Raw genomic sequence first — 57,671 nt, forward strand, 5'->3', positions numbered from 1 at the left:
GTGACCGTCGCCGCCTGCGACGTCGCCGACCGGGACGCGCTCGCCGCGCTGCTGGCGGAGCACCCGCCCACCGCCGTCTTCCACACCGCCGGCGTGCCGCACTCCGAGGCCTTCCTCGACACCGGCCTCGACTCCCTGGCGGACGTGTACGGGGGGAAGGTCGCCGGTGCGCTGCACCTGGACGAGTTGACGCGGTCGCTGGAACTGGACGCGTTCGTGCTGTACGCCTCGGGCGCGGGCGTGTGGGGCAGCGGGGGCCAGAGCGCCTACGGTGCGGCGAACGCGGCGCTGGACGCGCTGGCCGAGCGGCGCCGTGCGCAGGGTCTGCCGGCCACGTCCGTCGCCTGGGGTCTGTGGGGCGGCGGCGGCATGGGCGAGGGCGCCGGCGAGGAGTTCCTCGGCAGCCGCGGCCTGCGCACCATGGACCCGGCGATGGCCGTCCGCGCCCTGGCCGACGCCCTGGACCGCGACGACGTCTGCGTCGCCGTGGCCGACCTGGACTGGCCGCTGTTCGCCCGCTCGTACTGCGCCCTGCGGCCCAGCCCGCTCATCGGCCGGCTGCCCGGCGTGCGTGAGGCGCTGGGCCGGGACGACGACGGCGGCGAGCCGGCCGTCCTCGGACCGGTCGCGCGCCTTGCCGACGTGGACCCCGCCGAGCGGTACGAGACCGTGCTCGCCGAGGTGTGCGGCGGCGTCGCGGCCGTTCTCGGCCACACCGGGCCGGAGGACGTCGACCCGGACCAGGCGTTCAGCGCCCTCGGGTTCAGTTCACTGACCGCGAGCGAGTTCGCCGCGCGGCTCGGCCGGGCCACCGGACGCAAACTGCCCCCGACCCTGGTCTTCGACCACCCGACGGCGTCCGCCCTGGCCGAGTACCTCGTCGGACTGCTCGCACCGGACGAGAACCCGGCATGGGCGGCCGACCCGGAGGAGGCGGGCATCCGGGCCGCGCTCGCCAGCGTCCCGCTGCCGGTGCTGCGGGAGGCGGGACTGCTGGACACCCTGCTGGCACTGGCGTCGCCCGAGCGATTCTCAGGCGCCACCCGATTCACTGAGCCGGACGGCGGTGCCGACATCGACGCCCTGGACGACGAGGCACTGATCGAACTGGCGTTGCGCGACGCCGCCTGAGCCGCCGCACGCCCGCCGAGAGAGGTGACCCTCACCGATGGCCATGTCCTCCGAGAAGCTGATGGAGGCGCTGCGGACCTCACTGAAGGAGACCGAGCGGCTCCGCCGGCGCAACCGGGAACTCACCGAGGCAGCGTACGAGCCGGTCGCCGTGGTCGGCATGGCCTGCCGGTACCCGGGCGGGGTGGAATCGCCTCAGGACCTGTGGCGGCTGGTCGACTCCGGGACGGACGCCGTCGGACCGTTCCCGCGGGACCGCGGCTGGGACGTGGCCGCCCTGTACGACCCCGACCCCGAGTCGGAGGGCACCACGTACTGCGCCGAGGGCGGGTTCCTCTCCGGCGCGGCCGACTTCGACGCCGCGTTCTTCGGCATCTCGCCCCGCGAGGCGGTCGTCATGGACCCGCAGCAGCGGCAGCTCCTGGAGACCAGTTGGGAGGCCCTGGAACGCACCGGGCTGGACCCGCGCACCCTGCGCGGCTCCGGCACCGGCGTGTACGTCGGCGCCGCGCACGGCGAGTACGCCACCGACCCCCGGCGCGTCCCGGCCGGTTCGGAGGGCTACCTGCTCACCGGCAGCGCGGACGCCGTGCTGTCCGGGCGCATCAGCTACGTCCTCGGCCTCGAGGGCCCGGCGATGACCGTCGAGACGGCCTGCTCCTCCTCCCTCGTCGCCGTGCACCTGGCCGTCGCCGCCCTCCGGCGCGGCGAATGCGGGCTGGCGCTGGCGGGCGGGGTGGCGGTGATGCCGGACGCCGCCGCCTTCGTGGAGTTCTCCCGGCAGAAGGGCCTGGCCGCCGACGGCCGTTGCAAGGCCTTCTCGGCCGACGCCGACGGCACCGGGTGGGCCGAGGGCGTCGGCGTCCTGGTGCTGGAACGGCTCTCCGACGCCGTACGCGCCGGACGCGCCATCCACGCCGTCATCCGCGGCACGGCCGTCAACCAGGACGGCGCCAGCAACGGGCTGACCGCCCCCAACGGCCCCTCCCAGCAGCGCGTGATCCGCCGGGCGCTCGCCGACGCGGGCCTGGAACCCCGGGACGTCGACGCCGTCGAGGCGCACGGCACGGGCACCCGGCTCGGCGACCCCATCGAGGCCCAGGCACTGCTCGACGTCTACGGGGCCGGCCGGCCGGACGGGCATCCGCTGTGGCTCGGCTCGCTCAAGTCGAACCTCGGCCACGCGCAGGCGGCGGCCGGGGTCGGCGGCATCATCAAGACGGTCGAGGCGATGCGCCACGGCCGACTGCCGCGGACCCTGCACGCCGAGACGCCCACCCCGCACGTGGACTGGTCCGCCGGCCGCGTACGCCTCCTGACCGAGCCCGTCCCCTGGCCCCCCGCCGACGGCCGTCCGCGCCGCGCCGGCGTCTCCGCCTTCGGCGTCGGCGGCACCAACGCCCACGTCGTCCTCGAGGAACCCCCCGCCCCGCCCCCGGGTCCGCCGGGCACCACGCAGCCCTCCGCGCCCGGCACGGCGTCCACTGCCGTCTCCGGCCTCGTCCCGTGGTTCGTCTCCGGGCGGTCCGACCAGGCCCTGCGGGCACAGGCGTCCAGGCTGCGCGAGCACGTCGCCGCCGCGGCCGACACCGGCCCGCGCGACCTCGGGTACGCCCTCGCCGCCACCCGCTCCGCCTTCGAGCACCGTGCCGTGCTCCTCGGCGACACCCCGGACCGGCTGGCCGCCGCGCTGGACGCGCTCGCCGCCGGGGAGGAGCACCCCGCCCTCGTCCAGGGCGTCTCCCGCCGTGACGCGAAGACCGCGTTCCTCTTCACCGGCCAGGGCAGCCAACGGCTCGGCATGGGGCGCGCACTGCACGCCGCGCACCCCGTGTTCGCCGAGGCGTTCGACGCCGTGGCCGCCCGCCTCGACCCCGGGCTGGACCGGCCGCTGGCCGCGCTCATCGACGACGAGCAGGCCCTGCACCGCACCCAGAACGCGCAGGCCGCCCTCTTCGCCCTGGAGACCGCCCTCTTCCGGCTCCTGGAGGACTGGGGCATGCGCCCCGACGTCCTCCTCGGGCACTCCGTGGGCGGCATCGCCGCCGCCCACGCCGCGGGCGTTCTGGACCTCGACGACGCCTGCGCCCTGGTCGCCGCCCGCGGCCGGCTCATGCGGGCCCTGCCCGCGGGCGGCGCGATGCTCTCCGTACGCGCCTCGGAGGACGAGGTGCGCGCCGTGCTGGACGCGGACCCGACGGTGGACGTGGCCGCCGTCAACGGGCCCCGTTCCGTGGTCGTCTCCGGCGCCGCCGCCTCCGTGGAGCGGATCGGGGCCGCGCTGCGGGCCCTCGGCCACCGCACCAAGCCGCTGACCGTCAGCCACGCCTTCCACTCCCCGCTGATGGAGCCGATGCTGGAGGAGTTCCGCGCGATGGCGGACCGGCTCACCTACCGCACGCCCCGCATCCCCGTCGTCTCCGACCTCACCGGCCGCCGCGCCACCGGCGACGACCTGCGCACCGGCGCCTACTGGGCCCGGCACGTGCGCGGCACCGTCCGCTTCGCCGACGCAGTCCGCACCGCCCGGGACCTCGGCGCCGCCACCTTCGTGGAGCTGGGGCCGGACGCCGTGCTGTGCGGCGCGGTCGAGGAAACCCTCGCAGACGGCGCAGACGGCGCAGACGGCGCAGACGGCACGGACCCGGGCACGGTGCCCCTGCTGCGCCGGGACCGCGACGAGCGGGCCACGCTGCTGCGGGGCGTCGCCACCGCCCACACCCGCGGTACCGCCCTGGAGCGGGCGCGCCTCTTCCCGGACCCTCCCGCCTCCGCGGTGCCGCTGCCCGTGTACGCCTGGCAGCACCGCCGGTACTGGATCGAACCCACGCCGCGGAACCCGGACCGGGCCGGCGGACCCCGCCGCTACCGGATCACCTGGCGCCCCCTCCCGGCCGGCCGGACCGGACCGGACGGCACCTGGCTCCTGGTCGAGCCCCGCGCCGGGTCCGCCGCCGGGGACGCGGCGGCGCGGGCCCTCACCGCGCGCGGCGTCACCGTCCACCGCCTCGCCGCCGACCCCGCCACCGCGGACCGCCGCGCCCTCACCGCCGCCCTGCGCGAGGCGCACACCGACGCCGGCCCCCTCGACGGGGTGCTGTCCCTGCTCGGCCAGGACGATCCGGCCCCGGACCACCCGGCGAGGTCCGGCACCGCCCTGGCGGCCGACCCGGTCCCCGCCCCGCTGCGGGCCACCCTGGCCCTCGCCCAGGCCCTGGCGGACAGTGCGGTGCCCGCCCGCCTGTGGTGCGTCACCCGGGGGGCCGTGGCCGTCGCGCCCGGGGAACTGCCCGGTGTCGCGGGCGCCGCCCTGTGGGGCCTCGGCCGTACCGCCGCCCTCGAACTGCCCGCCCGGTGGGGCGGCCTGGCCGATCTGCCGCCGGAGCCCGGCCCCGCCGACTGGGACCGGCTCGCCACCGTCCTCGCGGGCGACGAGGACCAGGTCGCCGTACGCGCCGACGGCCTGCACGGCCGCCGGCTCACCCCCGCGCCCCGGCCCGCCGCCGCCCCGTACCGGGCACACGGCACGGTGCTGATCACCGGCGGCACCGGAGCGCTCGGCGGCCGGCTCGCCCGCCGCCTCGCCCGGGAGGGGGCGGGCCACCTGCTGCTGCTGGGCCGCCGCGGCCGTCGCAGCCCCGGCGCCGACGCCCTGGAGGCGGAACTCCTCGCCCTGGGCGCCAAGGTGACCTTCGCGGCCTGCGACGTCGCCGACCGGGACGCGCTCGCCGAGGTGCTCGCCGCCGTTCCCGCCGACGCACCGCTGACCGCCGTGTTCCACGCGGCGGGCGTCCCGCAGCTCGCCCCGCTCACCGGGACCGGACCGGACCTCGTCCGCGAGGTGTACGGGGGGAAGGTGGCGGGTGCGCTGCACCTGGACGAGTTGACGCGGTCGCCGGAGCTGGACGCGTTCGTGCTGTACGCGTCGGGTGCCGGTGTGTGGGGGAGCGCCGGCCAGAGCGCCTACGGTGCGGCGAACGCGGCACTGGACGCGCTGGCCGAGCGGCGCCGTGCGCGGGGCCTGCCGGCCACGTCCGTCGCCTGGGGGCTGTGGGGCGGCGGCGGCATGGGCGACCTCGGCGACGGCGCCGGCACGGCCCATCTGCGCCGTCGCGGGATACGGCCGATGGATCCGGAGGACGCGCTCACCGAGCTGCTGCGGGCCGTCGGCGCGGGCGAGACGACCGTCACCGTCACGGACACCGACTGGCTCCGGTTCGCCGCCGGGTTCACCGGCCACCGGTCCAGCCCGCTGATCGAGGAGCTGGCGCCCGCCCCCGCCCCGGACGGTGACGACCTGGACGGCGAAGGCCCGGTCGGGACGGCACCGGAGACCGCCCCGCGCGGCCTGTCCCGTGAACGCGCCCGCGCCCTGACCGCCCTCGACCCGGCGGCCCGCGTCGCCGCCGTGCGCACCCTGGTGTGCACCGAGGCCGCCGCCGTGCTGGGCCTCGACGGCGCCGACGACGTCGCCACCGACACGCCGTTCACCCACAGCGGTTTCGACTCCCTGGCCCTCACCCGCCTGCGGCGCCGCCTGGCCGGCGCCACCGGCACCGAACTGCCGCCGGAGACCCTCCTGGAGCACGACACCCCCGACGCGCTCTCCGCCCATCTGCTGGATCTGCTCGGTCGCGGGGAACCGGACACCCCGCCCGCCGCGGCTCCCGACGGCACCCTGGTCGCCCTGTACCGCGCGGCGCTGGACGACGGCCGGGTGGGCGGCGCCGTGGACGCCCTGTCGGCCGTGGCAGCGCTGCGCCCGGTGTTCACCACCGCCACCCGGCGGCCGACCCGTCCCGTCCGACTCGCGGAAGGACCCGGGGAAAGACCCGGGGACGGCTCCGGGAACAGCCGTGGGGACGGTCCGCTGCTGATCGCGCTGGCCGGCACCGCCGCCGTATCCGGCCCCGCGGAGTTCACCGCCCTCGCCGCCGCGCTGGCCGGCCGCCGCACCGTACTGGCCCTGCCCCAGCCGGGGTTCCGGTCCGGCGAGGAGCTGCCGGACTCCCTGGCGGCGCTGTGCGCGGCGCACGCCGACAGCCTCGCCGAGCACACCGCCGGCCGGCCCTACGTCCTGATCGGCCACTCCGCCGGCGCCAACCTGGCCCACGCCCTCACCGCCCACCTGGAGAGCGAGGGGCGCACCGGGCCGGCCGGCCTCGTCCTCGCCGACATCTACACCCCCGCCGACCCCGGCGCGATGGGCGTCTGGCGGGACGTCATGCTGCGCTGGGCCGGCGACCGCGCGGTCGTGCCGCTCGACGACACCCGGCTCACCGCCATGGGCGCCTACCACCGACTGCTCCAGGGCTGGCGGCCGCGGCCCACCCGCGCCCCCGTGTTGCACCTCAGGGCCGGCCTGCCGATGGCCCCCTGGACCGACCCGGACCGGGACTGGCGCTCGGTGTGGGACGGCGCCCACACCACCGCCGACATACCCGGCAACCACTTCACGATGATGACCGAGCACGCCCCGGAGACGGCCCGCGCCGTCGACGCCTGGACCGGGGCGCTGCCCGGCGGTGACCGATGAGGAGCCGCACATGACCGCAGAGCCGCTGTCCGCCGAGGCCGTCCCGGCGAAGCCGCTGTCCGCCGATCCGATCCCTGCGCAACCGTCCCCGGGCGCACACCGGCCCGCCGAGCCGCCCACCGCCGAGCCGCCCACCGTCGCGGAGCCCACCGTCGCGGAGCCCTCCGCCGCGGAGCCCTCCGCCGCCCGGGACGTCGCCCTGGCGGAGGCCCGTGTCGCGCGGCGCAACCAGCTCACCCGTGCCGCCCAGTGGTTCGCGGGCATCGAGGACGACCCGTACGGGCTGTTCCTGCGCGCCGGACCGGACGACCCCGCCGTCCACGAGGAGCGCGTCCGCGCGCAGGGGCCGCTCCACCGCAGCGCACCGCTGGACACCTGGGTCACCGCCCACCGGGCCGTCGCCGAACAGGTCTTCACCGACCCGGCCTTCGACGGCACCGGCCCCGACGGAACCCCCGTCGGCCAGGACGACCTGCCCTACCGCAGCGACCTGCTCGCCCTGGACCGGGCCACCGCCGCCCGCCTCGCCCCGCTGACCGCGTTCGGCGGCCCGCTGCTGTGGGCGCAGGAGGAGAACTGCGTGGCGCAGCGCGCCGCCACCTACGCCCGGCGGCTCCTGGAGGGCTGCGGCGAGTACTTCGACCTCGCCGAGGACTTCGCCCGCCGGCTCGCCGGGCCGGTCCTCGCCGAGCAGCTCAGCCTGCCCGACGCCGCCCACGAGGAGTTCGCCCGCGTCCTGCCCGACTGCCGGCACGCCCTGGACGGCCTTGTCTGCCCCCAGCCGTACGCCACCGCCCGCGCGACCCGCGCCGCCGAGGCCACCGTCACCGGCCTGCTCGCCCGGCACCTGTCCGACGCCGGCGAGGACGCCGTACGGGCCGCCGGCGTGCTGGCCGTCGGCACCGCCGAGCCCACCGCCGTACTCCTCGTCGAGACGGTACGGCGCCTGCGCGCCCGGCCCGGTGCCTGGGAACGCCTCACCGCCGACCCGGCGCTCGCCGCCGACGCCGTCCGGGACACGCTGCGCACGGCCCCGCCGGTCCGCCTGGAAACCCGGATCACCCGCACCGCGACGACCCTGGCCGGCACCGCACTGCCCGCCGGCAGCCGGGTCGTCGTCCTGGTCGCCGCCGCCCACCGCGACCCCGCCGCACCGGCCGGCGCCGCCCCCCTGGGCTTCGCCCCGGACCTGCACTTCGCCCTGTCCGCGACCCTGATCACGGTGCTGGCCACCGCCGCGCTGCGCACCCTGGCCGAGACCCTGCCCCACCTGCGGGAAGCCGGCGAGCCGGTGACCCGGCCGCGGTCGCCCGTCCTGCTCGCCCCCGCCCGTTTCCCGGTCGCCAAAAGGGAGTCGACGCCATGCGCGTCCTGATCACGTGCTTCGCGCACAACACCCACTACCATCCGCTGGTGCCCCTGGCCTGGGCGCTGCGCGCGGCCGGCCACGAGGTCCGGGTGGCCAGCCAGCCCGCCCTCACCGAGGTCGTCAACGGCTCCGGCCTGACCGCGCAGCCCGTCGGCGACCTGGACTCCATCACCGAGCTGATGACACAGATCGCCGGCGACCCCACCCCCTACCAGCGGGGCCTGGACTTCGCCGAGACCCGCCACCTGCCCTACGGCTGGGAGCACGCCCTCGGCCAGCAGACCATGATGACCGCGATGTCGTTCGCGCCCCTCAACGGCGACACCACGATCGACGACCTGGTGGACGTGGCCCGCTCCTGGCGGCCCGACCTGATCGTCTGGGAGCCCTTCACCTACGCCGGTGCCATCGCCGCGCACGTGACCGGCACCCCGCACGCCCGGGTCCTGTGGGGGCCGGACGTCGTCCTGAACTCCCGTGCCCAGTTCCTCGACCTGATGAGCCGTCAGCCCGCGGAACGGCGCGAGGACCCGATGGCGGAGTGGCTGACCTGGACCCTGGAGCGCCACGGCATCACCCCCGACGCCGCCGCGATCGAAAACATCGTGACCGCCGACTGGACCGTCGACCCGGCTCCGCCGAGCCTGCGCCTGCCCGCCGTCGGCGACGTCCTGCCCATGCGCTACGTCCCCTACAACGGGCCGTCCGTCGTCCCCGACTGGCTGCGGACACCGCCCGACCGCCCCCGGGTCTGCCTCACCCTCGGCGTCTCCGCCCGCGAGACCTTCGGCCGCGACGCCGTTCCCTTCGAGGACCTGCTGCACGCCCTGGGCGACGTGGACGCCGAGATCGTCGCCACCCTCGACGCCGCCCAGCTCGCCGACCGCGACGCGCTGCCCGGCAACATCCGCGTCGTCGACTTCGTCCCCCTGGACGCCCTGCTGCCCAGTTGCGCGGCGATCGTCCACCACGGCGGCGCCGGCACCCACTCCACCGCCACGCTGCACGGCGTGCCGCAGATCATCGTCGGCGCCCTGTGGGACGCCCCGCTCAAGGCGCTGCTGCACGCCGAGGCCGGCGCGGGCATCGACCTGCCGCCGGACAAGCTGGACACCGACACGCTGCGTGCCGCGATCGTCCGCGCCGTCGAGGACCCGGCGCTGGCCGCGGGGGCCCGGCGGCTGCGCGAGCAGGCCCTCGCCGACCCCACCCCGGCCGCCGTCGTGACCCGGCTCGAACACCTCACGGCGGCCCGCCGCGACCGCCACCGCACCGCACCCCGACGCCGAGGAGAGTCCCAGTGACCACCACCGACGCCCGTCCCGCCGACGGCTACACGGGCGCCATCGCCCGGATCTACGACCTGGTGCACCAGGGCAAGGGCAAGGACTACGCCCGGGAGGCGGCCGATCTGGCCGACCTGGTCGCCGGCCGGGTCCCCGGCGCCGACAGCCTCCTGGACGTGGCCTGCGGCACCGGCCTGCACCTGGCCCACCTGACGGGCCGCTTCACGCGGGCCGAGGGGCTGGAGCTGTCCCCGGACATGCTCGCCGCGGCCCGGCACCGCAACCCGGGCGCCACTGTCCACCACGGCGACATGCGCGACTTCGCCCTGGGCACCACGTACTCGGCCGTCACCTGCATGTTCAGCTCCATCGGCCACATGGCCGACCAGAGGGAACTGGACGCCGCCGTGGCCGCCTTCGCCGCCCACACCGCACCCGGCGGTGTCGTCGTGGTCGAACCCTGGTGGTTCCCTGACACGTTCACCCCCGGTTACGTCGGCGCCGCCGTCGTGGAGGCCGAGGGCAGGACCATCTCCCGGGTCTCCCACTCCCGGCTGGAGGACGATGCCACCCGCATCGACGTGCACTACCTCGTCGCCGAACCCGGACGGGGCATCGAGCACCTCTCGGAGAGCCACCGCATCACCCTGTTCCCGCGCTCCGCCTACGAACTGGCCTTCGAACGCGCCGGACTCGGCACCGAGTTCCTCCCTGGCGGACCCTCCGGCCGCGGCCTGTTCCTCGGCACCCGCCCCTGACCGCCCCCGGACCGGAACCACCAGCCCGCCACCGCACCGGCGACGATCCAGACGCCCACGAGCCCCGTCGCCCCTCGGGAGCGACCGGAGAACCACCGGAGAACCGCTCGAAGTCCGCTGGAGGGCCGACCCCGCGCCGGCGCCCCGCAGTGAGCGCCGCACGTGCCGTGCCGCACCACTCCTCGGGCCGTCGGCCCAGGCGGCGTCCGGGTTCCGGTGCCCGGGCCACCGCCCCCGCCCGGCCCGTACGCCCTCGTGGCGCGCGTGCCGCCCCCGCCGGGGCTCCCGCGGCCGATTGCCCGCCCGGACCAGGGCGGTTACGTTCCCGCGGGGAGCGCGAGCCGAGTCGCCGGGGCGACATGACACCCCATCAGCCACACCCGGCCCTGTCGGGCCGGCCGACACCTACGGAGACCTCATGCTCTTCCGCCGCGGGCCAGGGGAGCCCCGCCCCCGCCCCCGTTCCGGCACGCCCGTCCGGCGCCGCCCCGTCCGGCCCGCACGGCTGCTGGCCGCCGCCGTCGCCCTCGGGTGCGCGAGCGGCCTGCTCACCCCGGCCACGGCGGCCCCGGCGCCCGCCCCCGCCGCGCAGGAGGGGAGCGACCGCGTCCAGTCGCTGGTCGCCCGGATGACCCTGGACGAGAAACTGTCCTTCGTCCGCTGGACCGCCGGTCCCGAGAACGGGCCGCTCGCCCGCGGCGTCGGCCACCTGCCCGGCGTGCCCCGCCTCGGCATACCCTCGCTCCAGGTCTCCGACGGCCCGACCGGGATACGCCTCAACGGCACCCGCGCCACCGCCCTGCCGACCCCGACCGCCCTCGCCGCCACCTTCGACGACGGCCTCGCGCGGGAGTACGGCAGGGTACTGGGCCACGAGGGCCGTGCCCTCGGCCAGGACGTGGTGCTCGCCCCCATGGTCAACATCATCCGGGTGCCGCACGGCGGGCGGAACTTCGAGACGTTCAGCGAGGACCCGCTGGTCACCTCCCGCACCGCCGCCGCCGAGATCGAAGGCATCCAGAGCCAGGGACTGATGGCCACGGTCAAGCACTTCGCCGGCAACAACCAGGAGACCGACCGCTTCACCGTCGACGCCGCCATCGACGAGCAGACCCTCCACGAGGTCGAGCTCCCCGGCTTCCGGGCCGCCGTCGACGCCGGCGCCGCCGCCGTGATGTGCTCCTACAACCAGGTCAACGGTGCCCACTCCTGCGGCAACGAAGGGCTGCTGCGCTCGGTGCTGCGCGACCAGTGGGCATTCACGGGCTGGGTCATGTCCGACTGGCTGGCCACCCACGCCACCACCGACCTCACCAAGGGACTCGACCAGGAACTCGGCCTGGAGATGGGCAAGCCCACCGATCCCGTCCCCGACACCCGGTACTTCGGAGCCGCCCTGAAGGCCGCCGTCCAGGACGGCACCGTCCCCGAGGCCGCCCTCGACACCGCGGTGACCCGCATCGTCGGCCGGATGGAACGCTTCGGGCTGCTCGCCACCACGGCCCCGGCCCGCCCCGTGCGCGACACGGCCGCCGGACGCGCCACCGCGCGCAAGATCGCCGAGAACGGCGCCGTCCTGCTGCGCAACACCACCGCCGGCGACCGCCCCGCCCTGCCCCTGTCCGGCACGGCCGGCGCCGACCTCGCCGTCATCGGCGACAGCGCCAAGCGCCCCAAGGTCTCCGGCCTGGGCAGCGCCCACGTCGTCCCGGACGCCGCCGTGGCGCCCCTCGACGCGCTGCGCGAGCGCGCGGGCGCGGACGCGAGCGTCACCTACGAGCCCGGCATCGACCGGCTGGGCAGCCCTCTGACCGCCGACAGCCTCAGCCCAGCCTTCACCAACGGCAGACAGCTCGACGCGGGCGGCGACCGCCAGTTCTACGAGGGCACCCTGACCGTGCCCGCCGACGGCGACTACCGTGTCGGCATGCGGGTCGACGGCGGTATGGCGATCCTCCAGATCGACGGCCAGAGCCCGGTCTACGCCGCCGACTCCTTCAGCGACACCACCAGCGTCCCGATGAAGCTCACCCGTGGCGCCCACCGGGTCACCATGAGCGGCTGGGCGTGGCCGGACCGGCCGCTGGAGGTCGACCTGACCTGGGTCACGCCCCAGCAGGCCGCCGCCGACTTCGACCGGGCCGTGGCCGCGGCGGCCGCCGCCGAGACCGCGGTCGTCTTCGCCCAGGACGAGGGCTCCGAGGGCTACGACCGGTCCTCGCTCTCCCTGCCCGACGGCCAGGACCGGCTCATCGCGGCCGTCGCCGAGGCCAACCCGAACACGGTCGTGGTCCTCAACACCGGCTCCTCGGTGCTCATGCCGTGGCTCGACGACACCGCCGCCGTACTCCAGATGTGGTATCCCGGCCAGGAAGGCGCCCGGGCCACCGCCGCCCTGCTGTACGGCGACGCCAACCCGGGCGGCAAGCTCACCCAGACCTTCCCCGCCGCCGAGGACGCCCACCCCATGGCCGGGCACCCCGAGCGCTTCCCCGGCGTCGACGGCGAGCAGCAGTACAGCGAAGGCGTGCACGTGGGCCACCGCTGGTACGACCAGCAGGGCGTCCGGCCGCTCTTCGCGTTCGGCCACGGACTGTCGTACACCTCCTTCGGCTACCGGGACCTCGCCGTCGAGCGCACGGACGCCGGCGCCGCGGTGCGGGTCACCGTGCGCAACACCGGTGAGCGCACCGGCAAGGAGGTCGTGCAGGTCTACCTGGGCCCGGGTACCCGGACGGACGTACCGCAGCCGGTCAGGAAGCTGGCCGGATACACCAAGGTGACGCTCGCACCGGGGCAGGAGAGACGCGTGACCGTTCCCGTCGACGCCCGCGCGCTGCGCTACTGGGACGCGGCCCGGGACGCCTGGCAGCCCGCGCCCGGTGCCCGCACGGTCCAGGTCGGCTCCTCATCGGCCGACATACGCCTCACCGGCCGCCTCGCGGGCTGACCCCGGCCGACCGCAAGCCGCGACCCCCCACCGCTCCCGACCGAGGGAAACCGAAAGGAACACGTTGACGAACCACACGAGCGACACGCCGCGGACCCGAACCGTCATCGGCCCCGCCGACGCCATCGACGCCACCGAGGAGACCGGCCTGCGCCATGTGGCCGGCCTGTCCACCGACCTCAGGGACGTCGTCGAGGTCGAGCAGCGCCAAGTGCGCCTGGAACGCGTGGTGCTGGCCGGCATCTGGACCTCCGGCACGGTCGCCGAGGCCGAGAGTTCCCTGGCCGAGCTGGCCGCCCTCGCCGAGACCGCCGGAGCCCTCGTCCTCGACGGGGTGATCCAGCGCCGGGACAAGCCCGACCCGGCCACCTACATCGGCTCCGGCAAGGCCGCCGAACTGCGCGACCTCGTCGAGCAGACCGGCGCCGACACCGTCGTGTGCGACGGCGAGCTGAGCCCGGCCCAACTGGTGCGGCTGGAGGAGGTGGTGAAGGTGAAGGTGGTCGACCGGACCGCCCTGATCCTCGACATCTTCGCCCAGCGCGCCACCTCCCGCGAGGGCAAGGCGCAGGTCGCCCTCGCGCAGATGCAGTACATGCTGCCCCGGCTGCGCGGCTGGGGCGCGTCGCTGTCCCGGCAGATGGGCGGCGGCGGGGGCGGCGGCATGGCCACCCGCGGCCCCGGCGAGACCAAGATCGAGACGGACCGGCGCCGGCTGCGCGACAAGATGGCCAAGATGCGCCGGGACATCGAGGACATGAAGACCTCCCGGGACCTCAAGCGACAGGAGCGGCGCCGCAACAAGGTCCCCTCGGTCGCCCTCGCCGGCTACACCAACGCCGGCAAGTCCTCCCTGCTCAACCGGCTCACCGGCGCCGACGCCCACGTGCAGAACGCGCTGTTCGCCACCCTCGACCCGACCGTGCGCCGCACCGAGACGCCCGCCGGCCGCGCCTACACCCTGGCCGACACCGTCGGCTTTGTACGGCACCTGCCGCACCAGTTGGTCGACGCCTTCCGCTCCACCCTGGAGGAGGTCGCCGAGGCGGACCTGATCCTGCACGTCGTCGACGGTTCGCACCCCGACCCGGAGGGGCAGATCGCGGCGGTCCGCGCCGTCATCGGCGAGGTGGGCGGCGCGGGCGTGCCCGAGGTCGTCGTGATCAACAAGGCGGACGTCGCCGACCCGGCGGCCCTGGAGCGCCTGCTGGCCGCCGAACCCGGCGCGATCACCGTCTCGGCCCGCTCCGGTGACGGCATCGACGCCCTGCGCGCCCGGGTCGAGGAGGAGCTTCCGCACCCCGACACCGAGATCGAGGTCCTGGTCCCGTACACGGCCGGCCACCTGGTCGCCCGCATCCACTCCTCCGGTGAGGTCCTCGCCGAGGCCCACGAGGAGGACGGCACCCGCATCAAGGCCAACGTGGAGGCCCGGTTGGCCGCCGAGCTGGCCGAGTACGCCGTCTGACACCGGCTCTCCGCACCCGCCGCCCCGACGGCGCGGCGGGTGCGGCGGCGAAGCGCCCCGTGCGGGGCCGGACGGTACGACGTCCGGCCCCGCACGGGACCTCCACGGGGGTCGGCCGGCCGCGGCGTCAGCCGCGGGTGGTGAACTCCCGTATGGAGGCGATCACGTAGTCCAGCATCTCCTCCGTCAGCCCCGGGTAGACCCCGATCCAGAACGTCTGGTCGGTGATCAGGTCGCTGTTGACCAGCGGCTCGGCGATCCGGTGCGGGCGGTCGGCGTAGGCGGGGTGGCGGGTGAGGTTGCCCGCGAAGAAGCGCCGGGTGTGGATCCGGCGGGACTCCAGGAAGTCGACCAGCGCGGCCCGGCTGTAGGACGCCTCGGGCGAGACGGTGATCAGGAAGCCGAACCAGCTCGGATCGCTGTCCGGGGTGGCCTCCGGCAGCAGCAGACCCGGCAGCCCCTCCAGGCCCTCCCGCAGGTGCCGCCAGTTGCGGCGGCGGGCGGCGCCGAACTCGTCGATCCGCTGCAACTGGCTCAGTCCCAGGGCCGCCTGGAGGTCCGTCGCCTTCAGGTTGTACCCCACGTGGGAAAAGATGTACTTGTGGTCGTAGCCGTGCGGCAGCTTGCCCATCTGCTGGTCGAAGCGCTTCATGCACCGGTTGTCCTCGCCCGGCTCGCACCAGCAGTCCCGGCCCCAGTCGCGGAACGACTCCACGATCCGGGCCAGAGCCAGGTTGCTGGTCAGCACACAGCCGCCCTCGCCCATCGCGATGTGGTGCGCCGGGTAGAAACTCGTCGTCGACAGGTCGCCGAAGGAGCCGGTGCGCCGGCCCCGGTAGGTGGAGTCCACCCCGTCACAGTTGTCCTCGACGAAGAACAGGCCCCGGTCCTCGGCCAGTTGGGCGACCTCCTCGACCTGGAAGGGGTTGCCGAGCGAGTGCGCGATCATGATGGCACGGGTCCGGGGGCCGATGGCCGCGGCGATCCGCTCCGGCGTGGTGTTGTACGTGCCCAGCTCGACGTCCACGAAGACCGGGACCAGCCCGTTGTGCAGGATCGGGCTGACCGTGGTCGGGAAGCCGGCGGCCACCGTCACGACCTCGTCGCCGGGCCGCAGGCGCTGCTCCTCCAACTGCGGTGAGGTCAGCGAGCTGAGCGCCAGCAGGTTGGCGGACGACCCGGAGTTCGTCAGGTGGGCCTTGCGGGTGCCGATGAACCGGGCGAAGTCCCGCTCGAAGCGGCGGGAGGAGGGCCCGGCGGCGATCCGCAGATCCAGCGCGGCCGACACCAGCGCCATCCGGTCCTCGGCGCTGAGCACCGCACCGGAGACCTGCACGGCGCTCTCCCCGGGCACGAACGGCCCCGGAGTGCGCTCCCGGTGGTACTCACGGACGAGTTCTTCGATCCGGTCCTTGGTCTCGCCCATGGCCGTTCCTTCCCAGATGGCACCGACTGACGGAATCCCGAGCGTAGGACCGGCGCGGCATGAATTCGCCTGAGTACCGGTCGAGTTCCGACGGCTTCCGGACCCTGTTTCAAGGGGTCGGCGAGGGGCCGGCGCGGGACTGGCGCAATTTCTTCGCCGCCCGCCGGACACCCCTGACGCCGCGCCGCCGCGAATGTCACAGTGAATCCGCTCGACAACTCGCATGGAGGTACGCATGACCGAACAGCCGGAGCAGAACGCCACCGAGAGCGAGGCCAGGCTCAAGTTCCGCCAGGCCCTTGAGCGCAAGGCCAACAATGCCCGCTCCCAGCGCGCCCACCTGGAAAGCCGCCTGAAGATCAAGGGCAGCGGAGGCGGCAACAACAGCACCCGACGCTTCCGCCGTAAGTCCGGCTGACCTCTCCCGACGCAGCCGAAGGGCCGCGGCACCTCCCCTCACCGGGGGTGCCGCGGCCCTTTTTCGCGTCGTTCCCCCGCGCGATTCTCGAATACCGCCCGAGTATGACCGGAGAACGGCTCGAGCATTCCCGGCCCCATGCATGGGATCCGGCCGAGTCGCCCGCTTCCCGGGCCTTCCTCAGGACCGGCGGACCGCTTACGTCCGGCCCGTTTTCCTGAGGCGGATCTCGACCGTTTCTCGAGTGACCGTCCATAGAGTCTCGTGCGGAACGGCCACAATCCGAGGAAAGGAGGCCGTATGACCGGTACGACACGGCTCCGGCTGATGGCGGTCCACGCCCACCCGGCCGACGAATCCGGCGAAGGAGCGGCGTCCCTGGCGAAATACGCCGCCGAGGGCGCCGACGTACTCGTGGTCACCTGTACCGGAGGGGAGCGGGGGAGCATCCTCAACCCCGTGTACCCGCGCCACCGCGGCCCGGTCGACATGGGCGCGGTGCGCGCCCGCGAGATGGAACGGGCCCGGCGGATCCTCGGAGTCCGGCACCACTGGCTGGGCCACGCCGACTCCGGACCGGCCCGGCGCGGCGCACCGCTGCCCGCGGGCTGCTTCGCCCGCGCCGACCTCACGGCGGCGACCGCGGGGCTGGTGCGGCTGATCCGGCGCTTCCGCCCGCACGTCGTCACCACCCACGACCAGGAGAGCGGCCACCCGCACCCCGACCACGTCATGGCGCACCGCGTCACGACCGCGGCCTTCACCGAGGCCGGCGACCCCACGGCCCACCCGGGCACCGGACAGCCCTGGCAGCCCCTCAAGCTGTACTACGGCCACGGCTCGCACCCGGCGCGCAGCACGGCGCTGCACCTGGCCGTGCGGCGGCGCGGCAGCACCCCGCCCAGCATGCCCCCGCCCGGCGAGCCGGCCCAGCAGCCGCACCTGACGACCCGCGTCCCGTGCGCCGAGTACTTCCCGCTGCGCGACCGGGCCCTGCTCGCCCACGCCTCGCAGGTCGACCCCTACGGCGCCCGGTTCGCCGTGCCGACCTCGGTGCAGCAGGAGGTGTGGCCCACCGACGACTACACGCTGGCGCGTTCCCTGGTCCCGGCCGACCTGCCGGAGGACGACCTGTTCGCCGGCATCACCGTGACCGGCGGCACCGGCACCGCCCCCGGTCTCGCGCCGCTTCCGTCGGACGCCGCCCTGGTGGCGCCGTGAGGACGGACCCCCCGTCCACCGCCGACCGGCGCGCCTGACCCTTCCCGGCGTTCCCCGTCACCTCGGGGACACGGACGGAAACGGAGGCCGAGACCATGACCGCCGACCTGGCGGGCACCGTGGAACACCCGTCCACGAGACGGGAGTTCGCGGCCCTGTACGCGCAGGCGCAGCGCTACTACGCACACCAGATGCGGATCCTGGACGCGCCGGACACCGAAAGCTGGGCGGCCACCTTCACCGAGGACGCCGTCCTGGAACTGCCGTCCCTGCCCGGGCCCGTGCCGGCCCGGGCCCAGCTCACCCACTACGTGCGCGCCGGCGCCGCACGGCAGCGGAGGGCCGGCGGCCGCCTCGACCACTGGGTCGGCATGCTCGACGTACGGCCCCAGGCGGACGGATCGCTGCGCACCCGCTGCTCCGCCCTCGCGTACGTGACACCGGTCGGGGGCGGACCCAGGGTCCTGTACGTGTGCGTCATGGAGGACGTCCTCGTGCGCACCCACGGCACCTGGCGTACCGAGCACCGCCGGGTGACCCGGGACGACCTGGCCTGAGCAGCCTTCTGCCGCCGCGCCGCGGGGGCGGGCCGAGGGCGCTGCCAGGCCCGTGTCAGAGCTTCGTGGCCGGCCCCGGCATGCTGGGGGCGACCGCCCGCGGCACGCATCGTGACCCCGTATGCCCCGCACGACCCCAGGGAAGCACCTGTACCGAGAGCAGCCGTACGCCGAGGAGGCAGCCATGCCGGACCACGAGCCGGTACCGCACCCGGGCGAGGACGAGATCGCCTCCCGTGCCTGGGCCGAGGCGCTGGAGATGGCCCACGGGGACCGGGGCCGCGCCCCCGGCGAGCTGGTGGCCGCCGCGCTGGAGGCGCACCGCGCGCTGTCCCGGGCGCTCGGGCGGACCGTGCCGGTCACGGCGCTCGGACCGGACGGCGGCGTGCGGGGACTGGCCGCCTTCGTCGCCGTCTACGCCGCCCGGCGCGACCGGCGGACCGACCGCGCCCCTGACTCAGACCAGAGCGGTGAACGCGTCGACGACGTCGTCGAGTTCACGGCTGTGCACGGTGAGCGACTCGGCCGTGACCGCCGCCGCGTCGAGCACCGCGAGCACGGAGCGCAGGCTGTCGACACCGGCGTCCCCGGCCATCCGGAGAGTGAGCGTCGCGAGGTCGCTCCACGCATCACCCAGGCCCGGGCCTGATCCGGCACCGAAGGCGGCACCGGCCCGGTCGAGCGCGCGCACGTCGGCGAACCGAAGGCGGATGAGACCACCTGGCGGATCGCCCCACGGATCACCCTGCGGGCCGCTCCACGGACCCCCCGGCGGACGGCCCGGCGGGTCGCTCCGCGGATGGACCGGCGGGGTGCCCCGCGGTGGCCGGGGCCCGGCACCGCCGCGGTCGCTGTGCCCGGCGGTGCGGTCCGCCGTGTGCGCCGCACCGGCTTCGGCCAGGGCGCGCAGCAGGGCGAGCCGGGCCTCGGCGGACAGGAAACCGACGAGACGGCGGGCGAGCTTGCGGGCCTCGTCCCCGTCCTGGAGGGCCGCGGCGGTCAGCTCGCGGCCGAGGGCCGCCGGCGCGGGCGCCCCGCCGTGAGGGCGGCCGTCCGCCGCGGGTGCAGCCCAGGGCTGGTGGGTCACGGGCACTGCCCTCGCCTTCGTGTCGAGTGTCGTCCTGGAGTTCCGCACGACGGGCCGGGACGGGCCCCGGTGCCGCGACCACGGTGGCGGGTCCCGCCCCGCGGTGTGCCGCCTCAGGCGGCCGGGGGCGCCACCTCCATGGGGCGGTCGCGCTCCAGCTCCCGCTCGGTGCGCCGCAGCACGATCGAGTCGGCGATCTCCCCGCTGCGCACCGCGATGTTCGACAGCAGGGACGACGACAGGCCATGGCTGTGCTCGGTGCCGCCCTGGAGGTACACCCCGCAGGTCAGGTCCGAGACGGGAACGAGGCGATAGTCGCGCTCCACCCGGTGCCGGCCCGCCGCGTCACGCCGGAAGCGCCGGTCGAAGTCGCCGAGCAGACGGGCCGGGTCCAGGCCGTCGTAGCCGGTGGCGAAGACCAGCGCGTCGACGGAGAGTTCCTCCGCCCGGTCGTCGAGCAGCGAGCGCAGGACCACCCGTGTCGCGCTCCCGGCGCGCCGGACCTCGGCGACCCGGGTGAGGTTGCGGAAGTGCAGCCGCTGCTCGCCGTGCAGCTCCTCGTCGTAGGCCCGCCGGTACAGGTCGCGGATGACGTCCGCGTCGACCACCGAGTAGTTGGTGTTGCGGTGGTAGCGCCAGAACGCGTCCCGTCCCCGCTCGGTGCCGAAGTAGTAGTCGTCGACCGCGGCGGGGTCGAAGACCTGGTTGGCGAAGGGGGTGTCGTCGGCGACGGAGTAGCCGTACGACGGGACGATCGCGCTGACCTGGGCGTGCGGCAGCGCGTCGTGCAGGAACCGGGTGATCTCGGCCGCGCTCTGGCCGGCGCCGACCACCGCCACGCTCTTGAGGCCGTCCGGGTCCTGTGCGCGGAACTTCCCGAGGAACTCCGAGCTGTGCCACACCCGTTCGTCGGCCGCCACGCCGTCCGGCATGCGCGGCACCAGGCCCGTGGAGATGGCCACGTTGCGCGCGGTGACCACACTGGTGGTGCCGTCGCCGGCGCGCACCTCGACCTCCAGGAGACCGGGCGAGAGGATCCCGTCCTCGACGCGGGGCCGGATCGAGGTGACCTCGGCACCGTAGGAGACCCGGTCGGCGAGGGCGGCGGCGGCCCACTCCAGGTACTGGTGGAACTCCTGCCGGGTCGGGAAGAAGTCCTGGTTGTTCACGAACTGCACCAGCCGGTTCGAGGCGTGCAGGTACGAGATGAAGCTGAACCGGGACATCGGATTCCTGAAGGTGGCCAGGTCCTTCAGGAAGGAGATCTGCATGGTCGTCGACGGCAGCAGCATGTTCCGGTGCCAGCCGAAGCTGGGCTGCCGCTCGAAGAAATGGGACTTGACCGGGTGGTGCGGGGCGCTCGCCCTGTGTTCCTCCAAGGCGATCGCGAGCGACAGGTTGGACGGGCCGAACCCGATTCCGACCACGTCGTAGATCTCTTCGTTGCGCCTGCCAGTTATGCCCATGGAAATTCTCCCGATTGCGTCTGGAAAACTCGGCCGGTGGCCCGAGAGACCGTCCGCAGTGTTGCCTCGGGCAGCGGTCGAAGGCAACTCGAATGGCACAGGAAGGGCGATGGAGAGCCGCTTGAGTCTCTCTGGAGCCCGAAAGCGTTGTCCTGTCGACGGGACGGAGTTACGTTCGGCGCGAATATCCGAATCTCCGCGTGGCGCGGCTCGTGACGTGGGCGCCCGGAATCATCCGATCCGTCGTGCGATCAGTCATGCGGTCCCTCATGGGGCGGATCCGTCATGCCCGGAGCCGACGTCGTGCGTCGTGTCAACTGCCGAAGAGGTGAATGCGCATGTTCGTGCCCAACTTCTACCGCGAACCGAGCACTTCCTGGATGGTGGACCTGATCCGTGATAATCCGCTGGCTCTCGCGGTGGCCAACGGAAAACCGGAAGAGGGTCCTTTCGCCACCCATCTGCCGGTCATCTTCGACCCCGAGACCTCCGGCGACTGGAGCGGCGAGTTGCCCGGCGCGACGCTGCTCGGGCACATGAACCGGGCGAACCCGCACTGGGCCTCCCTGGAGACGGGCAGCGTCCTGCTGCTGACGTTCACCGGCCCGCACTCCTACGTGTCGCCCACCGTGTACGAGGTGACGCCGGCCGCACCGACGTGGAACTTCACCGCGGTGCACGTCCGGGGCGTGGTGGAGCGGATCGACTCGATGGAGGAGACGCTCGGTGTGGTCCAGTCCACCGTGCGGGCCTTCGAGGGGCAGTTCGGCGACGGCTGGGACATGACCGAGTCGCTCGACTACTTCCGCAAGATCGCGCCTGGCGTGGGGGCCTTCCGGTTCTCGGTGACCGGGGCCGACGGCATGTTCAAGCTCAGCCAGGAGCAGCCCGGCGAGGTGCGCGAGCGGGTGCGGGAGTCGTTCGGGGGGAGCGGGTGTGTGCACAAGCGCGAGACGGCCGGGCTGATGAGCCGGCTGCCGTGACGCGCGCGGAGGGTGGCGGCCGGGGGCTCAGGCGCTGATGGCCACCGGCCGGGGACGCCCCGCGAGGCCCTCGGGAGGCGCCTCGTCGTCACCGAGCTCCTCCAGGGCGGTCGCGGCGGCGCTGTCCAGGGTGGCCGTCACCCACTGCTCGAAGTCGACGCCCTGTTGCTCCGCGGCCTTGTGCCACCACTGGAGGCGGCTGCCGGGGACCTCCAGGTGCCGGCTCGGCTCGGTGGGGGTGCTCGGCCGCGGTTCGTCGCGGCGCGCTTCGCGGATCGCGCCGCGCAGCTGCTTGGTGGTCCACTGCCGCTCCTCGGTGCGGTCCAGCCAGACCTCCTGCTCCTCGACCGGCATCGAGGCCAGTTCGGCGTGGTGCTGGAAGCTCAGGGCGGGCCGGCGCCGGGTCAGGTCGAAACGGCGGGAGACCCAGGCGTAGTTGCGCAGCGTCTGGTACGAGAGGCCGACGGCGCGGATCCCGCGCTGGTAGCGGTCGGTGTAGTGGTCCTTGCCGTACACGAGCCAGTCGCCCAGCCACCAGGACGACGAGTCGACGACGTCGGCGAGCTGGCGTCCGGCGCGCTCCCACTCCGCGTAGGCCATCCCGGTCGGCATCTGGAGGCCCACCTTGGTGGTCAGCACCTGGCCCCGGCGCGGTGCGGTCCCCGCGGCGCGCGGCGGGCGGGGCGGGGGCTGAGGGAGAGCGGTTGCCGGGCCGCCTTGCGACCCCGCGGTCTGTCCGGCCTGACGCGCCATCGTGCCTCCATCAAGAGGGTGCATACAACTGGCGAGAAATCTCTCAGAGCTGTCTGGAACGGCGTCGGAGCGGCGCTCGAACGGCTGTACGGGGCATCTATGTGCGCCCGGCGATGCGCCGGCGGCCGGGGCGGCGCCAGGACCGCCCCGGCGACGGCACACGTCCGCTTCAGGGGCGGCACATGACCGCTTCAGCGACGGCACACGTCCGCTCCGGAGGGCGCCGCACACCGCTCCCGGGCCGCCGCACGACCGCTCCGAGGGGTGGCACGGAGCCGCTCCCTGGATGGCGTGCGGCCGTGCCGCCCGGTGGCCGGGCGGCGGGTCAGGCCGCCGTCCGCACCTCGCCGAGGGTCTCGGACAGGGCGGCCCGGAAACCCTCGAGGAACGTGTCCGCCTCACGGTCCGACACGGTCAGCGGCGGGGCGAGCCGGACCACGTCCGGTGCCACCGCGTTCACCAGCAGCCCCCGGTCCTCGGCCGCCCGCTGCACCCGCGCCGCGTGCGCCCCGTCGAGCACCACACCCAGCAGCAGCCCGGCGCCCCGTACTTCGCGCACCAGCGGGTGGCCCGGCGTCTGCAGGCCGCGCCGCAGCCTGCGCCCCGTGCGGGCCACATGGCCGAGGAGGTCCGTCCGTTCGATGGTGTCCAGTACGGCGAGGGCCGCCGCGCACACCACGGGGTTGCCGCTGAAGGTGGAGCCGTGCGCGCCGGGCGTGAGCAGCGTGGCCGCCGCGCCGAAGGCGAGCGTCGCACCGATGGGCAGACCGCCGCCCAGTCCCTTGGCGAGGGTGACCACGTCGGCCTCGACGGCTTCCGCCTCCGCGGCGAACCAGCGGCCGGTGCGCCCCACGCCGGTCTGGATCTCGTCCAGGACGAGGAGCGTGCCGGTCGCCGCGGTGATCTCGCGGGCCGCCCGCAGATAGCCGGGCGGGGGCACCACCACGCCGTTCTCCCCCTGGAGGGGCTCCAGCACCAGCAGCGCGGTGCGCGGGGTGACGGCGGCGCGCAGCGCCTCCACGTCCCCGTACGGCACGTGGCTGACGTCGCCCGGCAAGGGCTCGAAGGGGCGTTGCTTGGCGGGCTGGCCGGTCAGGGCCAGGGCGCCCAGGGTACGGCCGTGGAAGCCGCCGGCGGCCGCCACCATGTGGGTGCGGCCGGTGAGCCTGCCGATCTTGAACGCCGCCTCGACCGCCTCCGCACCGGAGTTGGAGAAGAAGACCCGTCCCGGGCGCCCGGCCAGCCGCAGCAACCGCTCGGCCAGCCGCACGGTCGGTTCGGCGATGAACAGGTTCGACACGTGCCCCAGTGACGCGACCTGCTCGGACACGGCCCGGACGACGTCGGGGTGCGCGTGGCCGAGAGCGTTGACGGCGATACCGCCGACGAAGTCGAGGTACGCGTTGCCCTCCGCGTCCCACACGCGGGTGCCGCGACCCCGCACCAGGGGCAGCCGCGGGGTGCCGAAGTTGTCCATCATGACGTGCTGCCAGCGGCGGGTCAGTGCCGCGTTGCCCGCCCCGGCGGCGTCAGCGCCCGCACCCGGGCCCGCACCCGCGCCGTCGCCCGCACCCGTGTCCACGCCGCCGCTCATGCCGTCGCCCCCTCGGCCCCGGCGTCGTCGTCCGGCACGACCACGGTGCCGGTGCTCTCGTCGGAGAACAACGGCAGCAGCAGCGAGTGCTGGACCCGCCCGTCGACGATGCGGGCACTGCGCACCCCGTTGTTCACGGCGTGGAGGCACCCCTCCATCTTGGGGATCATGCCGGAGGCCAGCCCCGGCAGCAGCGCCGCCAGCTCGCCGGCGGTGAGCCGGGGGATCACCTCGTCGCTGTGCGGCCAGTCGCGGTACAGCCCCTGGACGTCGGTCAGGATCAGCAGCATCTCCGCGCCGAGCGCGGCGGCGACGGCCGCGGCGGCGGTGTCGGCGTTCACGTTGAACACCCCGCCCTCGGCGGCGTCCTTGTCGTCCTCGGGCCGGGCGATGGAGGAGATGACGGGGATGCGGCCCCGGTCGATGAGGTCCCGCACGATCCCGATGTCGACCCGGGCGACGTCGCCGACCCGGCCGATGTCCACGGGCGCGCCGTCCTTGTGCGCGTAGCGCTTGACGGCGGTCATCAGACGGGCGTCCTCACCGGTCAGGCCGACCGCGTGCGCGCCGTGCACGTTGAGCAGCCCGACGAGTTCCCGCTGCACCCGCCCGGCGAGCACCATACGGACGACGTCCATGGTCTCGTCGGTGGTGACCCGCAGGCCGCTCTCGAAGCGGGACTCCAGGCCCAGGCGCTCCAGCTCCGCGCTGATCTGCGGCCCGCCGCCGTGCACCACGACCGGGTGCAGGCCCGCGTGACGCAGGTGCAGCACGTCCATCGCGAAGGCCGCCTTCAGGTCGCTGTCGACCATGGCGTTGCCGCCGAACTTGATGACGACGGTCTTGCCGCGGTGGCGCGCCACGAACGGCAGCGCCCCGAGGAGGGCGTGCACCGGCTGCGCGGGCGGGGAAGCGCTCATGAGGAGTACTCGCTGTTCTCGCGGATGTAGCCGGCGGTGAGGTCGTTGGTCCGGATGACGGCGGAGTCCGCACCGGCGGCGAGGTCCACGGTGATGCGGACCGCGCGGCCGGTCATGTCGACCAGCGCCCGGTCCTCGCCGACGCCGCCGTTCTTGCAGACCCACACGCCGTTGATGGCGACGCTCAGCCGGTCCGGGTCGAAGGCGGCCGAGGTGGTGCCGACGGCGGACAGGACACGGCCCCAGTTGGGGTCCTCGCCGTGCACGGCGCACTTGAGGAGGTTGCTGCGGGCCACGGCGCGGCCCGCCTCGACGGCGTCGTCCTCGCTCGCGGCGCCCACGACCTCGACGTCGATCTCCTTGCTCGCGCCCTCGGCGTCGCCGACGAGCTGCGCGGCCAGGTCGGCGCACACGCTCCGCACGGCCTCCGCGAACGCCTCGTACTCCGGGGTGGTGCCACAGGCGCCGGAGGCCAGCAGCAGCACGGTGTCGTTGGTGGACATGCAGCCGTCGGAGTCGACCCGGTCGAAGGTGACCCGGGTGGCGTCCCGCAGCGCCCGGTCGAGCACCCCGCACTCCACGTCGGCGTCGGTGGTGAGGACGACCAGCATGGTCGCCAGGCCCGGGGCGAGCATCCCGGCACCCTTGGCCATGCCGCCGACCGTCCAGCCCTCCCGGGCGACCGAGGCCGTCTTGGGCACGGTGTCGGTGGTCATGACGGCCTCGGCCGCGTCCTCGCCGCCGGACACCGACAGCCGGAGCACGGCCTCGTCGACGCCGGGCAGCAGCCGGTCCAGGGGCAGCGGCACCCCGATGAGGCCGGTGGAGCAGACCGCCACGTCGGTGGCGTCCAGGCCGAGGCGCCCGGCGGTCCGCTCGGCGGTGTCGCACGTGTCCTGGTAACCCTGCGCTCCCGTGCAGGCGTTGGCGCCGCCGGAGTTGAGGACGACGGCGCTCAGCGATCCGTCCGCGAGGACCTGCCGTGACCACTGGACCGGCGCGGCCTGCACCCGGTTGGCGGTGAACACGCCCGCCGCCGCGCGGCGCGGCCCGGTGTTGACGACGAGCGCCACGTCCAGGGCGCCGCTCTGCTTGATGCCGGCGGCGACACCCGCCGCCGTGAAACCTCGTGCTGCGGTGACGCTCACGGTGCGACTCCGATCGTGGTCAACCCCAGCTCTTCGGGCAGGCCGAGGGCGGCGTTCATGCTCTGGACGGCTCCGCCCGCGGTGCCCTTGGTGAGGTTGTCGAGGGCGCTGATCGCGATGATCCGGCCGGCCGCCGCGTCGAGGGCGACCTGGATCTGGACGGCGTTCGACCCGTACACGGCCGCCGTGCCGGGCCACTGCCCTTCGGGCAGCAGGCGTACGAACGGCTCGTCGGCCAGCGCCTTCGCGTAGGCGGCCCGTACGTCGTCCGCGCCGACCCCGGCACGCGCCGGGGCGGAGCAGGTGGCGAGGATGCCGCGGGGCATCGGGGCCAGCGTCGGGGTGAAGGAGACGGTGACCGGGCGGCCCGCCACGGCGCCGAGGTGCTGCGTCATCTCCGGTGTGTGCCGGTGACCGCCCCCCACGCCGTACGGCCGCATGGAACCCATGACCTCGCTGCCCAGCAGGTCCGCCCTGGGCGCCTTGCCCGCGCCGGACGTGCCGGACGCGGCGACGACCACCGCCTCGGGTTCCGCCAGCCCCGCCGCGTACGCGGGGAAGAGGGCCAGCAGCACCGCGGTCGGGTAGCAGCCCGGTACCGCCACGCGCCGGGTGCCCGCCAACGCGGCGCGGGCGCCCGGCAGTTCGGGCAGGCCGTAGGGCCAGGTGCCCGCGTGCCCGGTGCCGTAGAACGTCTCCCAGTCGGCCGCGTCCGCCAGGCGGAAGTCCGCGCCGCAGTCGACGACGAGGGTGTCCTCGCCCAGTTGCTCCGCGACGGCCGCCGACCGGCCGTGCGGCAGGGCCAGGAAGACCACGTCGTGACCGGAGAGGGCGTCGGCGGTGGTGGGCAGCACCTCCCGCCCGGCCAGCGGGGCCAGGTGCGGCTGGAGCGCGCCGAGCCGCAGGCCCGCGCTGGACCGGCCGGTCAGCGCCCCGATCTCCACGCCGGGATGGGCCAGCAGCAGACGCAGAAGCTCACCTCCCGCGTAGCCGCTCGCTCCGGCGACGGCTGCTCGCACGGTCATAAACCCTCCTGAGGAACAGGCATCTCGTTCTCACACGTCGTGGGGGTGCCGTCACGGCGTCAGCCGGACGTCGTGCCGCAGAACTCGGCGTTCAGGGTGGGCAGGAGCTGGGAGACCTCCCAGTCGCCGTTGTAGTTGAACGTCAACTGGTGGCGGCCGTCCTCGGTGGTGGCGACGAAGGTGAGGGAGCCGACCGTGCCGCCGTCGTGGTACCAGAGGGCCTTGCCGCAGCCCATCTCCAGCCGCTCGATGCCGAGTCCGTAGGACGAGATCGGCAGATCCGGGTTGACGACGGTCGTCTTCAGCTCCGCGAGCTGGCGCGGCGGCAGCAGCGTGCCGCGCATCAGCGCCCGGTAGAAGCGGTTGAGGTCGCCCGTGCTGGAGATGATGTCGCCGTCGCCCCAGACCTGGGACCCGTGGAACGCGGTGACGTCGTCGATCCGGTCCGGCCGGGTGTCGAAGAAGAGCTTCGAGTAGCCACGGCCGCTCGGCCGGGGCGGGACGGTGGCCGCACCGGGATGGGAGGTCGCCCTCAGTCCCAGCGGTTCGACGATGCGCGAGCGCACCTCCTCCTCGTACGAGGTGCCCGCCTTGTCGACGATCAGCGCGGCCAGGAGGTCGTTGGTGTGGGAGAAGGCGTGCCGGGCGCCGGGCGGGAACAGCGGCGGGCGGGCGAAGGCCACGTCCAGGCGCTGCCCCGGGGTCAGGGGGTCGTAGCGGTGCTTCAGGAAGCCGTCGCCCAGGACGTACTTCTGGTAGTAGGCCGGCTCGGTGAGGTAGTCGAACAGGCCGCTGGTGTGGTTGAGGAGCTGGCGCACGGTGATCGTGCGGCCGTCGTTCCCGTTGCCCGCGACCACGCCGGGCAGGTGCTGCTCGACGGTGTCGTCGAGGGAGAGCTTCCCCTCCGCATCCATCTGCAGCAGGACCGTCGCCACGAAGGTGTTGGTGATGCTGCCGACGCGGAACCGGTCGGCGGCGCCGCGCTTTGCGCCCGTGCGCAGGTCGCCCACGCCCACCGCCGTCCGCCAGACCCCGTCGGCGTCGCGCGCCTCGGTGGTGACGCCGGGGACACCGGCCCGGACGGCCGCCTCGATCGCTTCCCGGGTCGCCTCGTGGCCGGCCGCCGGCGCCGCGTCCGGCGCCGCGTGGGCGGGGCCCGTCAGCGCCGCGGCCGTGAGCAGGGCCGCCGCCAGGGCGACCAGTCCGGTCCTCGGTCTCATCCGTGTCGTCATGTTCCCGCTCCCCGTTGATGTGACTGATCATTGGTCGGCCGACGCCGAAAACTCGTGGTGCTCGTGCGTTCCGTTCGCGGCACCGTAGGCCGCCCGTGTCGGGCCGGGCTGGACGTCCGCTCGGGCGCCCGCCGTGCCCTGCGAGGCGATGCCGGGCGCCCTTGTGCGACCGGCCCTGACCGGCCGACGGCCCTTTTCCCCGCATGCCGGGCGGCGCACGCCGTGCGGGCCGCGAGGGCCGGTCCGCGGGGCCGCCCGCTCGGCCCGGACGTCCCGGACGTCCACGGGAGCGGGGGGCCGGGCCGCACGCCCTCGTCCCGTGCCGGCCGGTGCTCAGGTGCACCGGGCCGTGTCCGCCGCGTCGAGGGCCGCGGTCGCGTCCCGTTCGATCTGCCGCAGCAGCGGCCCGGGATCGTCCTGGAAGTAGAAGTGACCGCCGTCGAAGACTCGCAGGCCCAGGAAGCGTTCGGTGTGCGCCGCCCAGCCTGCCATCCGCGGCGGCGGGGCGGAACGGTCCTCGCGGGCCGCGTACGCCGACAGCGCCACGGGCAGCGCAGCGGCGCCGGCCGCCGGCCGCCAGGTGTCCACGAGGCGCAGGTCGGTCCGGATGATCGGGTCGAACACGGCCCACAGCTCCGGGTCGGCGAAGATCTCGTCGGGCGTGCCGCCGAGCCACTTCAGGCGCGCGCGCAGCTCGTCGTCGGACGGTTCGCGGTACGCCTTCGCCGGCCGCGCCGGGTCCGGCGGGGTGCGCGCGGACACACCGAGCCACACCGGCGGCGGCAGGCCCCGGTCGACGATCCGCCGGGTCATCTCGTACGTCACCAGGGCGCCCATGCTGTGCCCGAACAGGGCGTAGGGACCGGTCAGTCGGGGCTCGACGGCGCGCAGCAGGTGTTCGGCGAGCGCGCCGGCGTCAGGGATCCGCGGCTGGTCGAGCAGAAGGCCGTGGCCCGGGGCGTCGAGCAGCCGCACGTCCCAGGAGCCGGGCAGTGCGGCCGGCCAGGTGCGGTACAGCAGGTGCGAACCCCCCGCGTGGTGCATCACGAACAGGCGCAGGGCGGGCCGGGGGCTGTCCATCGCTCTCCCTCGGATCGGGCCACGCCTCCTCGCGCCGTACGGGCGGGGCGTGGCCGTCGGGGTCCGGGCACCGGGCGGCGCGCGGGGCGGTACTCGGGGCGGTCCGGCGGCGGCGCGGCGCGGACCAGGGCGGTGGACGCCCGCCGCCTCCAGCGGATGCCGAGCGGATCTCGAACGCACGGTGGGAAGGTGGGAGGGTCCGCGACCGGCGAGGCGGGACGCCCCACCGTACGACGCCGTGCCGTGCGACGCCGTGCCGTGCCGTACGACGCCGTGCCGTACGACGCGATGCCCACGGGCCGCCCCGACCGCGGGCGGGGCCCGACGGAGTGGTCCGCCGGTGCGGGCGACGCGCCGCATGCTGGCACAGCGGCCCGGCGAAGTACAGGCGATCCGGGCCGGTGCGGACCCGGTCCTGCGGGCGGTCCGCCGCCCTTGAAGCGCCGATGGCCGAGTCCTTACGGTGACGTGGCAACGCCGGGGCCGCCCCCGATGCCAGATGTCCCGTCGACCGGACAGCCGAGCGTCCCGTCGACCGGACGCGCCGACCGGCGACCCCCCAGCCCGGTGCCGTCGCGCACCGGCCGGGCGACACCCATCGCGAGTCACACCATGACGCTTAAGGACGGTGCCCAGGTGAGCACGAACCCCTTCGACGACGAGACCGGCCGCTTCCACGTCGTGGTCAACGACGAGGAGCAGCACTCCCTGTGGCCGGCGTTCGCCGAGGTGCCCGCCGGCTGGCGGGTGGTCTTCGGCGAGGCGGCCAGGTCCGAGTGCCTGGAGTACGTCGAGCAGAACTGGACCGACCTGCGCCCCAGGAGCCTGCGGGAGGCCATGGCGGGGGACTGAGCGCCGCGGCGCCGGCCCGGACGTTCGAGGCAAGCACTCTGAGTGGGGAGATGAAGGTTGTGAGGGGCGCTGTGAAAACCGCGAGCGCGAGGCCTGCGGCGGGCGGCGGTGAGCCCGCGCAGCGCGACGTGGTCCTGTCCTTCGTGGGATCCCAGGCCACGGTGCGCAAGTCGGGAATGATCCTCCCGGAGAACCTGCCGGAGCGGTCCTGGGAGCGCATCGGCAGCAATCTGCGCGAGCTGGTGAACTCCTCGGCGTGGTGGCTCGCCGACTGGCTGATCTACGGGGAGACCACCTACGGCTGGCGGCGGTACAAGGAGGCGATCGAGCGCACCGGGCTCGACTACCAGACCCTGCGCAACTACGCGTGGGTCGCCCGGCGGTTCGAGCACCACCGCAGGCGCGACAGCCTCAGCTTCGCCCACCACGCCGAGGTGACCCGCCTGTCGCCGCCCGAGCAGGACTACTGGCTGCGCAAGGCCGAACAGCAGAAGTGGTCGCGCAACGAACTGCGCCGGGCGGTCCGCGCCGGCCTCGCCGTGCAGAGCGGCACGGCCGAGGCCGCCCCCGCGGGCGGCGCCGGGCAGCAGGAGGTGACCCGGCTGGCCGAGTCGGCGGCGGAGAAGCGCCGCAAGACGGCCACCACGCTCACCATCGAGCTGTCCGCGGACCAGTTGGACCACTGCGCGAAGGCCGCCGCCGCGTACGGCCTGCCCGTCGACCAGTGGGTGGCCCGGATGCTCGAGACCGCCGTCCTGCCCGCCGCCCGGCGGCGCACCGCCTGACGGCGGCCCCGGCCGGCGCCCCCGCCGTGGCGGCCCCCTCCCCGGACACCTCCTACCTCGGAGTCAGTTGATGATCCTTCAGGGAAAACGGGTGGCCCTGCCCCCCGTGCCCGTCGTCCACCGGCAGTTCGAGGCGCACGCGGCGGCCACCCCCGACGCGGTCGCCGTCGTCCACGCCGGCCGGCGGGTGACGTACGCGGAACTGGACGCGCGGGCCAATCGCTTCGCGCGCTTCCTCGTCGCCCGCGGGCACGGCCGGGGCGCCAGGGTCGGCGTCTGCCTCGACTACTCGCCCGACCTGCTCGTCGCCATCCTCGGCACGCTGAAGGCGGGCGCCGCCTACGTGCCGTTCGACCCGGCCTACCCGGCGGCCCGGCTGCGACTGCTGCTGGGCCAGGTGCCCGGCCTCGCCCTGATCGTGACCTCCCCGGCGACCGCCGAGATGGTCGAGTCGGCGGACGTGGAGACCGTCGACCTCGAACGGCTCGCCGGCCACCTGGCGGACCTGCCGGCCACCGCGCCCGACGCCGACGTCACCGGCGACGACGTGTGTTACGCCGTCTTCACGTCCGGGTCGACCGGGACGCCGAAACTGACCGCGGTGCGGCACGAGGGCTGGTTCAACCTGATGAACTGGCTGAAGCTGGAGTACGGCCTGCACAGCGGCTCGCACCACCTGGTCGTCAGCGCCTTCGGTTTCGACCTCTCCCAGCGCGCCCTGATGACACCGCTGTTCTGCGGCGCCACCCAGTACCTCCTGGCCAGCCGCAATTTCGACGCCATGATGGCCTACCGGGTCCTGACCGAGCACGACATCCGCGTGGTGCACTGCGCCTCCAGCACCCTGTACGTGCTGGTGGACTGGGAGACCGCACGCGGCGGCGACGCCCTCACCCGGCTCGACTACGTCCTCTTCGGCGGTGAGGCGCTCAAGGCCGAGCGGCTCACCGACTGGGCCCGGCGCGAGGGCAACAGCTGCACCCTCCTGCACCAGTACGGCGTCGCCGAGTGCACGGACGTCGCGACCTCCTACGACCTCGCCGGCCACGACCCCGGCCGGCCGGACGCCCCGCCGGTCGGCAGGCCCGCCTACAACACCGACATCCACCTCGTCGACGAGGACCTGCGCCACGTCGCCCCGGGCGAGCAGGGCGAGATCTGCATCGCCGGTGCCGGCGTCGGCGCGGGCTACCTCAACGCCGGCCCCGAGAACCGCAGGTTCACCACCGTCGAGGCCGGCGGCGAGCAGGTCCGCGTCTACCGCACCGGCGACCGCGGGCACGTCACCGACGCCGGCGACCTCGTCGTCCTCGGCCGGATCGACGCCCAGGTGAAGGTGCGCGGCATGCGCATCGACCCCACCGACGTCGAGCGCGCCCTCGCCCGGCTGGACGGCGTCCGGGAGGCCGCGGTGGTCGTCACGTACACCGACGCCGCCGAGGCCGAGCTGACCGCGTTCCTCGTCCCGGCCGGAGGCGACCTCGCCGAGGACGACGTGCGCGCCCGTCTGCTGCGGGACCTGCCGCGCACCATGGTCCCCGCCCGCTTCCTGAACATCGCGCGGCTCCCCCTCAGCCCGCACGGCAAGGTCGACCGCGCCGCCCTCGCCGCCGCCCGCGTCGAGCGGTACGCCGGCAGCGGCACCTCCTAGCGGGCGAACAGCGATGACAACCGAGAGGACAGCGATGACTGCCGAGAGCGTGCGTGCCATCTGGTGCCGGGAGTTCCAGCGCGACGACATCTCCGTCGACGACGACTTCTTCGCCCTGGGGGGCCAGTCCCTGGTCATGGTGCGGATCCAGGGCGCCTACATCGAGGAGCTGGGCGTCGAGGTCCCGATGGACCAGATGTTCCTCCACCCGACGGTGGCGGCCATCTCCGCGTACATCGAATCCCAGGCTGCGACGACCGCCCCGTAGCCGCGTTGTGTCGAAGACCTACTGGTGAGAGAGGCGCGCCATGTACGACGTGATTGTCATAGGGGCCCGTTGTGCGGGATCGCCGACGGCCATGCTGTTCGCACGGCAGGGCTACCGTGTCCTGCTCCTGGAGAAAGCGCACTTCCCGCAGGACACGCTGTCCTCGCACTACCTGCACATGCAGGGCGTGGCGCTGCTCGACCGGTGGGGGCTGCTCGACCGGATCCGCGAGTCGGGCGCCCAGCCGATCACCCACCAGGTCTACCAGGGCCCGGGCGTGCGCATCGAGGGCTTCTCACTGCCGATCGACGGCCTGACGACCACCTACGCGCCCCGGCGGTACGTGCTCGACCCGATCCTCGCGGAGGGGGCCGTGGCGGCCGGTGCGGAGTTCCGCCAGGGGTGCGCGGTCAAGGACCTGGTGTTCGAGGACGACCGGGTCGTCGGGGTGCGGTACTCCACGCCCGGCGGCGCCGAGGCGACTGACCGGGCCCGCCTGGTCGTCGGCGCGGACGGCATGCGCTCCCTGGTGGCGCGCAAGGCCGGCGCGGAGTACGTCATGGAGCACCCGCGCATGACCACCACCTACTACAGCTACTGGTCCGGCGTCCCCGCCGACTTCGAGCTGTACGAGCGGCCGGGCCGCTGGATCGGCGTCCTGCCCACCAACGACGACCTCACGCTGCTCATGACGTACTTCCCGCAGGCGGACTACAACCAGGTCCGCAAGAACGTGGAACCCGCCTACCTGGAGGCGCTGCGCACCACGGCCCCCGAACTGTACGAGCGGATGCGCTCGGGCCGGCGCGAGGAGCAGCTCTACGGCACGGGCCACCAGGAGAACTACTTCCGCAAGGCCTACGGGCCCGGCTGGGTGCTGGTCGGTGACGCGGTCAACCACAAGGACTCCATCACCGCCCGCGGCATCACCGAGGCCTTCGTCCAGGCCCAGTCCCTCACCGGGTTCATCGGGGAGAACCTGCACGACGAGGCCGCGCTGCGGACGGCCCTGCGGCGCTACGAGAACGAGCTGGGCAACGAGGCCCTGCACCACTACCAGGGCGCGCTGAACGTGGCCGAGCTGAAGCCCGAGGGGCGCACGGAGATGCTCCGCAAACTCGTCGGCCACCAGGAGCACATCGACCGGTACTTCTCGACGCTGTCGGGCGCCTGCTCCATCGACGACTTCTACAACGACGAACTCCTGACCCTCCTCGACCAGGACTGAGCGACGACCGCGCCGTCCGGTTCGCCGATATTGGAGACACAATGATCCCGTTGTCGTTCGCGCAGCGCCGGCTGTGGTTCGTGGACCGTTTCGAAGGCCCCTCGCCGACCTACAACGGCGCGTTCGCGCTGCGGCTGACCGGCGACCTGGACGTGGACGCGCTCACGGCGGCGCTCCGCGACGTCGTCGAGCGGCACGAGGTGCTGCGCACGGTGATCGTCGAGGGCGACGACGGCGTACCGCACCAGCGGGTGCTGGCGGCCGGGGAGCAGCCGTTCGCCCTGCCCGTCGTCGAGGCCACCGGGCGGCTGCGGGCGGCTGCGGTCGAGGAGGCCGCCACGCAGACGTTCGACCTGGCCGCCGACGCGCCGATCCGGGCCAGACTGGTGCGCGGCGGACCCCGCGACCACACCCTGGTCGTCGTCGCACACCACATCGCGGTGGACGGGGAGTCCTTCGGGCCGCTGTTCCGCGACCTCACCACCGCCTACGCGGCCCGCGCCCGGGGCGGGGCCCCGGCGTGGGAGCCGCTGCCGGTGCAGTACGCGGACTACACGCTGTGGCAGCTCGACCTGCTGGGCGACGAGTCCGACCCGGAGAGCCTGGCGGCCCGGCAGCTCGAGTACTGGCGCGAGGCGCTTGCCGACCTGCCGCAGCCGCTGCCCCTGCCGACGGACCGCCCGCGCCCCCGGGTGATGAGCCCCGACGGCGACCGGATCCCGTTCTCCCTCGACCCCGCCCTGCTGGAGGGGGTGGAGAAGCTCGCCGCCGAGCTGGACACCACGGTGTCGATGGTCATGCACTCGGCGCTCGCGGTGCTCCTGAAGCACCTCGGCTGCGGCGACGACGTGCCCATCGGCGCGCCCATCACCGACCGCACGGACGAGGACCTGCGCGACCTCGTCGGGTTCTTCGTCAACACCTGGGTCCTGCGCGTCGACCTGAGCGGCAACCCCACCTTCCGCGAGCTGCTCCAGCGGGTGCGGGAGCGGTCCCTGGCCGCCTACGACAACCAGGACATGCCGTTCGAGCGGCTGGTGGAGATGCTCAACCCGCACCGCTCCACCTCCTACAACCCGTTCTTCCAGGTCATGCTCTCCTGGCAGCCGCCCGTCCCGCCGCTGGAACTGCCCGGGCTGGGCGTCCAGGTCGAGCGGCTGGAGACCGGCACCGCCAAGTTCGACCTCTTCTTCGACCTGCTGCCCAACGACGCCGGCGGGGCCGACTGCCGCCTGGAGTACGCCACCGGCCTGTTCGACCGGGACACCGCCGGCACCCTCGCCGAGCGGTTCGTCCGCGTCCTCGGCCTGCTCGTCGCCGCACCCGGGCGCCCGGTCGCCACCCTCGACGTCCTCTCCGCGGACGAGCGGGACCTCTGGCTCACCCGGGCCGTCGGCACGCCGGCCGAACTGCCCGCACTGACGGCCCCCCGGATGTTCGAGCGGCAGGCGGCCGCCACGCCCGACGCCCCGGCGCTCGTGTGCGACGGCCGGACCCTGACCTACCGGGAGCTGGACGACCGGGCGAACGCCGTCGCCTGGGAACTGATCCGGCGCGGGGCGGGCCCCGAGGACCTGGTGGTCCTCGCCCTGCCGCGCACCGAGAACCTCGTCGCCGGCCTGCTCGGCATCCTCAAGTCCGGCGCCGGATACGTGCCGATGGACCCGCAGTACCTCAGCGGGCGGGCGCGGACCGTGCTGTCCGAGGCCCGCCCCCGGTTCGCGGTCACCGACACCGCGACCTGGCGGGAGCTGCCGGCCGGCGACCTCGTACCCGTCGACCTCGACGACCGCGCCCGGTGGGACACCCCTGCCGGGGCGCCCGGCGACGCCGACCGGACCTCGCCGCTCGGCCCGGACAACCTGGCGTACGTCATGTTCACCTCCGGTTCCACCGGCACGCCGAAGGGCGCGGCGATCACCCACCGCAACGTCGTCAACGGCGTACGGGAACTGGTGCGCGTCCTCGGCACGCCGCCCGGGTGGCGGATGCCGGCCGGCACCTCGGTCAACTTCGACGTGTCGGTCTTCGAGCTGCTGACCACCCTCACCACCGGCGGCACGGCCGAGATCCTGCCCAACGCGCTGGCGCTCGGCGAACGGGACGGCTTCGACGGCCACATCCTCAGCGGCGTCCCCTCGGTCCTCGGCGAACTGGTCGGCCACCTGGACGCGGCGGCCGACGTGCGCACCGTCGTCTTCGCGGGCGACGTCCTGCCGGCCCGGCTGGTGCGGCAGGTGCGCGAGGCCCTGCCCGGCGCGCGGATCGTCAACTCCTACGGGCAGAGCGAGAGCTTCTACGCCACCACCTTCTCCCTCGCCCCCGGCCAGGAGTGGTCCGAGGGCGACGTCGCGCCCATCGGCTCCCCGCTGGGCAACATGCGCGCCTACGTCCTCGGCCCCGGCCTCGCCCCCGTACCCCAGGGCGTGGTCGGCGAGCTGTACGTGGCCGGTGCCTGCGTGGGCCGCGGCTACCACGGCCGCCCCGGCCTGACCGCCGGACGCTACGTGGCCGACCCCTTCGGCCCGGCGGGCGAGCGGATGTACCGCACCGGCGACCTGGCCCGCTGGAACGCGCGGGGCGAACTGGAGTGCGTCGGCCGCGGCGACGGCCAGGTGAAGGTGCGCGGCTTCCGCATCGAGACCGCCGAGGTGGAGGCGGTCGTCGCCGCGCACCCCGGCATCAGCGAGGCCGTGGTCATCGGCCGGGAACTGCCCGCGGGCGGCAAGCGGCTCGTCGCGTACGTCGTGCACACCGGCGAGGGCGCCGTGGGCGACGACGGCGACGGCGGCATCGGCGACGTGGACGTGCAGGCCGGGGCTTCCGCCGCCGAGCTGCGCAAGTACGTCGCGGCCCGGCTGCCCGACTACATGGTGCCCTCCGCGTTCGTCGCCCTCGGCAGCCTGCCGCTCGGGCCGACCGGCAAGCTGGACCGCTCGGCGCTGCCCGAGCCGGAGTTCCACGGCGAGACCTACCGGGAGCCCCGCACCGAGGCCGAGAAGATCATCACCGCCGCCTACGCGGACGTCCTCGGCGTGGACCGGGTCGGCGCCGACGACGACTTCTTCGCGGTCGGCGGGGACAGCCTGCGCTCCATCCAGGTGGTCGCGCGGGTCCGCGCCAAGGGCCTGGAACTGACCACCAGGGAGATCTTCGAGCGCCGCACGGCGGCCCAACTGGCCGAGGTGGCGGCCGACCGCCGGGACCGGACGCCCGTCCTCGCCGAACTCGACGGCGGCGGCGTCGGCCCGATGCCGCTCCAGCCGGTGGCCCGGCAGATCTTCGAACACGGCGGCGGCACCGACCGGTTCGCCATGTCGATGGTGCTGGAACTGCCCGACGGCATCGACGCCGACGGTCTCGCCGCCACCCTGGACGCCGTACTCGACCGGCACGACCTGCTCCGCGCCGCACTGGTGCCCGGCGACGAGCCCTCCCTCCTCGTGCGCGAACCCGGCACCGTCCGCGCGGCCGGCCTGATCCGCCGGGTCGACTGCGACGGCCGCTGGGACGAGCCGGCCGCGCTGGAGGCGGCCAGGGCGGAACTGGACGACGCGGTGGGGCGCCTGGATCCCGGGGCCGGCATCATGGCGGACTTCGTCTGGTTCGCCCCCGGCACCGGCCGGGGCCGCCTGCTGATGGTGCTGCACCACCTCGTCGTGGACGGCGTCTCCTGGCGCATCCTGATGTCGGACCTCGCCGAGGCCTGGCAGCGGATCCGCTCCGGCACCGCACCCGAACTGCCCGCGGTCGGCACGTCGGCCCGGCGCTGGGCGGCGGCGCTCGAGGACGAGGCGTACTCCCCCGAGCGCGAGGCGGAACTGACCCACTGGCAGAACGTGCTGGAGGAGTCCGACCCGCCGCTGGGCACCCGCCCCTTCGACCCCGCGGTGGACGTGTGGTCCACCGTCGACACCGTACGGGTGGAGCTGCCCTCCGACGTCACCGAGGCCGTGCTGAGCACGCTCCCCACGGCCTTCCGGGGCACCGGCACCGACGTGCTGCTCGCCGCCCTCGCCCTGGCGGTGAAGCGGTGGCGCGACGCGGACGCCTCGACCCTGGTCCGCCTGGAGGGACACGGCCGCGAGGAGCACGTCGTCCCCGGGGCCGACCTGTCCCGCACCGTCGGCTGGTTCACCAGCATGTACCCGGCCCGCGTCGACGTGCGGGACGTGGACCTGGCCGACGTGCTGGCGGGCGGCGCCGCCGCCGGACGGGCCGTCCGACTGGTCAAGGAACAACTGCGCGCCGTCCCCGGCAAGGGCGTCGGCTACGGGCTGCTGCGCTGGCTGAACGAGGAGACCGGCGAGCAGCTCGCCGACTGCCCGGCGCCGCAGATCGGGTTCAACTACCTCGGCCGGATCTCCGACTCCGACGTGCCCGAGCACCTGCGCGCCGAGGGATGGGGGCCGGCGTCCTGGTCCGCCGAGCTGATCGCCCTGCCGGATGCGGACCTGCCGGCGCTGTCCGCCCTGGAGGTCAACTCGGTCGCCACCGACACCCCCGAGGGTCCCCGGCTCCAGGCGGCCTTCATGTTCCCCACCGGGGTCCTGACCCGGGAGCGGACCACGGAACTGGCCGAGCTGTGGACCGAGGTGCTGCGCGGCATGGCCGCCTACGCCGCCCGCCCCGGCATCGGCGGGCTCACCCCCTCCGACGCCCCGCTGGTCCCGGTGCGGCAGTACGAGATCGAGGCGTGGGAAGAGCGGTACGGGCGGCTCACCGAGGTGTGGCCGCAGGCCCCCGGGCAGTCCGGCATCCAGTTCCAGGCCGCACTCGCCGAGGGCTCCTTCGACGTCTACCACATGCAGTTCGCACTGCACCTGTCCGGGCACGTCGACCCCGACCGCATGCGGGCCGCCGGACAGGCGCTGCTGCAGCGGTACCCGAACCTGCGCTCCGCGTTCCTCACCACCGACGACGGCGAGCCGGTGCAGGTCGTGCCGGACCACGTCGACCTGTCCTGGCGGCACCTGGACCTGACCGGCCTGAGCGAGGCCGAGCAGGACGCGGCGCTCGACCGGGCGCTCGCCGACGACCGCGCCGACCAGCTCGACCCGGCCCGGCCGCCGCTGATCCGCCTGGCGCTGCTCACCTGCGGGCCACAGCGGGCCAAGCTCGTCCTCACCGCGCACCACACCCTCTTCGACGGCTGGTCGTCGCCGATGGTGATCACCGACCTGATCAGGCTGTACTCCGGCACCCGGGAGGCGGCGCCGGTCCGCAGCTACGGCGACTACCTGGCCTGGCTGGCCACGCGGGACCAGGCGGTCTCCGAGGCGCGGTGGAAGGCCGAACTGGACGGATTCGACGAGCCGACCCTCGTCGCCCCGAACGCCGCCCTGAAGGGGACGGCGTCCGCCCTCGGGCGGGTCGAGGTACCGCTGTCGATCGACAAGGGACGCGAACTCGCCCGCCGCGCCGCCGAACTGGGCGTCACCCTCAACACGCTGCTCCAGGGCGCCTGGGCGGTCCTGCTGTCGCGGCTCACCGGGCAGCACGACGTGGTCTTCGGAGCCGCCGTCAACGGCCGCCCGGCCGACCTGGCCGGCTCCGACGAGATGGTCGGCCTGTTCATCAACACCCTGCCGACCCGGGTGAACTGCGCCCCCGAGCACACCCTGGGCCAGGTCATCACCGACCTCCAGGACCGGCAGACCGCCCTGCTCGACCACCACCACTACGGGCTGGCCGACATCCAGCGCGGCGTCGGCCTGCCCGCCCTGTTCGACACGCTGCTCGTGTTCGAGAACTATCCGATCGACCGTGAAGGCATGGTGGAGGCCAACACCTCGGCGGGCTTCACCATCGACGGCATCCGGCCGTTCGCGGGCTCGCACTATCCGCTCACGCTCAACTCCTCCGACCCCTACCTGCGGCTCTCCCTCGACTACCAGAACAACCTCTACGACCGCGACGCGGCCGAGGAGATCGCCGTCCGGCTGGTGCGGGTCCTCGACCAGCTCCTGGCCGACCCGGCCACCCGCCTCGGCGACCTCGACGTACTCGGCGGCAAGGAACGCGACTGGCTGCTGCGCGAGGTGAACGACACCGCCGAACCGGCCCCGGCGGCGGGCCCGGCGGAGTCCGTGCGCCGGCAGGCCGAGGCCACCCCCGAGGCCGTCGCCGTCATCGCCGAGGACACCTCGCTCACCTACGCGGAACTGGAGGAGCGCGCCAACCGCCTGGCCCACTGGCTGATCGACCGCGGAGTGCGGCCCGAGTCGCCGGTGGCCGTGCGACTGCCGCGCTCCGCCGAACTCGTGGTCGCGCTGCTGGCCGTGCTCAAGGCCGGCGCCACCTACGTCCCGATCGACCCGGACCACCCGCGCTCCCGCATCGACCACATCGTCGAGGACGCCCGCCCCGTGCTCGTCCTGGACGCCGACACCCTCGCCGGCGCCGACCGCACGGCCCACCCGGCGACGGCGCCCACCGTGACCGTCCGCCCGGACAACGCCGCGTACGTCATCTACACCTCCGGCTCCACGGGCAAGCCCAAGGGCGTGTCCGTCACCCACCGGGGGCTGGCCAACTTCCTGGCCACCATGCGGCGCCGGTTCCCGCTGGCCCCCCGCGACCGGCTGCTCGCCGTGACGACGGTCTCCTTCGACATCGCCGGACTGGAGCTGTACCTGCCGCTGACCTCCGGCGCGGCGGTGGTGCTGGCGGGCAAGGAGACCGTCGCCCAGCCCTCGGCCGTACGGGAGACGATCCGCCGCCACCGGGTGACCGCCGTGCAGGCGACACCGGCGTTCTGGCAGATCCTGCTCATGGAGGAGCCCGACGGCGCCGCCGGCCTGCGGATCCTGGTCGGCGGGGAGGCACTGCCGCCGCAGCTCGCCGAGGCCCTGGCCGGGCAGGCCGCCGAGGTGACCAACGTCTACGGTCCCACCGAGACGACGATCTGGTCGACGAGCGCGCCGGTCACCCCCGGCGCCGGCGACCCGTCCATCGGCACCCCCGTCGGCAACACCCAGGTGTACGTCCTCGACGCACGACTGCGGCCCGTACCGCGCGGCGTGCGCGGCGAGCTGTACATCGCCGGCGACGGCCTCGCCCGCGGCTACCAGGGCCGGCCCGACCTCACCGCGGGACGGTTCCTGGCCTGCCCGTTCGGCGGTCCCGGCACCCGGATGTACCGCACCGGCGACCTGGTGCGCTGGCGCGAGGACGGCCGCCTGGAGTACATCGGGCGCACCGACTTCCAGGTGAAGATCCGGGGCTTTCGCATCGAACTGGGCGAGATCGAGCACGTCCTGGCCGAGCACCCCGCCGTGGCGCAGGCCGTCGCCCTGGTGCGCGAGGACCGCCCCGGCGACCAGAAGCTGGTCGCGTACGTGGTGCCGGCCGGCAAGGCGGACCCGGCCGGGCTGGACCTCGCGCCCCTGGCGGAGCTGCTGCGCCGGCGCCTGCCGGAGTACATGGTCCCGTCGGCGATCGTGCCGCTGGCCGAGTTCCCCACCAACCCGAGCGGGAAGCTCGACCGCGGCGCGCTCCCCGCTCCCGGCCAGGGCGGGGCCCAGGCCGGACGGGCGCCGCGCACCCCCACCGAGGAAGTCCTGTGCGGGCTCTTCGCCGACCTGCTCGGCCGGGAGGAGATCGGCATCGACGACGACTTCTTCGGCAACGGCGGCCACTCCCTGCTCGCCACCCGGCTCAGCGGACGCATCCGCAACCGGTTCGGCGTCGACTCCAAGGTCACCCTGGTGTTCCGCAACCCGACCGTCGCCCAACTGGCGGCGCGCATCGAGGAACTGACCGCGGACGACTCCCCGCCGCGCAAGAAGAACCGCCCCCAACTGCGCCAGATGACCGTGTAGGAGTGTGCGCCCGATGATTCCGCTGTCGTTCGCCCAACGCCGGCTGTGGTTCCTCCACCGTCTGGAAGGCCCCTCCGCGACCTACAACATCCCCTTCGTCCTGCGTCTGGAAGGGCAGCTGGACACCGCGGCCCTGGCCGCGGCCGTCACGGATGTCGTGACCCGGCACGAGACGCTGCGCACCCTCGTCGCCGAGGACGCGGACGGCACGCCCGAGCAGCGGATCCTGCCCCCACGGGAGGCGGCCGTCCCGTTCCGGGTGGTCGACGTGGCCGCGGACGCGCTGGACGCCGCGCTGGGCGAGGACCTCGGCCGGGGCTTCGACCTGGAGACGGAGCTGCCGCTGCGCACCACCGTCTTCCGGCTCGCCCCGCGGGAGCACGTCGTCGCGTTCGTGTTCCACCACATCGCGGTGGACGGTGCCTCCATGGCGCCGTTCCTCCAAGGGCTGGTGTCGGCGTACACGGCCCGCCACCGGGGCGCCGCCCCGCAGTGGGAGCCGTTGCCGGTGCAGTACAAGGACTACACGCTGTGGCAGCGCGAGGTGCTGGGCGACGAGGCGGACCCGGAGTCGGTCGCCGCCGGGCAGATCGACCACTGGCGCCGGGAACTCGAAGGAGTGCCGCAGCCGGTCCAGCTCCCCCTGGACCGGCCCCGCCCGACCATGTCCGACCACCGCGGCGGCCACGTCGCCTTCGAACTGGAACCCGAGCTGCTCACCGGGCTCGGCAGGCTGGCCGCGGAGCGGGGCGCCACGCCGCCGATGGCCGCGCAGGCCGCGCTCGCGGTCCTCCTGCACAAGCTGGGCGGCGGCACCGACCTGACGATCGGCAGCCCCATCGAGGGACGCGCCGACGAGCAGCTCGACGCACTGATCGGGTTCTTCGTCAACACGTGGGTGCTGCGCGCCGACCTGTCGGGCGACCCGTCCTTCGGCGCCCTGCTGGAGCAGGTGCGGGACAAGGCCCTGGACGCCTACGACAACCAGGACATGCCGTTCGAGCGGCTGGTGGAGCTGCTGGGCCCGCAGCGTGCCACCTCCTACCAGCCGCTGTTCCAGGTGATGCTGGCCTGGCAGTTCGTGTGGCCGCCCATCGAGATGCCGGGGCTGCGGGCGACACCCGTCGCGGCGGACACCGGGACCGCCAAGTTCGACCTCTTCCTCAACGTCGTCCCGCGCGCGGACGGCGGCGCCTACGGGCGCCTGGAGTACGCGACGGAACTGTTCGACCACGCCACCGCCGAGGCGATCGTCGACCGCTTCGCGCGCGTCCTGCGGCAGGTGGTCGCCGACCCCGGGGCGCCGCTGGCCGCCGTGGACGTGCGTACCGACGCCGAACGGGAGCTGCTGGCACGGGTGAACGACACGGCGGCCCCGGTGCCGGGAGCGACGGTGCCGGAACTGGTCGCCGACCGCGCCGCCCGCACACCCGACGCCACGGCTGTGGTGTGCGCGGACACCGAACTGACGTACCGGGAACTCGACGCCCGCGCCGGCCGGCTCGCCGCACGCCTGCGGGAGCACGGCGTCGGACCGGACGTCCTGGTCGCCGTGGCCCTGCCCCGCCGCGCCGACCTGGTGGTCGGGATGCTCGCCGTGCTCAAGGCCGGCGGCGCCTACCTGCCGGTCGACCCCGCCTACCCGTCCTCGCGGATCGGCCTGCTCCTGGACACCGCCCGTCCGGCGCTGGTGCTGACCGGCGGCGAGGCGGCGGCGGTCGTGGCCGGCTCCCCGGCGCCCGTCCTGAACCTGGACGACCTGCGCCTCGACGACCCCGGCACCGACGCCGGCCCCGAGGGCCGCGACGTCCGCGTCTCGGCGGACGACCTGGCCTACGTGATGTTCACCTCCGGCTCGACCGGCACCCCCAAGGGCGTCGCCGTCACGCACGGCGCCGTCGTCAACGGCGTGCGGGACCTGCGCCGCACCGTGGGCGTCGGGCCGGGGTCGCGGATGCTCGCCGCGACGTCCGTGAACTTCGACGTCTCCGTCTTCGAGATCTTCACGGCCCTCACCGCCGGAGCCACCGTGGAGATCGTCCGCGACGTCCTCGAACTCGCCGAACGCGGTGCGTGGTCGGGCACCACGATCAGCGCCGTGCCCACGGTGTTCTCCGCACTGCTCGACCAGCTCGCCGCCGCGGGCCCGGGCGCGGGCGGTCTCGACGTCGAGACCGTCGTCTTCGCCGGCGAGGCCCTCACCGCCGACCTGGTGCGCAAGGTGCGCGACGCCCTGCCCGGCGTCCGCGTCGTCAACGCCTACGGGCAGACCGAGAGCTTCTACGCCACCACGCACACCGTCCCCGAGCAGCCGGACGGGACCGGCGCGGTCCCCGTCGGCCGCCCCCTCGCCAACATGCGCGCCCACGTCCTCGGGCCGGACCTCGCCCCGGTGCCGCCCGGCGTCACCGGCGAGCTGTACGTCGCCGGCCGGCTCGCCCGCGGCTACCACCTCGACGGCCGGGCCACCGCCCAGCGGTTCGTGCCCTGCCCGTTCGGCGAGCCCGGCGCGCGGATGTACCGCACCGGTGACCTGGCGCGGTGGGACGGCGACGGCCGGCTCACCTACGCGGGACGCGCCGACACCCAGGTGAAGGTCAACGGCATCCGCGTCGAGCCCACCGAGATCGAGGCGGTCCTCGCCCGGCACCCCGCGGTCGGCCAGGCCGTCGTCACGGTCCGCGAGGACCCCGCCGGCACCGCACGCCTCGTCGGTCACGTGGTACCGGCCCCTGCCGAGGACGGCGCGGACGCGGACCACGTCCCGGTCGCGGAGCTGCGGCGGTTCGCCGCCGAGCGGCTGCCGGACTACATGGTGCCCGCCCTCATCGTGGCGCTGGACCGGCTGCCGCTGACCGCCAGCGGCAAGCTGGACCGGGCCGCGCTGCCCGAGCCGGAGTTCACCGGTGCCGAGTACCGTGCGCCGCGCACCGAGACCGAGCGGATCCTCGCCGAGGTGTACGCGGACGTGCTCGGCGCCGAACGGGTCGGCATCGACGACGACTTTTTCACCAGCGGCGGCGACAGTATCCGCTCCATCCAGGTCGTCGCGCGGGCCAAGACGCGCGGCGTCGTCGTCGGCACCCGGGAGGTCTTCGAGCACCGCACGGTCGTCCGGCTCGCGGAACTCGTCGAGGGCCGCCGCCGCGAGGAGCCGGTACGCCTGGCGGAGCTGCCCGGCGGCGGCACCGGCTGGGCGCCGCTGCCGCCGACCGCGGCCCACGTCCTCGAACTCGGCGGCCCCATCGGCCGGTTCTGCATGTCCGCGCTGCTGACCCTGCCCGAGGACATCGACCACGGGCAACTGGTCGCCACGCTCCAGGCCGTACTGGACCGCCACGACGCCCTCAGGTCCCGGCTCGACCGCACCGGACCCGGCCTGCGCATCGCCCCGGCCGGCACCGTGGACGCCGGCCTGTCGCTGCGCGAGGTCCCCCGCGACGGCTCCGACGCGCAGGCCGAACTGGACGCGGCGGCGGGCCGGCTGGACCCCGACGCGGGCGTCATGGCGCAGTTCGTGCGGTTCACCTCCGCCACGGAAGCGGACCGGCTGCTGATCGTGCTGCACCACCTGGTCGTCGACGGGGTGTCGTGGCGGATCCTGCTGCCGGACCTGGTGTCCGCCTGGCAACGGGTCCGCGACGGGCTCCCGCCGGAGCGCGCCGGGGCGGGCACCTCGCTGCGCCGCTGGACGCACGCGCTGGCCGACGAGGCGGCCGCCCCCGAGCGGGTGGCGGAACTGCCCCGGTGGCAGGAGATCCTGCGCGGCGAGGAGGCCCCGCTCGGCGCGCGCGCCCTGGATCCCGTCCGCGATGTCGCCGCCACCGTGGACACCGTCCGCGTCCAGGTGCCGGCGGACGTCACCCGGACGCTGCTCGACACGGTGCCCTCGGTGTTCCGGGGCGGCGCCGACGACGGGCTGCTGGCCGCCCTGGCGCTGGCGCTGGTGCGCTGGCGCCGTACCCGCGGCGTGCCCGGCTCGGCCGCGCTGGTCAGGCTGGAGGGACACGGCCGGGAGGAGCACCTGGTGCCCGGCGCCGACCTGTCCGGCACGGTCGGCTGGTTCACCGCGATGTTCCCGGTCCGCCTGGACCTGGCAGGCGTCGACGTGGCGGACGCCTTCGCCGGCGGCCCGGCGGCCGGCCGGGCCGTCAAAGCCGTCAAGGAGCAACTGCGGGCGGTACCCGGCAGCGGCGTCGGCTACGGCCTGCTGCGCCACCTCAACCCCGCCACCGCCGCCGACCTCGCCGGACGGCGCCCGCCCGAGATCGGGTTCAACTACCTCGGCAAGTCCTCCGCGGCCGACATCCCCGAGGAACTGCGCGGCCTGGGCTGGACTCCCGACACCACGCACCGCGACCTGATCGCCGCCCCGGACGCCGACATGCCGGTGCTGTCGGCGCTGGAGATCAACGCGGTCGCCACCGCCACCCCCGCCGGCGACGAACTGACCGCCTGGTTCGGCTTCCCGACCGGGGTGCTCTCCCGCGACGAGGTCACCGAGCTGGCCGCGCTGTGGGTCGAGGCGCTGACCGCCCTGGCCCGGCACGCCGCGGCCCCCGACGCCGGCGGACTGACCCCGAGCGACGCGCCGCTGGTCGACGTGGCGCAGGAGGAGATCGACACCTGGGAGGCCCGGTTCGGCCCGCTGGCCGAGGTGTGGCCGGTGACCCCGGCGCAGTCCGGGATGCTGTTCCACACCATGCTCGCCGGGGCGTCCTCGTTCGACGCCTACCACATGCAGATGGTGTTCCACCTGTCCGGCGACATCGACCCGCGGCGGATGCGCCGCGCCGGGCAGGCACTGCTGGACCGGCACGCCAATCTCTGCGCCGCCTTCGTCGAGCAGGCGGACGGCGACGTGGTGCAGGTGGTCCCGCGCGAGGTGACGCTGCCCTGGCGGCACCTCGACCTGACCGCGGCCGGCGCGGAGGCGACCGGGGCGTTCGAGCGGTTCCTCGCCGAGGACCGGGCCGCCCACTTCGACCGGGCCGCCCCGCCGCTGTTCCGGCTGGCCCTCGCCGTCCTCGGACCCGACCGCACCGAACTGGTGATGACCGCCCACCACGTCCTGTTCGACGGCTGGTCCACGCCCCTGCTCATGCGGGACCTGCTGCTGCTCTACGCCTTCGACGGCGACCGGGCCGCCCTGCCGCCCACCCGCGGCTACGGCGACTTCCTGACCTGGCGCGCGCGGCAGGACCGGGAGGAGTCGGCCCGGGCCTGGGCGGCCGAGCTGGAAGGGCTGGAGGAGCCCACCCTGCTCGTCCCCGGCGCCGAGGCCGCGGGCGACGACGGCCTCGGCACGGTCGAGGTCCCGCTGCCGCCCGCGACGGCCCGCGACCTCGGCCGCCGCGCAGCCCGTCTGGGCGTCACCGTCAACACCCTGGTGCAGGGCGCGTGGGCGCTGCTGCTCGGCCACCTCACCGGCCGCCAGGACGTGGTGTTCGGCGCGACCGTCTCCGGGCGCCCGCCCGCGGTGACCGACGTGGAGTCGATGGTAGGACTGTTCATCAACACCCTCCCCGTCCGGGTCCGCCACGCGCCCGGGGACACCCCCGCCGAGATCCTCACCCGGCTCCAGGACCGCCAGGCCGGCCTGTTGGACCACCACCACCTCGGGCTCACGGAGATCCAGCGGGCCACCGGACTCCAGTCCCTCTTCGACACCCTGGTCGTCTTCGAGTCGTACCCGGTGGACCAGGAGGGCCTCGGCGCCGCCCTGGACGCCACCGCCGGGATCGCCCTCACCGGCATGACCGCGGACACCGGCACGAACTACCCGCTGACCCTGATGGCGCTGGTCGAACCGCAGTTGCGGCTCACCCTCCAGTACGCCCGGGGCGTCCTGGACCGCGAGACGGTCCAGACGTACGCGGCGCGTCTGGTCAGGGTCGTCGAGCAGCTCACCACCGCGCCCGGCCTGCCGGCCGCCCGTCTGGACACCCTGGGCCCGGACGAACGCCGCCGACTGCTCACCGGTTTCAACGACACGGCCGCCCCGACCCCGGACACCACCGTCGGCGGGCTCGTCGAGGCGCAGACGGCCCGCACCCCGGACGCGACCGCCGTCGTCGCCGACGACGTGACGCTCACCTACCGCGAGCTGGACACCCGGGCCGGCCGCCTGGCCGCGGAACTGGTCCGCCGGGGCGTGGGCCCCGAGTCGCTGGTCGCGGTGTCGCTGCCGCGGTCGGCGGACCTGGTGGTCGCCCTGCTGGCGGTGCTGAAGGCGGGCGGCGCCTACCTGCCCGTCGACCCCCGCTACCCCGGCCACCGCCTGCGGGCCATCCTCGAGGACGCGCGGCCGTGCCTGGTCCTGACGGACTCCGCCACCGCCGGGACCCTGCCGGAGCACGACGCCCCGCACGTCCGCCTCGACACACTCGACCTCGACCGCGACCTCGGCGAGGGCCCCGCCGGTCCGGCGGCGCGGGTGCACGCGCGGCAACTGGCGTACGTGATGTACACCTCCGGTTCCACCGGGACCCCCAAGGGCGTCGCCATCACCCACGCCAACGTGGTCAATGGCGTGCTGCGTCTCGCCTCCCGCGTGGGACTCGGACCGGGCAAGCGGATGCTGGCCGGCGCCTCCGTCAACTTCGACGTCTCGGCGTTCGAGATCTTCACCACGCTCGCCACCGGCGGCATCGTCGAACTGGTCCGCGACGTCCTGGTGCTGGGGGAGCGCGCGAGCTGGAGCGGCGCCGTCGTCTCCACCGTGCCGTCCGCCTTCGCCGAACTCGTCGACCGGATCGCGGACCGCACCTCGGTGGAGACCGTCGTCTTCGCCGGCGAGGCCCTGCCCGTCCCGCTCGTCGAGAAGGTCCGCGACGCCTTCCCCGGCGTCCGCGTCGTCAACGCCTACGGGCAGAGCGAGTCGTTCTACGCCACCACCGGCACTGTCACCGGCGACACCCGGGACGCGACGGGCAACGCGCCCGTCGGCACGCCGCTCGGCAACATGCGCGCCTACGTCCTCGGCCCCGGCCTCGCCCCCGTGCCGCAGGGCACCGTCGGCGAGCTGTACGTCGGCGGCAGCGTGGGCCGCGGCTACCACGGCCGCGCCGCGCTGACCGTCGAACGGTTCGTCGCCGACCCCTACGGCCCGCCCGGCGCGCGCATGTACCGCACCGGCGACCTGGCCCGCTGGAACGCGGACGGCCAGGTGGAGTACGTGGGCCGCGCGGACACGCAGGTCAAGGTGCGTGGCTTCCGCGTCGAACCCGGCGAGGTCGAGGCCGCGTTCACCGCGCACCCGGACGTCACCGGGGCCGCCGTCGTCGCCCGGGGCACCGGCGCCGCCAAGCGGCTCGTCGCGTACGCCGTGTCCTCGGGCGCGACCACCGTGCAGGAACTGCGCCGGTTCGTCGCCGAGCGGCTGCCCGAGTTCATGGTGCCGTCCGCCGTGGTGCTCCTGGACCACCTGCCGCTGATGCCCAACGGCAAGCTGGACCGGGCCGCGCTGCCCGAGCCGGAGTTCACCGGCGCCCCCTACCGCGAGCCCGGCACCCCGCGCGAGAAGGCCCTGGCCGAGCTGTTCGCCGAGGTGCTCGACGTGGACCGGGTCGGTCTCGACGACGGCTTCTTCACGCTCGGCGGGCACTCCCTGCTCGCCACCCGGCTGATCAGCCGCGCCCGCGCCGAACTGGGCATCGAGATCCCCATCCGCCAGGTTTTCGACCAGCCGACGGTCGCCGCGCTCGCCGCGTGGTCCGAGGCCTCGGCCGCTCCCCGCCGCCCCAGCATGCGCCAGATGTTCACCAAGGAGTGAAGCAATGATTCCGCTGTCATTCGCACAACGCCGCATGTGGCTGCTGCACAAACTGGAGCGGGGCGCGGCGACGTACAACATATCGGCGGCTTTCCGGCTGACCGGCACCCTTGACCAGGACGCCCTGGTCGCGGCGATCCACGACGTGGTCGAGCGGCACGAGATCCTGCGCACCACCTACGGGACCGACGACGCCGGCGAGCCGTACGCGCGGATCCGGCCGATGGCCGAGGCGGCGCTGCGGGTGCCGGTGACCGAGGTGACGCCCGAGGGGCTGTCCGCCGAGGTCGAGCGGGCCGTCGCGCACCGCTTCGACCTGGCGGCCGATCTGCCCTTCCGCGCCGCCCTGCTGCGCTGCTCGCCTCAGGAGCACGTCCTCGTCCTGGTCATCCACCACATCGCCTCGGACGGCAGCTCCAGCGCGCCGCTGATGCGGGACCTGGTCGACGCGTACACCGCGCGCCGGGACGGCCGGGCGCCGGCGTGGGAGCCGCTGCCGCTCCAGTACAAGGACTACGCGCTGTGGCAGCGCGAGGTGCTCGGCGACGTGGCCGACCCGAACAGCCTCGCCGCGACGCAGATCGAGCACTGGCGCAAGGAACTCGCGGACGTCCCTCAGCCGTTGACCCTGCCGCTGGACCGGCCGCGGCCCGCCGAGGCCGGCACCCGCGGCGACACGGTCGGCATCGAGGCGGGTCCCGAGGTGGTGGCCGGGCTGCAGAAGCTCGCCGACGCGCGCGGGATGAGCCTGTCGATGGTTGTGCAGTCCGCGCTGGCGGTGCTGCTGGGCAAACTCGGCGGCGGCGAGGACGTGACGATCGGCTCCCCGATCGCCGGGCGCACCGACGAGGCGCTGGCCGACATGATCGGCTGCTTCGTCAACACCCAGGTGCTGCGCGCCGACCTCTCCGGCAACCCGTCGTTCACGGAGCTGCTGGCGCAGGTGCGCGACAAGGCACTGAGCGCCTACGAGCACCAGGACGTGCCGTTCGACGTGGTGGTCGAGGCGATCAACCCCGAGCGTTCCGCGGCGTACCAGCCGCTGTTCCAGGTGATCTTCTCCTGGCAGAGCTACGAGAAGCCGGACCTCACGCTGCCCGGCCTCCGGATGCGGTTCGAGCAGGCCGTCCCGTCGACCGCCATGGTCGACCTGACCTTCTTCCTGGCCGTGGACGGCACGGGGGCGCTGAGCGGGGACCTCCAGTACGCGACCGACCTGTTCGACCGCGGCACGGCCGAGGAGATCGCCGCCCGGCTCGTGCGGGTGCTGGAGCAGTTCGCCGCCGACCCGGGCCTGCGCGTCGGGGACGTCGACGTGCTGAGCGGCCCGGAGCGCGAGCGGCTGCTGGTGGGGCTGAACCCCGCCGGCGCCCCCGTCGACGAGGTCACCCTGGTGGAGCTGTTCGAACGGCAGGCGGCGCGGCGGCCCGACGAGACCGCCGTGGTCCACGAGGACACCGCGCTCACCTACGGGGAGCTGAACGCGCGGGCCAACCGCCTCGCCCGCCACCTCGTCGCCGAGGGAGTGGGCCCCGAGTCCCTGGTGGGCGTCTGCCTGGAGCGCTCGGCGGAGCTGGTCGTCGCGCTGCTGGCGGTGCTGAAGGCGGGCGGCGCGTACCTGCCGATCGACCCCGACTCCCCGGCCGACCGCATCGCCTACATCGTCGAGGACGCGGCGCCCGTCCTGCTGGTCACCACGGGCGCCGTACTGGACCTGGCGCACGACCTCCCCGTGGTCCGCCTCGACGGGGCCGGTGACCTGGACGCGCGGTCCGCCGCCGACCTCACCGACGCCGAGCGCCGCACGGCCCTGCGTCCCGCGCACCCGGCGTACGTCATCTACACCTCCGGTTCGACGGGCCGCCCCAAGGGCGTGCCCGTCCCGCACCGCAACGTGGTCGGGCTCTTCACCGCCACCCGGGACTTCGGCTTCGGCGCCCACGACGTGTGGACCCTCTTCCACTCCTACGCCTTCGACTTCTCGGTGTGGGAGCTGTGGGGCCCGCTGCTGCACGGCGGACGGCTCGTCGTGGTCCCCTTCGACGTCTCGCGTTCCCCCGCCGACTTCCTCCGGCTCCTCGCCCGCGAGCGGGTCACCGTCCTCAACCAGACGCCCTCGGCCTTCTACCAACTGGCCCAGGCCGACGCCGACGCCCCCGGCCAGGACCTGGCGCTGCGGTACGTGGTGTTCGGCGGCGAGGCGCTGGACCTGAACCGCCTCACCGACTGGTACACGCGCCACGCCGCCGACGCGCCGGTGCTGGTGAACATGTACGGCATCACCGAGACCACCGTCCACGTCACCCGAGTCGACCTGGACGAGCACTCCGCCGCCCGCCACCGGGCCGGCGTGATCGGCCCCGCCGTCCCGGGGCTGCGCGCCTACGTCCTGGACGCGCACCTGCGCCCGGTGCCGGTCGGTGTGACCGGCGAGCTGTACGTGGCGGGCTACGGCCTGGCCCGCGGCTACCACGGCCGGCCCGGCCTGACCGCGGGACGCTTCGTGGCCTGCCCGTTCGGCGGGCGGGGCGAGCGGATGTACCGCAGCGGCGACCTGGCCCGCTGGGGCCGCGACGGCAACCTCGAGTACGTGGGCCGCGCCGACTCCCAGGTGAAGATCCGCGGTTTCCGCATCGAGCTGGGCGAGATCGAGCACACGCTGGCCGGGCACCCGGACGTGGCGCAGGCGGTGCTCCTGGTCCGCGAGAACCAGGAGGGCGACAAGCGCCTGGTGGGCTACGCGGTGCCCGGGCCCGGCGCCGCCGTCTCGGGGGAGGAGCTGACGGAGTACCTGCGCGGACGCCTGCCGGACTACATGGTGCCGTCCTCGGTGACCGTGCTGACCGAGATCCCGCTGACCTCCAACGGCAAGGTCGACAAGCGGGCCCTGCCCGCCGAGGACGCGACGACGACCGCGGCCGGCCGGGAGCCGCGCAACGCCTACGAGCACGCGCTGTGCGAGCTGTTCGCCGAGCTGCTCGGCCTGGAGAGGGTCGGTGTCGACGACGGCTTCTTCGCGCTCGGCGGCCACTCGCTGCTCGCCACCCGGCTCAGCGTCCGCATCCGCAACCGGTTCGACATCGACATCCCCATCAGGACGATCATCCGGTACCCCACGGTGGCCGAACTGGCCGCGCTGATGCTCGCCGGCGGCACCCCCGACGACGACGCCGACTCCTTCGCGGTCGTCCTGCCCCTGAACGAGGACCCCGGCACGGGCAAGAAGCCGGTGTGGTTCGTGCACGGCGGTGGCGGCCTGGGCTGGGCGTACTACAGCTTCGTGCTGCACCTGCCGGACCGGGCCGCCTACGCGCTCCAGTCCCGCGGCTCCGACGGCGTCGAGCCGCTGGCCACGTCCGTGGAGGAGATGATCGAGGACTACGTCGCCCAGATCCTGAAGACCCAGCCGCAGGGGCCGTTCAACCTCATCGGCTGGTCCTACGGCGGCTCCGTGGTCCAGGCCGTCGCGGACGCCCTGCAACGGCGCGGCCACGAGATCGCCCTGGTGGCCGTCCTGGACGCCCAGCCGGGCGGCCACGGCTTCGAGGAGGTGCACGCCGGCAAGGACTCGTCGGACTTCCGGGCGGAGCTGGAGGACGACTTCGGCCAGTACATCCGCACCGGCAACCGGCAGGAGTTCCTGGACACCATGTCGAAGGTGCTGGCCAACAACACGGCCCTGATGATGGATTTCGAGTCGCCGGTCTACCGCGGCGACCTGGTGTACTTCAACGCCACGCTGGAGGACACCTCGTACGCGCACCTGTGGCGGCCCCACGTCCAGGGCTCCCTGGAGGTGCACGACGTGGCGGTCACGCACCACGAGATGCACATGCCGGGACCCGTGGCGGAGATGTTCGAGGTCTTCCACCGGAAGCTGGCGTAGCGCATGCGCGCCCGAGCGGGTTCAGCGACTTTCAGCACACTGTCAGCGAACTTTCAGCGATGTCGAACGGATGATGGGGGTTGGTCGTGGTGACGGATCCTGGCGTGCCCGCGGGGCACGGGGAGGGGACCACGCTGCTGTGCGTGCCGTTCGCGGGGGCGGGGCCCTCGTTCTTCCACCCGTGGCGGAACCTGGCCGCCGGGCGGTGGCGGGTGACCTCGGTCGAACTGCCGGGCAGGGAGAGGCGGCTCCTGGACCCGCCGTACCGCAACGTAGTCGAGGCGGCCCGCGGTGAGATCGACGACATCGTCGCGGACCTCGGTGAGGGGACGCGGACCGTGCTGTTCGGGCACAGCCTGGGCGCGGTGCTCGCCTACGAGCTGGCGCACCTGCTGAGCGCGCGGGGGGTGCCCGTCGAGCGGCTGGTCGTGAGCGGCTCGCCGGGTCCGTGGACGCAGCGCGAGCGGCGGGCGGCGGGGCTGGAAGGCGACGAGTTCCTCGCCCGCGTCGAGGAGTTCGCCGGGTTCCGGCACGAGGCGCTCGACCATCCGGAGATGCGGGAGCTGATCCTCCCGACGCTCCAGGCCGACTGCGAGATGCACGAGGCCTACGTGCCCAGCACCGACGACCCGGTGCGGGTGCCGATCACCTCGCTGCGGGGCGACCACGACGGGCTGGTCACCGCCGAGGAGGCCCGGCAGTGGCGGGCGGCGACCACGGCCGGGTTCGACTACGTGGAGTTCCCCGGCGACCACATGTACCTGGTCGACCTCGGCCGGGAGGTGCTGGACGTGATCGAGGCGGAGTCCGCGCGCGAACGCGGGGCCGGCGCCGCGGCCCGCCCGTGACGGCCCCCGCGAGTACGGTGCCGTGCGGGATCCGGCGACGGCGCGGGCCCACGGTGCGGTGGCCGCTCACGACGCGAGCGTGACCCGGGCCGGACCGCCCGGCATTTCTTCCAGCGCCGCCCCGGCCAGGCATCTGCCGCCGGGGCGGCGCCGCGCTGTGCGGGCGTCCCGGGCGAAGACCACGAGCCGCAGCACCAGGAACCGGCCCACCCCGGCGAGCGCCGAGGCGGACAGGAAGACGGCCTGCTCCAGCACCGCGCCGGGCGTTGCCACCAGCAGGTGCAGCACGGCCATCGCCGCGCACGTCACCGCGTACGCGACGGCGGCCGACCCGGCCGACTGCGTGTGCTGGCGGCGGGTCGCCCGTCCGCCGGTGCCGAAGGTGAAGCGGGCGTGCAGTTCGGTGGCGAGGAGCGTGGACACCACGGTGATCACGGCGTTGGCCAGCGCCCAGGGCAGCACCGCGGCGAGGCCCGCCACGGCGAAGCCGGAGGCGAGCCCCACTCCGCCGCCGCAGAGCACGAAGCGCGCGGCGGCCAAGGCGCCGGATGCCGTCTGCGGCCGACACGGTGTTGTCGTCATGGTCCGGCCCCCCTTCCGGCTCACGTCGCTTCATTGCGGCGCCATAATGGCACTTCGATGGCGCCAAGTCGAGGCGCTTTTGAGGTGCGAGGCCTCTGCAGAGGCCGGATGGCGATTTCAGGTCATGCTGGCGGGCGAGCTCGGTGGCCCTCTGGCCTGCTGCTTCAGCATGGGTGGGCGTCCCTGCGCCCCCCGCGTGGCGCGCGACGGGGCCAGAATGGCTCGGTTTGGCGCTACTGGTGTGCCAAGGTGGAGTCGCTGGTGTTGTGCCCCGGTTGTGCTGCGAAAGGAAATGCGATGAGCCAGACGGTTCCCGTCCCGAACGGCCTGCCCACGGAGCGGGACGCGGGCCCCTTCGACCCGCCCCGCGCGATCACCCGGCTGCGCGCCGCCCGCCCGGTCAGCCCCCTGCACTTCCCCGACGGACACCAGGGCTGGCTGGTCACCGGCCACGAGGAGGTCCGCCGGCTCATGGCCGACACCCGGTTCAGCTCCCGCCAGGACCTCGGCGTGCTGCACGTGCCCTACGAGGTCCCCGGCATGCCCGTCCCCACCGAACCCTCCCCGCAGATCCCGGGCGTCTTCATCGCCATGGACCCGCCGGACCACACCAAGCTGCGGCGCAGGCTCACCGGCGCCTTCACCGTCAAGCGGATGAAGGAGCTGGAGGACCACATCGCCGACGTCGCCGAGCGGCAGCTCGACGCCCTGGCACGGCTCACCCCGCCGGTCGACCTGGTCGAGGAGTTCGCGCTGCCGGTGCCCTCGCTCGTCATCTGCGAACTGCTCGGCGTCCCCTACGAGGACCGGGCGACGTTCCAGACGAACACCGCCAAGTTCCTCGTCCGCGACCAGGCGTTCGACGAGAAGATGGCCGCCTACGGCGCCATGACCGGATACCTCGCCCAACTGGTCGTCCGCAAACGCGCCGAACCCGGCGAGGACATCCTGTCCGACCTCGCCCGGCAGGAGGACCTCACCGTCGAGGAACTGACCGGCTGCGCCTTCCTGCTGCTGCTCGCCGGCCACGAGACCACCGTCAACATGCTCGCGCTCGGCACCTTCGCGCTCCTGGAGCACCCCGAGCAGATGGCCGCCCTGCGCGCCGACCCGGAGCTGATCCCCGGCGCCGTCGAGGAACTCATGCGCTACCTGTCCGTCGCCGACATCTTCTACCGGTACGCCACGGAGGACCTCGAACTGGGCGGCGAGACCATCGGCAAGGGATCGACCGTCGTCGTCTCCCTGCTGGCCGCCAACCGCGACCCCCGCCGCTTCGAGAACCCCGACACCCTCGACGTCCGCCGCAAGGCCCGCGGCCACCTGGCCTTCGGTCACGGCGTCCACCAGTGCCTCGGGCAGCAACTGGGCCGCATCGAGATGCGCGCCGGCTTCGGCGGACTGCTGCGCCGCTTCCCGACCCTGGAACTCGCCGTCCCCGCCGACGAGGTGCCGCTGCGGACCGACATGAACATCTACGGCCTCCACGCCCTGCCGGTCACCTGGACGCGGACGGCCCCCTGAGCCGCCCGCCGGGAAGCCTCAGGGCCGGGAGCGGCGCACGTGGATGTTGCCGTGCCGGGTGCGGGCCCGGATCGTGACCGTGTCCTCGGCATCCTCCGGCGCGCCGGAGGCGGTGAGGGCGTTGCGCACCTGCCCGGAGGCGGAACGGGCGTCGAGCCAGGCGGCCGTGCCCGCGCGGACGCCCACCTCGATAGCGCCGGTGGACGTCTCCAGCTGGACGGTGCCCCGGGCCACCTCGCCCAGCCGCACGGCGCCGTGCGCGGTGGTGGCGGTGACCGAGTCCTCGGCGCGGGCGATGTCGATGTCGCCGTGGGCGCCGCCCACCCGCAGTTCGCCGGTGGCGGCGCCCACGGTGGTGGTGCCGTGCGAGTTCTTCAGGACGGCCGGACCGTCCAGGAGGCCGGCCCGCACACTGCCCGAGCTGGTGGTGATCTCGGTGGCGCCCGTCACGCGGTCCACGCTGACGGAGCCGTGCGAGGCGGTGACCGTCAGCGGCCCGGTCCCGTCGAGCCGGACGTCCCCGGAGGAGGTCTTCACCCGGACCTCGCCGAGCAGGCCCTCGCCGAACACCTGCGTCCAGGCGCCGGTCAGGTCGACGCGCGAGCCCGCGGGCAGGCCGACGGTCACGTCGACGGTGCCGGTGCGGCCGAACAGGCCCGGCTTGGGCGTGCGCAGGGTCAGGACGCCGCCCGCGTACGCGATCTCCGTCTGGTCGGCCGCGCGCACGTCCAGGTCCTTCTTCGGGTCGCGGGGCCGCACCTCGACGACGGTGTCGGCGCGCTCGCCGGCGGTGAACTGGACGGACCCGGCCTCCACGCGCGCGGTGACCGAGATCGCCTCGGGGGTGTCGAAGGAGGGCATGGCGGTCCCGTCTGGTGAGGTGGGTGACGTGGTGCGGGAGGCGGGCGCGGTCAGCGCACCCAGCCCGTGAAGCTCTGTCCGACGGTGCGCGCCGCCTTCTCCGCGGCCGGCGGGCGGGTGCCGCCGTCCACCGCGGCCGACACGGCACGCACCAGCCACGCGTTGACCGACAGGCCCTCAC

General features: G+C 74.3%; 33 protein-coding genes and 1 pseudogene (1 of these 34 running past the window's edge). 22 read left to right on the forward strand and 12 right to left on the reverse strand.

Annotated elements, in window-relative coordinates:
• From ACIQ8B_RS30400 to hflX, 7 genes and pseudogenes are all read left to right on the forward strand, one after another.
• On the forward strand, nucleotides 1–1,131 hold a 1,131-nt coding region (locus tag ACIQ8B_RS30400; protein WP_403551252.1), incomplete at its 5' end, for a KR domain-containing protein.
• A 58-nt stretch (nucleotides 1,132–1,189) separates the two neighbouring features.
• Nucleotides 1,190–6,667: pseudogene (locus ACIQ8B_RS30405) on the forward strand (SDR family NAD(P)-dependent oxidoreductase); the annotation flags it as partial.
• Between the two features lie 10 nt (nucleotides 6,668–6,677).
• Nucleotides 6,678–8,042 (forward strand): P450-derived glycosyltransferase activator, encoded by a 1,365-nt coding sequence (locus tag ACIQ8B_RS30410; protein ID WP_403551254.1) that lies wholly within the window; start codon nucleotides 6,678–6,680, stop codon nucleotides 8,040–8,042.
• Nucleotides 8,030–9,340: an activator-dependent family glycosyltransferase gene (locus ACIQ8B_RS30415; RefSeq protein WP_403551256.1), complete on the forward strand. Its 1,311-nt coding sequence runs from the start codon at nucleotides 8,030–8,032 to the stop codon at nucleotides 9,338–9,340. The genes ACIQ8B_RS30410 and ACIQ8B_RS30415 overlap by 13 nt, the downstream gene beginning before the upstream one ends.
• On the forward strand, nucleotides 9,337–10,080 hold the full coding sequence (locus ACIQ8B_RS30420) for a class I SAM-dependent methyltransferase (protein ID WP_403551258.1): 744 nt from the start codon (nucleotides 9,337–9,339) through the stop codon (nucleotides 10,078–10,080). The genes ACIQ8B_RS30415 and ACIQ8B_RS30420 overlap by 4 nt, the downstream gene beginning before the upstream one ends.
• A 418-nt stretch (nucleotides 10,081–10,498) precedes the next feature.
• Nucleotides 10,499–13,030: a beta-glucosidase gene (locus tag ACIQ8B_RS30425; RefSeq protein ID WP_403551260.1), complete on the forward strand. Its 2,532-nt coding sequence runs from the start codon at nucleotides 10,499–10,501 to the stop codon at nucleotides 13,028–13,030.
• Nucleotides 13,031–13,136: 106 nt separating this feature from the next.
• Complete coding sequence (gene hflX, locus ACIQ8B_RS30430; RefSeq protein ID WP_403551315.1) at nucleotides 13,137–14,498, forward strand: GTPase HflX; 1,362 nt, start codon at nucleotides 13,137–13,139, stop codon at nucleotides 14,496–14,498.
• A 127-nt stretch (nucleotides 14,499–14,625) separates the two neighbouring features.
• Here hflX and rfbH read toward each other — a convergent pair whose 3' ends face one another.
• Complete coding sequence (gene rfbH, locus ACIQ8B_RS30435; RefSeq protein ID WP_290010040.1) at nucleotides 14,626–15,924, reverse strand: lipopolysaccharide biosynthesis protein RfbH; 1,299 nt, start codon at nucleotides 15,922–15,924, stop codon at nucleotides 14,626–14,628.
• A 235-nt stretch (nucleotides 15,925–16,159) separates the two neighbouring features.
• Between rfbH and ACIQ8B_RS30440 the strand changes: the two genes are divergently transcribed.
• The 4 genes from ACIQ8B_RS30440 to ACIQ8B_RS30455 all read left to right on the forward strand — a co-directional run bounded on the left by ACIQ8B_RS30440 (nucleotide 16,160) and on the right by ACIQ8B_RS30455 (nucleotide 18,769).
• On the forward strand, nucleotides 16,160–16,342 hold the full coding sequence (locus ACIQ8B_RS30440) for a DUF5302 domain-containing protein (protein WP_290010042.1): 183 nt from the start codon (nucleotides 16,160–16,162) through the stop codon (nucleotides 16,340–16,342).
• A 300-nt stretch (nucleotides 16,343–16,642) separates the two neighbouring features.
• On the forward strand, nucleotides 16,643–17,563 hold the full coding sequence (mca, locus tag ACIQ8B_RS30445) for a mycothiol conjugate amidase Mca (RefSeq protein WP_403551263.1): 921 nt from the start codon (nucleotides 16,643–16,645) through the stop codon (nucleotides 17,561–17,563).
• Between the two features lie 95 nt (nucleotides 17,564–17,658).
• Nucleotides 17,659–18,120, forward strand: a complete 462-nt coding sequence (locus ACIQ8B_RS30450; protein WP_290010046.1) for a nuclear transport factor 2 family protein — start codon at nucleotides 17,659–17,661, stop codon at nucleotides 18,118–18,120.
• Between the two features lie 184 nt (nucleotides 18,121–18,304).
• Nucleotides 18,305–18,769, forward strand: coding sequence for a hypothetical protein (locus ACIQ8B_RS30455; protein ID WP_403551265.1), 465 nt, complete (start codon nucleotides 18,305–18,307; stop codon nucleotides 18,767–18,769).
• A gap of 551 nt (nucleotides 18,770–19,320) precedes the next feature.
• Here ACIQ8B_RS30455 and ACIQ8B_RS30460 read toward each other — a convergent pair.
• The gene (locus ACIQ8B_RS30460) at nucleotides 19,321–20,673 is read right to left on the reverse strand and encodes a lysine N(6)-hydroxylase/L-ornithine N(5)-oxygenase family protein (protein WP_403551267.1); all 1,353 of its coding nucleotides are present in this window, start codon (nucleotides 20,671–20,673) and stop codon (nucleotides 19,321–19,323) included.
• Between the two features lie 338 nt (nucleotides 20,674–21,011).
• On the opposite strand from ACIQ8B_RS30460, the gene ACIQ8B_RS30465 reads away from it, so the two are divergent.
• A complete protein-coding gene (locus tag ACIQ8B_RS30465; RefSeq protein WP_403551269.1) occupies nucleotides 21,012–21,656 on the forward strand; it encodes an FMN-binding negative transcriptional regulator in 645 nt (214 codons plus the stop codon).
• A gap of 27 nt (nucleotides 21,657–21,683) precedes the next feature.
• Here ACIQ8B_RS30465 and ACIQ8B_RS30470 read toward each other — a convergent pair whose 3' ends face one another.
• From ACIQ8B_RS30470 to ACIQ8B_RS30500, 7 genes are all read right to left on the reverse strand, one after another.
• Nucleotides 21,684–22,433 (reverse strand): LmbU family transcriptional regulator, encoded by a 750-nt coding sequence (locus tag ACIQ8B_RS30470; RefSeq protein WP_403551271.1) that lies wholly within the window; start codon nucleotides 22,431–22,433, stop codon nucleotides 21,684–21,686.
• A gap of 301 nt (nucleotides 22,434–22,734) precedes the next feature.
• Nucleotides 22,735–24,003 carry an acetylornithine transaminase gene (locus ACIQ8B_RS30475; protein WP_290010054.1) on the reverse strand — a complete coding sequence of 423 codons (1,269 nt, stop codon included), beginning with the start codon at nucleotides 24,001–24,003 and terminating at the stop codon, nucleotides 22,735–22,737.
• Nucleotides 24,000–24,923 (reverse strand): acetylglutamate kinase, encoded by a 924-nt coding sequence (gene argB / locus ACIQ8B_RS30480; RefSeq protein WP_403551273.1) that lies wholly within the window; start codon nucleotides 24,921–24,923, stop codon nucleotides 24,000–24,002. The genes ACIQ8B_RS30475 and argB overlap by 4 nt, the downstream gene beginning before the upstream one ends.
• Nucleotides 24,920–26,071, reverse strand: a complete 1,152-nt coding sequence (gene argJ, locus ACIQ8B_RS30485; RefSeq protein ID WP_403551275.1) for a bifunctional glutamate N-acetyltransferase/amino-acid acetyltransferase ArgJ — start codon at nucleotides 26,069–26,071, stop codon at nucleotides 24,920–24,922. The genes argB and argJ overlap by 4 nt, the downstream gene beginning before the upstream one ends.
• A complete protein-coding gene (gene argC / locus ACIQ8B_RS30490) occupies nucleotides 26,068–27,096 on the reverse strand; it encodes an N-acetyl-gamma-glutamyl-phosphate reductase (protein WP_403551277.1) in 1,029 nt (342 codons plus the stop codon). Before argC ends, argJ begins: the two co-directional genes overlap by 4 nt.
• Before the next feature lie 59 nt (nucleotides 27,097–27,155).
• Nucleotides 27,156–28,316: a serine hydrolase domain-containing protein gene (locus tag ACIQ8B_RS30495; RefSeq protein WP_403551279.1), complete on the reverse strand. Its 1,161-nt coding sequence runs from the start codon at nucleotides 28,314–28,316 to the stop codon at nucleotides 27,156–27,158.
• Between the two features lie 345 nt (nucleotides 28,317–28,661).
• Nucleotides 28,662–29,408: a thioesterase II family protein gene (locus ACIQ8B_RS30500; RefSeq protein ID WP_403551281.1), complete on the reverse strand. Its 747-nt coding sequence runs from the start codon at nucleotides 29,406–29,408 to the stop codon at nucleotides 28,662–28,664.
• 636 nt (nucleotides 29,409–30,044) lie between these two features.
• Between ACIQ8B_RS30500 and ACIQ8B_RS30505 the strand changes: the two genes are divergently transcribed.
• From ACIQ8B_RS30505 to ACIQ8B_RS30545, 9 genes are all read left to right on the forward strand, one after another.
• Complete coding sequence (locus ACIQ8B_RS30505) at nucleotides 30,045–30,260, forward strand: MbtH family protein (RefSeq protein WP_190005725.1); 216 nt, start codon at nucleotides 30,045–30,047, stop codon at nucleotides 30,258–30,260.
• 71 nt (nucleotides 30,261–30,331) lie between these two features.
• On the forward strand, nucleotides 30,332–31,045 hold the full coding sequence (locus ACIQ8B_RS30510; RefSeq protein WP_403551283.1) for an LmbU family transcriptional regulator: 714 nt from the start codon (nucleotides 30,332–30,334) through the stop codon (nucleotides 31,043–31,045).
• A gap of 91 nt (nucleotides 31,046–31,136) precedes the next feature.
• Nucleotides 31,137–32,696, forward strand: a complete 1,560-nt coding sequence (locus tag ACIQ8B_RS30515) for an amino acid adenylation domain-containing protein (RefSeq protein WP_403551285.1) — start codon at nucleotides 31,137–31,139, stop codon at nucleotides 32,694–32,696.
• 34 nt (nucleotides 32,697–32,730) lie between these two features.
• Nucleotides 32,731–32,964: an acyl carrier protein gene (locus tag ACIQ8B_RS30520; protein ID WP_290010072.1), complete on the forward strand. Its 234-nt coding sequence runs from the start codon at nucleotides 32,731–32,733 to the stop codon at nucleotides 32,962–32,964.
• 40 nt (nucleotides 32,965–33,004) lie between these two features.
• Nucleotides 33,005–34,192 carry an NAD(P)/FAD-dependent oxidoreductase gene (locus ACIQ8B_RS30525; protein ID WP_403551287.1) on the forward strand — a complete coding sequence of 396 codons (1,188 nt, stop codon included), beginning with the start codon at nucleotides 33,005–33,007 and terminating at the stop codon, nucleotides 34,190–34,192.
• Nucleotides 34,193–34,233: 41 nt separating this feature from the next.
• The gene (locus ACIQ8B_RS30530) at nucleotides 34,234–42,015 is read left to right on the forward strand and encodes an amino acid adenylation domain-containing protein (protein ID WP_403551290.1); all 7,782 of its coding nucleotides are present in this window, start codon (nucleotides 34,234–34,236) and stop codon (nucleotides 42,013–42,015) included.
• Nucleotides 42,016–42,028: 13 nt separating this feature from the next.
• Nucleotides 42,029–49,789 carry an amino acid adenylation domain-containing protein gene (locus ACIQ8B_RS30535; protein WP_403551292.1) on the forward strand — a complete coding sequence of 2,587 codons (7,761 nt, stop codon included), beginning with the start codon at nucleotides 42,029–42,031 and terminating at the stop codon, nucleotides 49,787–49,789.
• 4 nt (nucleotides 49,790–49,793) lie between these two features.
• A complete protein-coding gene (locus ACIQ8B_RS30540; RefSeq protein ID WP_290010081.1) occupies nucleotides 49,794–53,675 on the forward strand; it encodes an amino acid adenylation domain-containing protein in 3,882 nt (1,293 codons plus the stop codon).
• Nucleotides 53,676–53,779: 104 nt separating this feature from the next.
• The gene (locus ACIQ8B_RS30545) at nucleotides 53,780–54,523 is read left to right on the forward strand and encodes a thioesterase II family protein (protein ID WP_403551294.1); all 744 of its coding nucleotides are present in this window, start codon (nucleotides 53,780–53,782) and stop codon (nucleotides 54,521–54,523) included.
• Nucleotides 54,524–54,589: 66 nt separating this feature from the next.
• On the opposite strand, the gene ACIQ8B_RS30550 is transcribed toward ACIQ8B_RS30545, so the two are convergent.
• Nucleotides 54,590–55,105: a hypothetical protein gene (locus ACIQ8B_RS30550; RefSeq protein ID WP_403551296.1), complete on the reverse strand. Its 516-nt coding sequence runs from the start codon at nucleotides 55,103–55,105 to the stop codon at nucleotides 54,590–54,592.
• 297 nt (nucleotides 55,106–55,402) lie between these two features.
• Here ACIQ8B_RS30550 and ACIQ8B_RS30555 point away from each other — a divergent pair, with 297 nt between their 5' ends.
• Nucleotides 55,403–56,629, forward strand: coding sequence for a cytochrome P450 (locus ACIQ8B_RS30555; protein WP_403551298.1), 1,227 nt, complete (start codon nucleotides 55,403–55,405; stop codon nucleotides 56,627–56,629).
• Between the two features lie 18 nt (nucleotides 56,630–56,647).
• Here ACIQ8B_RS30555 and ACIQ8B_RS30560 read toward each other — a convergent pair whose 3' ends face one another.
• A complete protein-coding gene (locus ACIQ8B_RS30560; protein WP_290010091.1) occupies nucleotides 56,648–57,490 on the reverse strand; it encodes a DUF4097 family beta strand repeat-containing protein in 843 nt (280 codons plus the stop codon).
• Between the two features lie 50 nt (nucleotides 57,491–57,540).
• On the reverse strand, nucleotides 57,541–57,671 hold the end of the coding sequence (locus tag ACIQ8B_RS30565; protein WP_403551300.1) for a toxin-antitoxin system HicB family antitoxin. Its footprint extends 391 nt past the window's final position; only the last 131 of its 522 coding nucleotides appear in the window; its start codon lies off the right edge, out of view; it ends in the stop codon at nucleotides 57,541–57,543.

The organism is Streptomyces sp. NPDC096105, from assembly GCF_044763335.1.
In the GTDB taxonomy this organism is placed as follows: domain Bacteria; phylum Actinomycetota; class Actinomycetes; order Streptomycetales; family Streptomycetaceae; genus Streptomyces.

Coding starts and splice junctions, on each gene's coding strand:
- ACIQ8B_RS30410 (WP_403551254.1), top strand. CDS start 6,678: ATGACCGCAGAGCCGCTGTCCGCCGAGGCCGTCCCGGCGAAGCCGCTG.
- ACIQ8B_RS30415 (WP_403551256.1), top strand. CDS start 8,030: ATGCGCGTCCTGATCACGTGCTTCGCGCACAACACCCACTACCATCCG.
- ACIQ8B_RS30425 (WP_403551260.1), top strand. CDS start 10,499: ATGCTCTTCCGCCGCGGGCCAGGGGAGCCCCGCCCCCGCCCCCGTTCC.
- rfbH (WP_290010040.1), bottom strand. CDS start 15,924: ATGGGCGAGACCAAGGACCGGATCGAAGAACTCGTCCGTGAGTACCAC.
- ACIQ8B_RS30440 (WP_290010042.1), top strand. CDS start 16,160: ATGACCGAACAGCCGGAGCAGAACGCCACCGAGAGCGAGGCCAGGCTC.
- mca (WP_403551263.1), top strand. CDS start 16,643: ATGACCGGTACGACACGGCTCCGGCTGATGGCGGTCCACGCCCACCCG.
- ACIQ8B_RS30450 (WP_290010046.1), top strand. CDS start 17,659: ATGACCGCCGACCTGGCGGGCACCGTGGAACACCCGTCCACGAGACGG.
- ACIQ8B_RS30455 (WP_403551265.1), top strand. CDS start 18,305: ATGCCGGACCACGAGCCGGTACCGCACCCGGGCGAGGACGAGATCGCC.
- ACIQ8B_RS30460 (WP_403551267.1), bottom strand. CDS start 20,673: ATGGGCATAACTGGCAGGCGCAACGAAGAGATCTACGACGTGGTCGGA.
- ACIQ8B_RS30465 (WP_403551269.1), top strand. CDS start 21,012: ATGTTCGTGCCCAACTTCTACCGCGAACCGAGCACTTCCTGGATGGTG.
- ACIQ8B_RS30470 (WP_403551271.1), bottom strand. CDS start 22,433: ATGCACCCTCTTGATGGAGGCACGATGGCGCGTCAGGCCGGACAGACC.
- ACIQ8B_RS30475 (WP_290010054.1), bottom strand. CDS start 24,003: ATGAGCGGCGGCGTGGACACGGGTGCGGGCGACGGCGCGGGTGCGGGC.
- argB (WP_403551273.1), bottom strand. CDS start 24,923: ATGAGCGCTTCCCCGCCCGCGCAGCCGGTGCACGCCCTCCTCGGGGCG.
- argC (WP_403551277.1), bottom strand. CDS start 27,096: ATGACCGTGCGAGCAGCCGTCGCCGGAGCGAGCGGCTACGCGGGAGGT.
- ACIQ8B_RS30495 (WP_403551279.1), bottom strand. CDS start 28,316: ATGAGACCGAGGACCGGACTGGTCGCCCTGGCGGCGGCCCTGCTCACG.
- ACIQ8B_RS30500 (WP_403551281.1), bottom strand. CDS start 29,408: ATGGACAGCCCCCGGCCCGCCCTGCGCCTGTTCGTGATGCACCACGCG.
- ACIQ8B_RS30520 (WP_290010072.1), top strand. CDS start 32,731: ATGACTGCCGAGAGCGTGCGTGCCATCTGGTGCCGGGAGTTCCAGCGC.
- ACIQ8B_RS30525 (WP_403551287.1), top strand. CDS start 33,005: ATGTACGACGTGATTGTCATAGGGGCCCGTTGTGCGGGATCGCCGACG.
- ACIQ8B_RS30530 (WP_403551290.1), top strand. CDS start 34,234: ATGATCCCGTTGTCGTTCGCGCAGCGCCGGCTGTGGTTCGTGGACCGT.
- ACIQ8B_RS30535 (WP_403551292.1), top strand. CDS start 42,029: ATGATTCCGCTGTCGTTCGCCCAACGCCGGCTGTGGTTCCTCCACCGT.
- ACIQ8B_RS30540 (WP_290010081.1), top strand. CDS start 49,794: ATGATTCCGCTGTCATTCGCACAACGCCGCATGTGGCTGCTGCACAAA.
- ACIQ8B_RS30550 (WP_403551296.1), bottom strand. CDS start 55,105: ATGACGACAACACCGTGTCGGCCGCAGACGGCATCCGGCGCCTTGGCC.
- ACIQ8B_RS30555 (WP_403551298.1), top strand. CDS start 55,403: ATGAGCCAGACGGTTCCCGTCCCGAACGGCCTGCCCACGGAGCGGGAC.
- ACIQ8B_RS30560 (WP_290010091.1), bottom strand. CDS start 57,490: ATGCCCTCCTTCGACACCCCCGAGGCGATCTCGGTCACCGCGCGCGTG.